This is a genomic window from Burkholderia sp. BCC0506 (assembly GCF_902833145.1).
GTDB lineage: Bacteria > Pseudomonadota > Gammaproteobacteria > Burkholderiales > Burkholderiaceae > Burkholderia.
Map to the genome: position 1 here is coordinate 115,343 of NZ_CADFEN010000014.1, position 55,720 is coordinate 171,062.

The 55,720-nt window shown below is 67.7% G+C and carries 54 protein-coding genes and 1 pseudogene (1 of these 55 only partly in view); 37 read left to right on the forward strand and 18 right to left on the reverse strand.

Features of this window, described 5'->3' with window-relative positions:
- The 9 genes from HWX62_RS27900 to iscX form a co-directional block, all read left to right on the forward strand.
- Positions 1-269, forward strand: partial view of a low molecular weight protein-tyrosine-phosphatase gene (locus HWX62_RS27900; RefSeq protein WP_175932272.1) — the 3' portion only. Its footprint begins 214 nt before the window's first position; only the last 269 of its 483 coding nucleotides appear in the window; its start codon lies off the left edge, out of view; the stop codon is at positions 267-269.
- Positions 270-383: 114 nt separating this feature from the next.
- Complete coding sequence (iscR, locus tag HWX62_RS27905) at positions 384-923, forward strand: Fe-S cluster assembly transcriptional regulator IscR (RefSeq protein ID WP_006401955.1); 540 nt, start codon at positions 384-386, stop codon at positions 921-923.
- A 66-nt stretch (positions 924-989) separates the two neighbouring features.
- Positions 990-2,213, forward strand: a complete 1,224-nt coding sequence (locus HWX62_RS27910) for an IscS subfamily cysteine desulfurase (RefSeq protein ID WP_175932271.1) — start codon at positions 990-992, stop codon at positions 2,211-2,213.
- 67 nt (positions 2,214-2,280) lie between these two features.
- Positions 2,281-2,688, forward strand: a complete 408-nt coding sequence (iscU, locus tag HWX62_RS27915; RefSeq protein WP_060259506.1) for a Fe-S cluster assembly scaffold IscU — start codon at positions 2,281-2,283, stop codon at positions 2,686-2,688.
- A gap of 64 nt (positions 2,689-2,752) precedes the next feature.
- On the forward strand, positions 2,753-3,076 hold the full coding sequence (gene iscA / locus HWX62_RS27920) for an iron-sulfur cluster assembly protein IscA (RefSeq protein ID WP_011885413.1): 324 nt from the start codon (positions 2,753-2,755) through the stop codon (positions 3,074-3,076).
- A gap of 96 nt (positions 3,077-3,172) precedes the next feature.
- Positions 3,173-3,700, forward strand: coding sequence for a Fe-S protein assembly co-chaperone HscB (gene hscB / locus HWX62_RS27925; RefSeq protein ID WP_011549462.1), 528 nt, complete (start codon positions 3,173-3,175; stop codon positions 3,698-3,700).
- Between the two features lie 54 nt (positions 3,701-3,754).
- Positions 3,755-5,623 (forward strand): Fe-S protein assembly chaperone HscA, encoded by a 1,869-nt coding sequence (gene hscA / locus HWX62_RS27930; RefSeq protein WP_175932270.1) that lies wholly within the window; start codon positions 3,755-3,757, stop codon positions 5,621-5,623.
- A gap of 88 nt (positions 5,624-5,711) precedes the next feature.
- The gene (gene fdx / locus HWX62_RS27935) at positions 5,712-6,053 is read left to right on the forward strand and encodes an ISC system 2Fe-2S type ferredoxin (RefSeq protein ID WP_175932269.1); all 342 of its coding nucleotides are present in this window, start codon (positions 5,712-5,714) and stop codon (positions 6,051-6,053) included.
- A 19-nt stretch (positions 6,054-6,072) separates the two neighbouring features.
- Positions 6,073-6,282, forward strand: coding sequence for a Fe-S cluster assembly protein IscX (iscX, locus tag HWX62_RS27940; RefSeq protein WP_089467804.1), 210 nt, complete (start codon positions 6,073-6,075; stop codon positions 6,280-6,282).
- A 145-nt stretch (positions 6,283-6,427) separates the two neighbouring features.
- On the opposite strand, the gene HWX62_RS27945 is transcribed toward iscX, so the two are convergent.
- The 5 genes from HWX62_RS27945 to HWX62_RS27965 all read right to left on the reverse strand — a co-directional run bounded on the left by HWX62_RS27945 (position 6,428) and on the right by HWX62_RS27965 (position 13,147).
- On the reverse strand, positions 6,428-7,156 hold the full coding sequence (locus HWX62_RS27945; RefSeq protein ID WP_175932268.1) for a glycine zipper 2TM domain-containing protein: 729 nt from the start codon (positions 7,154-7,156) through the stop codon (positions 6,428-6,430).
- Between the two features lie 347 nt (positions 7,157-7,503).
- Positions 7,504-9,030, reverse strand: coding sequence for a lysine--tRNA ligase (gene lysS, locus HWX62_RS27950; protein WP_175932267.1), 1,527 nt, complete (start codon positions 9,028-9,030; stop codon positions 7,504-7,506).
- Positions 9,031-9,103: 73 nt separating this feature from the next.
- A protein-coding gene (gene prfB, locus HWX62_RS27955; protein WP_108041952.1) for a peptide chain release factor 2 occupies positions 9,104-10,208 on the reverse strand; the annotation gives its coding sequence in 2 pieces (ribosomal slippage) (positions 9,104-10,126 and positions 10,128-10,208; 1,104 coding nt in all).
- A gap of 151 nt (positions 10,209-10,359) precedes the next feature.
- Positions 10,360-12,057, reverse strand: coding sequence for a single-stranded-DNA-specific exonuclease RecJ (recJ, locus tag HWX62_RS27960; protein WP_175932266.1), 1,698 nt, complete (start codon positions 12,055-12,057; stop codon positions 10,360-10,362).
- A gap of 13 nt (positions 12,058-12,070) precedes the next feature.
- Entirely contained in the window at positions 12,071-13,147 is a 1,077-nt protein-coding gene (locus tag HWX62_RS27965) for a regulator (RefSeq protein ID WP_175932265.1), read from the reverse strand.
- Between the two features lie 150 nt (positions 13,148-13,297).
- On the opposite strand from HWX62_RS27965, the gene HWX62_RS27970 reads away from it, so the two are divergent.
- From HWX62_RS27970 to ftsB, 9 genes are all read left to right on the forward strand, one after another.
- On the forward strand, positions 13,298-14,551 hold the full coding sequence (locus tag HWX62_RS27970; protein WP_085039260.1) for a lipoprotein-releasing ABC transporter permease subunit: 1,254 nt from the start codon (positions 13,298-13,300) through the stop codon (positions 14,549-14,551).
- A gap of 55 nt (positions 14,552-14,606) precedes the next feature.
- The gene (gene lolD, locus HWX62_RS27975; RefSeq protein WP_175932264.1) at positions 14,607-15,302 is read left to right on the forward strand and encodes a lipoprotein-releasing ABC transporter ATP-binding protein LolD; all 696 of its coding nucleotides are present in this window, start codon (positions 14,607-14,609) and stop codon (positions 15,300-15,302) included.
- A 67-nt stretch (positions 15,303-15,369) separates the two neighbouring features.
- On the forward strand, positions 15,370-16,158 hold the full coding sequence (locus HWX62_RS27980) for a TatD family hydrolase (RefSeq protein ID WP_175932263.1): 789 nt from the start codon (positions 15,370-15,372) through the stop codon (positions 16,156-16,158).
- A gap of 57 nt (positions 16,159-16,215) precedes the next feature.
- Positions 16,216-18,714 carry a DNA internalization-related competence protein ComEC/Rec2 gene (locus tag HWX62_RS27985; RefSeq protein ID WP_175932262.1) on the forward strand — a complete coding sequence of 833 codons (2,499 nt, stop codon included), beginning with the start codon at positions 16,216-16,218 and terminating at the stop codon, positions 18,712-18,714.
- A gap of 189 nt (positions 18,715-18,903) precedes the next feature.
- Positions 18,904-19,749 carry an alpha/beta hydrolase gene (locus tag HWX62_RS27990; RefSeq protein WP_175932261.1) on the forward strand — a complete coding sequence of 282 codons (846 nt, stop codon included), beginning with the start codon at positions 18,904-18,906 and terminating at the stop codon, positions 19,747-19,749.
- A gap of 153 nt (positions 19,750-19,902) precedes the next feature.
- Positions 19,903-21,561, forward strand: a complete 1,659-nt coding sequence (locus tag HWX62_RS27995; protein WP_175932260.1) for a CTP synthase — start codon at positions 19,903-19,905, stop codon at positions 21,559-21,561.
- A complete protein-coding gene (gene kdsA / locus HWX62_RS28000; protein WP_175932259.1) occupies positions 21,558-22,412 on the forward strand; it encodes a 3-deoxy-8-phosphooctulonate synthase in 855 nt (284 codons plus the stop codon). The genes HWX62_RS27995 and kdsA overlap by 4 nt, the downstream gene beginning before the upstream one ends.
- Positions 22,413-22,518: 106 nt before the next feature.
- Positions 22,519-23,802 (forward strand): phosphopyruvate hydratase, encoded by a 1,284-nt coding sequence (eno, locus tag HWX62_RS28005; RefSeq protein WP_006478406.1) that lies wholly within the window; start codon positions 22,519-22,521, stop codon positions 23,800-23,802.
- Between the two features lie 81 nt (positions 23,803-23,883).
- Positions 23,884-24,309, forward strand: a complete 426-nt coding sequence (ftsB, locus tag HWX62_RS28010) for a cell division protein FtsB (RefSeq protein ID WP_175932258.1) — start codon at positions 23,884-23,886, stop codon at positions 24,307-24,309.
- A gap of 89 nt (positions 24,310-24,398) precedes the next feature.
- Here the strand turns inward: ftsB and HWX62_RS28015 are convergent, their stop codons facing one another.
- From HWX62_RS28015 to HWX62_RS28025, 3 genes are all read right to left on the reverse strand, one after another.
- Positions 24,399-24,764: a hypothetical protein gene (locus HWX62_RS28015; protein ID WP_175932257.1), complete on the reverse strand. Its 366-nt coding sequence runs from the start codon at positions 24,762-24,764 to the stop codon at positions 24,399-24,401.
- A gap of 138 nt (positions 24,765-24,902) precedes the next feature.
- The gene (hslO, locus tag HWX62_RS28020) at positions 24,903-25,853 is read right to left on the reverse strand and encodes an Hsp33 family molecular chaperone HslO (RefSeq protein ID WP_175932256.1); all 951 of its coding nucleotides are present in this window, start codon (positions 25,851-25,853) and stop codon (positions 24,903-24,905) included.
- Between the two features lie 25 nt (positions 25,854-25,878).
- Positions 25,879-26,403 carry a gamma carbonic anhydrase family protein gene (locus HWX62_RS28025; protein WP_175932255.1) on the reverse strand — a complete coding sequence of 175 codons (525 nt, stop codon included), beginning with the start codon at positions 26,401-26,403 and terminating at the stop codon, positions 25,879-25,881.
- Positions 26,404-26,546: 143 nt separating this feature from the next.
- On the opposite strand from HWX62_RS28025, the gene HWX62_RS28030 reads away from it, so the two are divergent.
- From HWX62_RS28030 to HWX62_RS28080, 11 genes are all read left to right on the forward strand, one after another.
- The gene (locus HWX62_RS28030; protein ID WP_175932254.1) at positions 26,547-27,404 is read left to right on the forward strand and encodes a ferritin-like domain-containing protein; all 858 of its coding nucleotides are present in this window, start codon (positions 26,547-26,549) and stop codon (positions 27,402-27,404) included.
- Positions 27,405-27,581: 177 nt separating this feature from the next.
- Complete coding sequence (locus tag HWX62_RS28035; RefSeq protein ID WP_175932253.1) at positions 27,582-28,472, forward strand: alpha/beta hydrolase; 891 nt, start codon at positions 27,582-27,584, stop codon at positions 28,470-28,472.
- An 82-nt stretch (positions 28,473-28,554) separates the two neighbouring features.
- Positions 28,555-29,385, forward strand: coding sequence for a 3',5'-nucleoside bisphosphate phosphatase (locus HWX62_RS28040; RefSeq protein WP_175932252.1), 831 nt, complete (start codon positions 28,555-28,557; stop codon positions 29,383-29,385).
- A gap of 72 nt (positions 29,386-29,457) precedes the next feature.
- Positions 29,458-30,090: an L-threonylcarbamoyladenylate synthase gene (locus HWX62_RS28045; RefSeq protein ID WP_175932251.1), complete on the forward strand. Its 633-nt coding sequence runs from the start codon at positions 29,458-29,460 to the stop codon at positions 30,088-30,090.
- Between the two features lie 47 nt (positions 30,091-30,137).
- Positions 30,138-30,800: a site-2 protease family protein gene (locus HWX62_RS28050; protein ID WP_175932250.1), complete on the forward strand. Its 663-nt coding sequence runs from the start codon at positions 30,138-30,140 to the stop codon at positions 30,798-30,800.
- Between the two features lie 8 nt (positions 30,801-30,808).
- Entirely contained in the window at positions 30,809-32,011 is a 1,203-nt protein-coding gene (locus HWX62_RS28055) for a tryptophan--tRNA ligase (RefSeq protein WP_006487046.1), read from the forward strand.
- An 8-nt stretch (positions 32,012-32,019) separates the two neighbouring features.
- On the forward strand, positions 32,020-32,622 hold the full coding sequence (locus tag HWX62_RS28060) for a class I SAM-dependent methyltransferase (RefSeq protein WP_175932249.1): 603 nt from the start codon (positions 32,020-32,022) through the stop codon (positions 32,620-32,622).
- Positions 32,623-32,668: 46 nt separating this feature from the next.
- Positions 32,669-33,571 (forward strand): 4-hydroxy-tetrahydrodipicolinate synthase, encoded by a 903-nt coding sequence (gene dapA, locus HWX62_RS28065; RefSeq protein ID WP_175932248.1) that lies wholly within the window; start codon positions 32,669-32,671, stop codon positions 33,569-33,571.
- A 111-nt stretch (positions 33,572-33,682) separates the two neighbouring features.
- On the forward strand, positions 33,683-34,828 hold the full coding sequence (bamC, locus tag HWX62_RS28070) for an outer membrane protein assembly factor BamC (RefSeq protein WP_175932247.1): 1,146 nt from the start codon (positions 33,683-33,685) through the stop codon (positions 34,826-34,828).
- A gap of 4 nt (positions 34,829-34,832) precedes the next feature.
- On the forward strand, positions 34,833-35,609 hold the full coding sequence (locus HWX62_RS28075; RefSeq protein WP_175932246.1) for an MBL fold metallo-hydrolase: 777 nt from the start codon (positions 34,833-34,835) through the stop codon (positions 35,607-35,609).
- Between the two features lie 102 nt (positions 35,610-35,711).
- Complete coding sequence (locus tag HWX62_RS28080; protein ID WP_006487056.1) at positions 35,712-35,915, forward strand: hypothetical protein; 204 nt, start codon at positions 35,712-35,714, stop codon at positions 35,913-35,915.
- On the opposite strand, the pseudogene HWX62_RS33345 reads toward HWX62_RS28080, so the two are convergent.
- Positions 35,916-36,162: pseudogene (locus HWX62_RS33345) on the reverse strand (hypothetical protein).
- Between the two features lie 56 nt (positions 36,163-36,218).
- On the reverse strand, positions 36,219-37,439 hold the full coding sequence (locus HWX62_RS28085) for a cupin domain-containing protein (RefSeq protein ID WP_175932245.1): 1,221 nt from the start codon (positions 37,437-37,439) through the stop codon (positions 36,219-36,221).
- A gap of 32 nt (positions 37,440-37,471) precedes the next feature.
- Between HWX62_RS28085 and HWX62_RS28090 the strand changes: the two genes are divergently transcribed.
- Positions 37,472-38,014 carry a peptidylprolyl isomerase gene (locus HWX62_RS28090; RefSeq protein ID WP_080324343.1) on the forward strand — a complete coding sequence of 181 codons (543 nt, stop codon included), beginning with the start codon at positions 37,472-37,474 and terminating at the stop codon, positions 38,012-38,014.
- On the opposite strand, the gene HWX62_RS28095 is transcribed toward HWX62_RS28090, so the two are convergent.
- Together HWX62_RS28095 and mutS are read right to left on the reverse strand one after the other, a co-directional pair.
- Complete coding sequence (locus HWX62_RS28095) at positions 37,994-39,235, reverse strand: hypothetical protein (RefSeq protein ID WP_175932244.1); 1,242 nt, start codon at positions 39,233-39,235, stop codon at positions 37,994-37,996. The genes HWX62_RS28090 and HWX62_RS28095 overlap by 21 nt on opposite strands.
- A 4-nt stretch (positions 39,236-39,239) precedes the next feature.
- Positions 39,240-41,897: a DNA mismatch repair protein MutS gene (mutS, locus tag HWX62_RS28100; RefSeq protein ID WP_175932243.1), complete on the reverse strand. Its 2,658-nt coding sequence runs from the start codon at positions 41,895-41,897 to the stop codon at positions 39,240-39,242.
- 297 nt (positions 41,898-42,194) lie between these two features.
- Here mutS and HWX62_RS28105 point away from each other — a divergent pair, with 297 nt between their 5' ends.
- Positions 42,195-42,521 carry an EthD family reductase gene (locus tag HWX62_RS28105; RefSeq protein ID WP_175932242.1) on the forward strand — a complete coding sequence of 109 codons (327 nt, stop codon included), beginning with the start codon at positions 42,195-42,197 and terminating at the stop codon, positions 42,519-42,521.
- Positions 42,522-42,653: 132 nt separating this feature from the next.
- Here the strand turns inward: HWX62_RS28105 and HWX62_RS28110 are convergent, their stop codons facing one another.
- Together HWX62_RS28110 and HWX62_RS28115 are read right to left on the reverse strand one after the other, a co-directional pair.
- Positions 42,654-44,276, reverse strand: a complete 1,623-nt coding sequence (locus tag HWX62_RS28110) for an NAD(P)/FAD-dependent oxidoreductase (RefSeq protein WP_175932241.1) — start codon at positions 44,274-44,276, stop codon at positions 42,654-42,656.
- Between the two features lie 304 nt (positions 44,277-44,580).
- Entirely contained in the window at positions 44,581-45,384 is an 804-nt protein-coding gene (locus HWX62_RS28115) for an inositol monophosphatase family protein (protein WP_059608913.1), read from the reverse strand.
- Between the two features lie 281 nt (positions 45,385-45,665).
- Between HWX62_RS28115 and HWX62_RS28120 the strand changes: the two genes are divergently transcribed.
- Positions 45,666-46,490, forward strand: coding sequence for an RNA methyltransferase (locus tag HWX62_RS28120; protein ID WP_175932240.1), 825 nt, complete (start codon positions 45,666-45,668; stop codon positions 46,488-46,490).
- A gap of 302 nt (positions 46,491-46,792) precedes the next feature.
- Entirely contained in the window at positions 46,793-47,566 is a 774-nt protein-coding gene (gene cysE, locus HWX62_RS28125; RefSeq protein WP_244136109.1) for a serine O-acetyltransferase, read from the forward strand.
- A gap of 39 nt (positions 47,567-47,605) precedes the next feature.
- Here the strand turns inward: cysE and HWX62_RS28130 are convergent, their stop codons facing one another.
- From HWX62_RS28130 to HWX62_RS28145, 4 genes are all read right to left on the reverse strand, one after another.
- On the reverse strand, positions 47,606-48,406 hold the full coding sequence (locus HWX62_RS28130) for a UDP-2,3-diacylglucosamine diphosphatase (RefSeq protein WP_175932238.1): 801 nt from the start codon (positions 48,404-48,406) through the stop codon (positions 47,606-47,608).
- A gap of 27 nt (positions 48,407-48,433) precedes the next feature.
- Positions 48,434-48,925, reverse strand: coding sequence for a peptidylprolyl isomerase (locus tag HWX62_RS28135; RefSeq protein ID WP_006483987.1), 492 nt, complete (start codon positions 48,923-48,925; stop codon positions 48,434-48,436).
- An 88-nt stretch (positions 48,926-49,013) separates the two neighbouring features.
- The gene (locus tag HWX62_RS28140; protein WP_006484003.1) at positions 49,014-49,589 is read right to left on the reverse strand and encodes a peptidylprolyl isomerase; all 576 of its coding nucleotides are present in this window, start codon (positions 49,587-49,589) and stop codon (positions 49,014-49,016) included.
- A gap of 40 nt (positions 49,590-49,629) precedes the next feature.
- Positions 49,630-50,352 carry a tetratricopeptide repeat protein gene (locus tag HWX62_RS28145; protein WP_175932237.1) on the reverse strand — a complete coding sequence of 241 codons (723 nt, stop codon included), beginning with the start codon at positions 50,350-50,352 and terminating at the stop codon, positions 49,630-49,632.
- 234 nt (positions 50,353-50,586) lie between these two features.
- On the opposite strand from HWX62_RS28145, the gene cysS reads away from it, so the two are divergent.
- The 4 genes from cysS to tilS all read left to right on the forward strand — a co-directional run bounded on the left by cysS (position 50,587) and on the right by tilS (position 55,395).
- On the forward strand, positions 50,587-51,984 hold the full coding sequence (gene cysS / locus HWX62_RS28150; protein WP_175932236.1) for a cysteine--tRNA ligase: 1,398 nt from the start codon (positions 50,587-50,589) through the stop codon (positions 51,982-51,984).
- A 43-nt stretch (positions 51,985-52,027) separates the two neighbouring features.
- Positions 52,028-52,855 (forward strand): DNA-3-methyladenine glycosylase, encoded by an 828-nt coding sequence (locus HWX62_RS28155; RefSeq protein WP_175932235.1) that lies wholly within the window; start codon positions 52,028-52,030, stop codon positions 52,853-52,855.
- Positions 52,856-52,958: 103 nt separating this feature from the next.
- Positions 52,959-53,930: an acetyl-CoA carboxylase carboxyltransferase subunit alpha gene (locus HWX62_RS28160; protein ID WP_006478433.1), complete on the forward strand. Its 972-nt coding sequence runs from the start codon at positions 52,959-52,961 to the stop codon at positions 53,928-53,930.
- A 46-nt stretch (positions 53,931-53,976) separates the two neighbouring features.
- Positions 53,977-55,395, forward strand: coding sequence for a tRNA lysidine(34) synthetase TilS (gene tilS / locus HWX62_RS28165; RefSeq protein WP_175932234.1), 1,419 nt, complete (start codon positions 53,977-53,979; stop codon positions 55,393-55,395).
- Positions 55,396-55,720 lie beyond the last annotated feature (325 nt).

A 55,720-nucleotide genomic window follows, 5' to 3' on the forward strand; every position in this document is an offset into this window, starting at 1 on the left:
GCGCGCGGCAGGTCAGCGCGGCGGATTTCGAGCGATTCGACCTGCTGCTCGCGATGGACGAAGCGAATCTCGCCGAACTGCGCCGCCGTTGCCCGCCGCAGTATCGCGACAAGGTGCGCCTGCTGATGGAATTCGCGCCGGGTGCGACCGAAACCGAAGTGGCCGACCCGTATTTCGGCGGCGCGCAGGGCTTCGAACAGGTGCTCGACCAGGTCGAACGCGCATGCGCGGGCTTGCTGGACACGCTCCGCGCGCGAATGGCGCGCTGACCGCACGGTATTCAGCAGTCTGCGAATACCCTTTCAAAGACGTGGATACTTGACTAAAAACATCAAATATTTATACTTGACCAAAATCGTCAAGATTGCAGTCCCCTAGACACCATGAGACTCACCACCAAAGGCCGTTTCGCCGTCACGGCGATGATTGACTTGGCACTGCGCCAGGAGCAGGGCCCGGTGACGCTTGCAGGCATCAGCCAGCGCCAGCGGATTTCGCTCTCGTATCTCGAACAGCTGTTCGGCAAGCTGCGCAGGCATGAAATCGTCGAATCCGTGCGCGGCCCGGGCGGCGGCTACAACCTCGCGCGTCGCGCGCAGGACGTCACCGTTGCCGACATCATCATCGCGGTCGATGAACCGCTCGACGCCACGCAGTGCGGCGGCAAAGGCACGTGCGACGGCTCGAAGCAGCCCGACGGCCATTGCATGACGCACGAGCTGTGGTCGACGCTGAACCAGAAGATGGTCGAATACCTCGACTCGGTGTCGCTGCAGGATCTCGTCGATCAGCAGCGCGCACGCGAGGGCGCGCCGGCGGTGCTGCGCGATCGTCGCGCGCCGGAGCCCGTCGCCGCACCGGCCGAGCCCGTGCGCACGATGCCGCTCGGCCCCAATTCGGTGTTCAACATCGCGAGTTCGTGAGCGCGAAGGCGCCCGCCACCCCCCCATAACACACATAGTCCCTGCATAGAATACCCGGAGCGACAGATGACCCAAGAGACTCTCCACCTGCCCATCTATATGGATTACAGCGCGACGACGCCCGTCGACCCGCGCGTGGTCGACAAGATGGTGCCGTACCTGCGCGAGCAGTTCGGCAACCCGGCGTCGCGCAGCCACGCCTACGGCTGGGACGCGGAGCGTGCGGTCGAGGAAGCGCGCGAACAGGTGGCCGCACTCGTGAACGCCGATCCGCGCGAGATCATCTGGACGTCCGGCGCGACCGAGTCGGACAACCTCGCGATCAAGGGTGCCGCGAATTTCTACAAGGGCAAGGGCAAGCACATCGTCACGGTGAAGACCGAGCACAAGGCCGTGCTCGACACGTGCCGCGAGCTCGAGCGCGACGGTTTCGAAGTCACCTACCTCGACGTGAAGGAAGACGGCCTGATCGATCTCGACGTGTTCAAGGCCGCGCTGCGCCCGGACACGATCCTCGTGTCGGTGATGCACGTGAACAACGAGATCGGCGTGATCCAGGACATCGAGACGATCGGCGAGATCTGCCGCGAGAAGGGCATCGTGTTCCACGTCGATGCGGCGCAGTCGACCGGCAAGGTCCAGATCGACCTCGCGAAGCTGAAGGTCGACCTGATGTCGTTCTCGGCACACAAGACCTACGGCCCGAAGGGCATCGGTGCGCTCTACGTGCGCCGCAAGCCGCGCGTGCGCATCGAAGCGCAGATGCACGGCGGTGGTCACGAGCGCGGCATGCGCTCGGGCACGCTGCCGACGCACCAGATCGTCGGCATGGGCGAAGCGTTCCGCATCGCGCGCGAGGAAATGGCGACCGAAAACGAGCGCATCCGCATGCTGCGCGACAAGCTGCTGCGCGGCCTGTCGCAGATCGAGGAAACCTACGTGAACGGCGACATGGATCACCGTGTCCCGCACAACCTGAACATCAGCTTCAACTTCGTCGAAGGCGAGTCGCTGATCATGGCGATCAAGGACGTCGCGGTGTCGTCGGGCTCCGCGTGCACGTCGGCGTCGCTGGAGCCGTCGTACGTGCTGCGTGCGCTCGGCCGCAACGACGAGCTCGCGCACAGCTCGATCCGCTTCACGGTCGGCCGCTTCACGACGGAGCAGGAAGTCGACTTCGTGATCGATCTGCTGAACAGCAAGATCGCGAAGCTGCGCGAACTGTCGCCGCTCTGGGAGATGCACCAGGAAGGCATCGATCTGTCGACGATCGAATGGGCCGCACACTGATACCGCATTGAATGCAACCGCGGGCGGATTGACGCACGCAGACGTAACGAGTCAAGGAGTCTGAGTCATGTCTTACAGCAACAAGGTTCTGGATCACTACGAAAACCCGCGCAACGTCGGTTCGTTCGCGAAAGACGACGACGCGGTCGGTACGGGCATGGTCGGCGCGCCGGCGTGCGGCGACGTGATGAAGCTGCAGATTCGCGTCGGCGCGGACGGCGTGATCGAAGACGCGAAGTTCAAGACCTACGGTTGCGGTTCGGCGATCGCATCGAGCTCGCTCGTCACCGAATGGGTGAAGGGCAAGACGCTCGACGAAGCACTGTCGATCAAGAACACGCAGATCGCCGAAGAACTCGCGCTGCCGCCGGTGAAGATTCACTGCTCGATCCTCGCGGAAGACGCGATCAAGGCGGCCGTGGCCGACTACAAGAAGCGCCACGACGCGAAGGAAAGCGATCAGGCAGCGGCCTGAGCGGCATCGAGCGGCTAGGGAAAGAACGCGGCGAGCCCCGGTGGCACGCCGCGGCAAGGACATCATGGCAATTACACTGACCGAAAAAGCAGCACAGCACGTCCAGAAATACCTCGTCCGTCGCGGCAAGGGTGTGGGCCTGCGGCTTGGCGTTCGCACGACCGGGTGCTCGGGGCTCGCGTACAAGCTCGAGTATGTCGACGAGCTCGCTCCCGAGGATCAGGTGTTCGAGAGCCATGGCGTGAAGGTCGTCGTCGATCCGAAGAGCCTCGCCTATATCGACGGCACCGAGCTCGACTTCGCCCGCGAAGGCCTGAACGAAGGATTCAAGTTCAACAACCCGAACGTGAAGGACGAGTGCGGGTGCGGGGAATCGTTCCGCGTGTGACGCGGCGCGCTCCGCGCGAGGCGGGCAAGAGGCGGCACGGGCCGCCTTTTTAATGTGCGGCGTTTGCCGCGCGACGAACCGGAATTGAACGCGACGATGGTTTCGCTGAAAGACAGCCATTTCGACCTGTTTCACCTGCCGGCGCAATTCGCGCTCGACGAGGCTGCGCTCGACGCCGCCTACCGGACGGTGCAGACGCAGGTGCACCCGGACCGCTTCGCGGCGGCCGGCGATGCGCAAAAGCGCATCGCGATGCAATGGGCCACGCGCGCGAACGAGGCGTATCGCACGCTGCGCGATCCGCTCAAGCGTGCGTCCTATCTGCTGTCGCTGCGCGGCGTCGACATCGGCGCGGAAAACAACACGGCGATGGAGCCTGCGTTCCTGATGCAGCAGATGGAGTGGCGCGAGGGCATCGAGGATGCCGCGGCCGCCCGCAACGTCGACGCGCTCGATGCGTTGCTCGCCGAGTTGCGCGACGAGAAGCGCGTGCGCGTCGAGCGCCTCGGCACGCTGCTCGACAGCGGCGCCGACCAGGCCGCCGCGGAAGCCGTGCGTCAGCTGATGTTCATCGAACGGGTCGCGTCGGAAGTGGGCGCGCAGATCGAGCGCCTCGAAACTTAACCGCGTGCCTTGCGGCACGCGCAGCAAACGGGCCGAGCGCCCGAACGAACCAAGATGGCTTTACTGCAAATTTCCGAACCGGGCATGGCGCCGGCGCCGCACCAGCGGCGACTCGCCGTCGGGATCGATCTCGGCACGACGAACTCGCTCGTCGCCGCCGTGCGCAACAGCGTGCCTGAAGTGCTGCCGGACGAAGCGGGCCGCGTGCTGCTGCCGTCGGTGGTCCGTTACCTGGAGAAGGGCGGCCGCCGCATCGGCCACGAAGCGAAGGAGCAGGCCGCGACCGATCCGCGCAACACGATCGTGTCGGTCAAGCGCTTCATGGGGCGCGGCAAGGCCGAAGTCGAAGGCGCGGCGAACGCGCCGTACGAATTCGTCGATGCGCCGGGCATGGTGCAGATCCGCACGGTCGATGGCGTGAAGAGCCCGGTCGAAGTGTCGGCCGAAATTCTCGCGACGCTGCGCTACCGCGCGGAAGACACGCTCGGCGACGAGCTGGTCGGTGCGGTGATCACGGTGCCCGCATACTTCGACGACGCGCAGCGCCAGGCGACCAAGGACGCCGCGCGTCTCGCGGGCCTCAACGTGTTGCGCCTGCTGAACGAACCGACCGCCGCGGCGATCGCCTACGGTCTCGACAACGCGGCCGAAGGGCTTTACGCGGTGTACGACCTCGGCGGCGGCACGTTCGACCTGTCGATCCTGAAGCTGACGAAGGGGGTGTTCGAGGTGCTGGCCGCGGGCGGCGATTCGGCGCTGGGCGGCGACGATTTCGACCATGCGCTGTTCGATCATGTGCTCGCGCAGGCCGGTATCGACGCGAAGTCGCTCGCGCCCGAAGACGTGCGCCTGCTGCTCGACCGCGTGCGCGTGCTGAAGGAAGCGCTGTCGTCCGCGCCGCAGGCGGCGCTCGACGTGACGCTGTCGAGTGGCGCGCACCTCGTGCAGACGATTTCGCACGACACGTTCGCGTCGCTCGTCGAGCCGCTCGTGCAGCGCACCCTCACGCCGACCCGCAAGGCGCTGCGCGACGCGCAGGTCACGCCGGCCGACATCAAGGGTGTCGTGCTCGTCGGCGGTGCGACGCGCATGCCGGTGATCCGCGAGGCGGTCGCCAAGTATTTCGGCCAGCCGCCGCTCGTGAATCTCGATCCGGACCAGGTCGTCGCGCTCGGCGCGGCGATCCAGGCCGATCTGCTCGCGGGCAATCGCGGCACCGGCGACGACTGGCTGCTGCTCGACGTGATTCCGCTGTCGCTCGGTGTCGAGACGATGGGCGGCCTCGTCGAGAAGATCATTCCGCGCAACTCGACGATTCCGATCGCGCGGGCGCAGGAATTCACGACCTTCAAGGACGGCCAGACCGCGATGGCGATCCACGTCGTGCAGGGCGAGCGCGAGCTCGTCGCCGACTGCCGGTCGCTCGCGCGCTTCGAGCTGCGCGGCATTCCGCCGATGACGGCGGGCGCCGCACGCATTCGCGTGACCTATCAGGTCGACGCGGACGGCCTGCTGTCGGTGTTTGCACGCGAGCAGCAGTCGGGCGTCGAGGCGTCGGTCGTCGTGAAGCCGTCGTACGGCCTCGCCGACGACGACATCGCGAAGATGCTGGAGGACAGCTTCAAGACCGCCGAAATCGACATGCGCGCCCGCGCGCTGCGCGAAGCGCAGGTCGAGGCCGAACGGATGCTCGAGGCGACGCAGGCGGCGCTGGCGGCCGACGGCGAACTGCTCGACGCAGGCGAGCACGCGCAGATCGACGCGCTGGCCGCGGCGTTGCGCGCGCTCGCGCAGGGTGACGATACGAATGCGATCGAAGCGGCAACCAAGGCGCTGGCCGACGGTACCGACGAATTCGCGGCGCGCCGGATGGACAAGAGCATCAAGCGCGCGCTGTCGGGCCGCCGGCTCGACGAGATCTGAACCCACGAACCGCGCGTCGGCCGGCAACGGCCCGCGCGATAATGAACCATGCGGCGCCTGGCGCCGCGCCCTGACTGACGGAACGGACATGCCTCAACTGGTGGTGCTGCCTCACGTCGAACTGTGCCCGGACGGCGCAGTGATCGACGCGACGCCCGGCAAGAGTATCTGCGACAACCTGCTCGACAACGGGATCGAGATCGAGCATGCATGCGAGAAGTCGTGCGCATGCACGACGTGCCACGTGGTGATCCGCGAAGGCTTCAATGAACTGGCGCCGTCCGAGGAGGACGAGGACGATCTGCTGGACAAGGCGTGGGGCCTCGAGCCGACGTCGCGCCTGTCGTGCCAGGCGATCGTGAAGGAAGATTCGGACCTGGTGGTCGAGATCCCGAAGTACTCGATCAACCACGCGAAGGAAAACCACTGACCGAAACCGGAGGCAGGCGATGAAATGGACCGATTCGCGTGAAATAGCGATTGCGCTGGCGGACAAGTACCCGGACATCGACCCGCAGCGGATCAACTTCGTCGACCTGCGTCAGTGGGTGCTCGAGCTCGACGGCTTCGACGACGATCCGGCGCACTCCGGCGAGAAGATTCTCGAGGCGATCCAGGCACACTGGATCGACGAATCGGATTTCGACGACGAGGACTGACCGATCGGCCCCGGCGTGTGCTGCACCGGCGCACGCCGCGCCAATGAAAGACGGCTCGCGAGCGTTTGCTCGCGAGCCGTTTTCGTTGTGGGCCTGCCCGCGCGTGACGGGCGGGCAGCGGACGGCGGATTACGCCGTCACGTGATTACGCACCGACCAGCGTGCCATTCTCGATCCGCACGCGCTGACCCTGGCCGAACGGCGGCGGGTTGCGGTACGTGAACGTGCGCGTCGCGCCGTTTTCCATCTGCACTTGCACCTGATAGTCGGTTTCCGCGCGGACCTGCTTCTCGACCTGGTTGCCGGCGAGACCGCCGCCCAGCGCGCCGATGATCGTCATCGCGGTGCGGCCGTTGCCGTGGCCGAACTGGTTGCCGAGCAGGCCACCGGCTGCGGCGCCGCCCACGGCGCCGATCCCCGAGCTCTGGCCCGGCGTGCGCGTCTGCGTGATCGCGACGACCGTGCCGCAGCTTTGACAGTAGGTTTGCGCAGGCGCGGACGGCTGCTGTGCGTATTGCGGCGGCTGCGGGGCGGTCGTGCGATGGCGGTGCGGCGCAGCCGGGCGCGGCGCGGGCTTCGGTTCGGCCTGCGCGACGGCGGCCTTCTGCTGCGCGGCGGCCTGTTCCGCGGCCTGCCGCTGCGCTTGCGCGGCGAGCGCGGCGCTGGCGGCCGCGGCCGTATCGACGGCCGGCTGCGACGCGATCAGCGCGGCCTGGGTCTGGCCGTTCTGTTCGTTGCTGCTGGTGGCTTTCGGGAATACGCCCGTGATCGCGGCCGTCGCCGCGAGGCTGGCGACGATGACGGCGCCGGCTGCGGTGGCGATGAGCGGGTGGAGGCGTTGCTTTTGCGGCGTGGTCTGAGTCTGGTTGTCCATTTTTTTCTCCAATGTCGATCCGGATCGGCGCGCTGCGCCGGAACAGGATCCCACGCTCGGGAGCGAGCAGACCGGGCGTTCCGGCGCCTGGTTCTGGTCCCGTGGTCATGCGTGGTGACGCAACGGAAGTGTCGTCCAGCGCCAGACGGCGCGCCGTATCAAGGTGTAACGAATTGCTGCGGGGCATTGGCGGCCGTTTCCGGGAAAACCCGCAAAAGGGCGTCGCGACGAGGAGATAAAACGGGGGAGGATCGAAGGCCGGCAGACGCCGGCTGGCGGGATTTACGCGTCGTTACAAAGCCGCGGCGTGCGCACCACGGGGCGTGGCGCACACGCGGCGGCGGCCGTCAGTCTTCGCGGCGCAGATGCGGGAACAGCAGCACGTCGCGGATCGTCGGGCTGTCGGTCAGCAGCATCACGAGACGGTCGATGCCGATCCCGCAGCCGCCGGTCGGCGGCATCCCGTATTCGAGCGCGCGGATGTAGTCGGCGTCGAAGAACATCGCTTCCTCGTCGCCCGCATCCTTCTGCTCGACCTGCTTCTTGAAGCGCGCGGCCTGGTCTTCCGGATCGTTCAGCTCGGAGAAGCCGTTCGCGATCTCGCGGCCGGTCATGAACAGCTCGAAACGCTCGGTGATGCCCGGCACCGTATCCGATGCGCGTGCGAGCGGCGACACCTCGACCGGGTAGTCGATGATGAACGTCGGTTCCCACAACTGCGCTTCTGCCGTTTCTTCGAACAGCGCGAGCTGCAGCGCGCCGATGCCGGCGTTCAGGAACGCCGGCTGCGACACGTCGACGCCGAAGCGCTTCAGTTCGGTGCGCAGGAACGCGTCGTCCGACAGCTGGCCGTCGGTGTAGTCCGGTGCGTACTTCTGGATCGCCTGCGTGATCGTCAGGCGATGGAACGGCTTCGCGAGGTCGAGCTCGCGGCCCTGGTACTGGATCGTCGCGGTGCCGAGCGCGTCGATCGCCGCCTGGCGGATCAGTTGCTCGGTGAAGTCCATCAGCCAGCGGTAGTCGGTGTACGCGGCGTAGAACTCCATCATCGTGAATTCCGGGTTGTGACGCGGCGACACGCCTTCGTTCCGGAAATTGCGGTTGATCTCGAACACGCGCTCGAAGCCGCCGACGATCAGGCGCTTCAGGTACAGCTCCGGCGCGATGCGCAGGAACATCTGCATGTCGAGCGCATTGTGATGCGTGACGAACGGCTTCGCGGCCGCGCCGCCCGGAATCGGGTGCAGCATCGGCGTCTCGACTTCCATGAAGTCGGCGTTGTCCATGAACTTGCGGATCGACGCGATCGTCTTCGTGCGGGCGCGGAACGTGTCGCGCGTTTCCGGCGTGACGATCAGGTCGACGTAGCGCTGGCGATAGCGCATTTCCTGGTCCGACAGGCCGTGGAACTTGTCCGGCAGCGGACGCAGCGCCTTCGACAGCAGGCGCAGCTCCTTGCACTCGACCGACAGCTCGCCCTTGTTGGTGCGGAACAGCACGCCGCGCGCGGCGACGATGTCGCCGAGGTCCCACTTCTTGAACGCGTCGTAGGTGTCGGCGCCGACGTCGTTCGGCGTCACGAAGAACTGGATCTGGCCCGACCCGTCCTGCACCGTCGCGAAGCTCGCCTTGCCCATCACGCGCTTGAGCATCATGCGGCCGGCGACCGACACCTCGACCGGGTTCGCTTCGAGCGCGGCCTTGTCCGATTCGGCGAATTTGGCCTGCAGGTCGGCTGCGTGGTGCTCGGGCCGGAAGTCGTTCGGATAGGCGACGCCTTGCTCGCGCAACGCGCGCAGCTTCTCGCGGCGCTCGGCGATGATCTGGTTTTCGTCCGCCGTGACGGCGGGCTGCGTTTGGGTCGGTTCGGTCATGATGGTCGGAATTCGGAGTGGGGTGCGGCAACGCAAACGGAAAGGGCGGCGCGGGCCGGCCGCGCCGCGGCGCTTACACGCCCTGTTTGAGGCTCGCGCTGATGAAGTCGTCGAGATCGCCGTCGAGCACCGCCCGCGTGTTGCTCATTTCGACGTTCGTGCGCAGGTCCTTCACGCGGCTCTGGTCGAGCACGTACGAGCGGATCTGGTGGCCCCAGCCCACATCGGTCTTGCTCGATTCGAGCTTGTCCTGCTCGGCCTGGCGCTTGCGCATTTCGACTTCGTACAGGCGCGACTTCAGCATCGCCATCGCTTCGGCGCGGTTGCGGTGCTGCGAGCGGTCGTTCTGGCACTGCACGACGATCCCCGTCGGCATGTGCGTGATCCGCACCGCGGAGTCGGTCTTGTTGATGTGCTGGCCGCCCGCGCCCGATGCGCGGTACGTGTCGATGCGCAAGTCGGCCGGGTTGATCTCGACTTCGATCGAGTCGTCGATTTCCGGATAGACGAACACCGACGAGAACGACGTGTGGCGGCCGCCCGACGAGTCGAACGGCGACTTGCGCACGAGGCGGTGGATGCCCGTTTCGGTGCGCAGGAAACCGTAGGCGTATTCGCCCGTGACCTTGACCGTCGCGTTCTTGATGCCGGCGACGTCGCCGTCGGATTCCTCGAGCACTTCGGCCTTGAAGCCCTTGCGTTCGCAGTAGCGCAGGTACTGGCGCAGCAGCATCGACGCCCAGTCGCATGCCTCGGTGCCGCCGGCGCCGGCCTGGATGTCGATGAAGCAGTTGTTCGGATCGGCCGGGTTCGAGAACATCCGGCGGAACTCGATGTCGCCGACGCGCGCCTCGAGCTTCGCGGCGTCTTCTTCCGACGCGAGCAGCGTATCCTCGTCGCCTTCCTCGCGTGCCAGCTCGAACAGGTCGAGCGCGTCGCGCAGGTCGCTATCGAGCGCGGTGAGCGTCATGACGACGCCTTCGAGCAGCTTCTTCTCGCGGCCGAGCGCCTGGGCGTTCTTCGAATCGTTCCAGACGTTCGGGTCTTCGAGTTCCTTGTTGACTTCGGTCAGACGCGCAGCTTTGGCGTCGTAGTCAAAGATACCCCCGAAGCTCGCCCGCGCGATTGCGCAGGTCGAGCAGGGAGCTTTCGATCGCGTTGAGACGTTCCGCTTCCATGATCGTTCGCTGTTCCGGCTTCGTAAAAAAGCGGAATTATAGCCGATCGGCCGGGTTGCCCGGTGACGCAAACGGTGCCTGCGCGCGTGGTGACGGCCCGTCCGGCGCGGCGCGCACGCATGCGGCGGTGCGTCGCGGGCGGGCCGGCCGCTCAGCCGGCCGCGTGTTCGACGACCAGCTGGACGCGCGTGACCCCGTTCCACGTATCGGCGACGAGCCGGTACGCGACCAGCGCGCTCGCCGGCAGCGGCTCGGTGTGGTTGAACCAGATCGCGTTGAAACGCTGGCGGCCGCGCGCGAGCTGCAGCTTCAGGTGCTTTTCCTTCACGAGCGACTGCGACACGACGTCGAATTCGCCGGAGAAAAGCGGGGCCGGAAACCCTTGCCCCCAGACGGCTTCGTCGAGCAGGCCGACGAACTGCGGCGTGAAGTACGCGTCCTCGAGCTCGCCGTCGGTCTCGATCACGCGGGCGAGCGCGTCGTCGGACAGCCATTCGCGCGCGACGGCCTCGAACGCGGCCGCGAAGCGCGGCACGTTTTCGGTGTCGAGCGTGAGGCCGGCCGCCATCGCGTGGCCGCCGAACGCGACGATCAGGTCCGGTTCGCGTTTCGACACGAGGTCGAGCGCGTCGCGCAGGTGAAAGCCGGCGATCGACCGGCCCGAGCCCTTGACCCGCCGGCCTTCGTCGTCGGCGTGCGCGAACGTGAACGACGGACGGTGGAATTTTTCCTTGAGCCGGCCGGCGACGATGCCGATCACGCCCTGGTGCCACTCGGGATTGAACAGCGTGATCGTGCACGCGTCGGCCGGATCGACGTCGGCGAGCCCGGCGAGCGCCTGCTGCTGCATGCCGGCCTCGATTTCGCGGCGTTCGCGGTTCATCACGTCGAGCTGCTGCGCGAGATCCCACGCGCGGCCGATGTCGTCGGTGATCAGGCATTCGATGCCGAGCGACATGTCGGACAGCCGCCCGGCGGCGTTCAGGCGCGGGCCGAGGCCGAAGCCGAGGTCGAAGCCCGACGCGGTGCGCGCTTCGCGCCCGGCGGCGCGGAACAGCGCGGCGATGCCCGGCTGCATGCGGCCGTTGCGGATGCGTTGCAGCCCTTGTGCGACCAGCACGCGGTTGTTGCCGTCGAGCCGCACGACGTCGGCGACGGTGCCGAGCGCGACGAGGTCGAGCAGGCCGTCGAGGCGCGGCTCGGCCTCCTTGCTCGCGAACGCGCCGCGGCGGCGCAGCTCGGCGCGCAGCGCGAGCAGCACGTAGAACATCACGCCGACACCGGCGAGGTGCTTGCTCGGGAACGCGCAGCCGGGCTGGTTCGGGTTGACGATCGCGCGCGCGGCGGGCAGCGCGTCGCCGGGCAGGTGGTGGTCGGTCACGAGCACGTCGATGCCGCGTGCGTTCGCGGCTTCGACGCCGGCGACGCTCGCGATCCCGTTGTCGACGGTGATCAGCAGGTCGGGCTTGCGCGCGGCCGCGAGCGCGACGATCTCGGGCGTGAGGCCGTAGCCGTATTCGAAGCGGTTCGGCACCAGGTAGTCGATCTGCGCGCCGAACATGCGCAGGCCGCGCACCGCGACCGCGCAGGCGGTCGCGCCGTCGCAATCGTAGTCGGCGACGACGAGCAGCCGCCGCTTGTCGGCGATCGCATCGGCGAGCAGCACCGCCGCATCGGCGCAGCCTTTCAGCTCGGTGGGCGGAACGAGGCGCGCGAGCGCGGTCTCGATGTCGGCGGGCGACTGCACGCCGCGCGACGCGTACAGGCGCGCGAGGACGGGGTGCAGGCCGTGGCGCGCGAGCGCTTCGGCGTCGGCGGGCGCGACGGGGCGGGTAACGATCCGGGTCATACGGGTGGGCGGGTTATTCGAACAGGGAGGCGAGCGCGCGGCGGCGCCAGAACTTGCGCAGGTCGCCGCGCGTCGCGTGCAGCGTCACCGAGCTCGTGTCGCCGCACAGCGTGACGTCGACGCTCGCCAGTTCGCCGTTCTGCAGCGCGGCGAGCGCGGGTGCGAACCAGTCGCGCTCGAGCGCGGCGAGGCCGTCGTGCCAGCGCGCCCAGTCCTGCTCGATGAACGGGGTGGTCAGCGCCGGCAGCTCGACGAGCGTCGCGCCCTCGGCGGCCGGCAGCGCGCCGAACGTCGCGGGCGGGCGGCCGGCTTCGGTTTGCGCGGCGCGCGCGAGGCCGAGCGCGGCGGGCGACGCGGACAGCACGCGCGCGAACGGCTTGCCGAGCGGCTTCAGCGTGCCCTGCGCATGGAACCAGATCGAATTGACGGCCGGCAGCCCGCGCGCCTCGCGGGCTTCGTTCACCGGGTGCTGGAACCATGCCATCTGCACTTCGTTCTGCAGTTTCATCCACATCCGCGAGCGCTCGCCCGTATGCGCTTCGTGCGGCAGCCAGATCTCGATGTTGCGGCCGCTGGCGCGCAGCGGCGCGGCGCCGGCAAGGCGCGCGAGCTGGTCGCTCGACAGATACCAGCGCGCCGGGTTCGGCGCTTCGAGCCGCACACCCAGCTCCTCGATCAGCGGCCGCGCGACCGCGAGCAGCGCGGCCGCATCGCCGGCATCGAGCGCGAGGGCCGCCGGATCGACGAGCACCAGGTGATCGTGCGCGATTTCGACGTGCACGGGCTCGACGCACGCCCATGCGTGCGTGCCGGGATCGCCGCCGTCGGCCAGCAGCATGTAGGGCGCGAGCGGCGCTTCGTCCGCGGCGTTGCCCTGCGTGGCGCCGAACCGGCTGGCCAGCCAGCGCTCGTGCGGCAGCGTGCGCTGGAAGTCCTCGCCGGCCACGCGCTCGACGAGGCTCGCGCGGGCGAGCAACTTTTGAAGCGCGGGGCTGTCCAGCGTGTGCAGGGACGAGGCCGCATCGGCCGCCGACGGCAGCGCGAACGGAACGAGAAAATGGAGGCGTCGGTCGTGCATGATGGTGCGCATTGTATGGCAAACTGCGCGCGTGATCGGGCCGGCTGACGGCCCGTTCGCGTCCGGCGGCCGTTTTTCGACCGCGCCCGGGCTGCCGGCCGCCACCCGGCGGCGGTCCGGCCGCGGCGCGCCTGTCCGCCGCAACCAGCAGAAAGGATTCGCTTGAAACTTCCGTACGAATGGCAGATCGGCTGGCGCTACACGCGCGCCGGCAAACGCACGACCGGCAACGGCTTCATTTCCTTCATCGCGCTCGTCTCGATGCTCGGGATCGCGCTCGGCGTCGCGGCGCTGATCGTCGTGCTGTCGGTGATGAACGGCTTCCAGAAGGAAGTGCGCGACCGCATGCTGTCGGTGCTCGCGCACGTCGAGGTGTTCTCGCCGACGGGCTCGATGCCCGACTGGCAACTGACCGCGCAGGAAGCGCGCCGCAATCCGTCGGTGATCGGCGCGGCGCCGTACGTCGACGCGCAGGCGCTGCTCACGCGCCAGGACGCGGTGAGCGGCGTGATGCTGCGCGGCGTCGAGCCGACGCTTGAGCCGCAGGTGTCCGACATCGGCAAGGACATGAAGGCCGGCCAGCTCGGCGCGCTCGTGCCGGGCCAGTTCGGCATCGTGCTCGGCGACGCGCTCGCCGGCAACCTCGGCGTGACGGTCGGCGACAAGGTCACGCTCGTCGCGCCCGAAGGCTCGATCACGCCGGCCGGCATGATGCCGCGCCTGAAGCAGTTCACGGTCGTCGGCGTGTTCGAGTCGGGCCACTACGAATACGACAGCACGCTCGCGATGATCAACATCCGCGACGCCGAGGCGCTGTTCCGGATGAGCGCGCCGACCGGCGTGCGGCTGCGGCTCACCGACATGCAGAAGGCGCCGCAGGTCGCGGTCGAGCTGTCGCACACGCTGTCGGGCAGCCTGTACATCCGCGACTGGACCCAGCAGAACAAGACCTGGTTCTCGGCCGTGCAGATCGAGAAGCGGATGATGTTCATCATCCTCACGCTGATCATCGCGGTGGCCGCGTTCAATCTCGTGTCGTCGCTCGTGATGACGGTGACCAACAAGCAGGCCGACATCGCGATCCTGCGCACGCTCGGCGCGCAGCCGGGGTCGATCATGAAGATCTTCGTCGTGCAGGGCGTGACGATCGGCTTCGTCGGCACCGCGTCCGGCGTCGCGCTCGGCTGCCTGATCGCGTGGAGCATCCCGTGGCTGATTCCGATGATCGAGCATTTGTTCGGCGTGCAGTTCCTGCCGCCGTCGGTGTACTTCATCAGCGAACTGCCGTCCGAGCTCGTCGCGAGCGACGTGATCCGGATCGGGCTGATCGCGTTCGCGCTGTCGGCCGTCGCCACGCTCTATCCGAGCTGGCGCGGCGCGAAGGTGAAGCCGGCGGAGGCGCTCCGCTATGAATGACCGCGCGGCCGCGTTCGCGGATTCACGACAACACAACAGACAGGAATCGGCAGGTATGCAGGAATACGTGCTTCAGGCGCGCGGGATCACGAAGGCGTTCGTGCAGGGCGGCTTCAACGTGCAGGTGCTCAACAACACCGAGCTGACGGTGCGGCGCGGCGAGAAGCTCGCGGTCGTCGGCGCGTCGGGCTCCGGCAAGAGCACGCTGCTGCACGTGCTGGGCGGCCTCGACGAGCCGAGCGCCGGCGAAGTGTCGCTGCTCGGCAAGCCGTTTACGCAACTCGCCGAGCGCGAGCGCAACGAGCTGCGCAATCGCGCGCTCGGCTTCGTGTACCAGTTCCATCACCTGCTGCCCGAGTTCACGGCGCTGGACAACGTCGCGATGCCGCTGCGCATCCGCCGGATGACGACCGAGGACGCGCGCGAGCAGGCACAGGCGATGCTCGAACGCGTCGGTCTCGGCCCGCGTGCGAAGCACCGGCCGGGCGAGCTGTCGGGCGGCGAGCGGCAGCGCGTCGCGATCGCGCGCGCGCTGGTCACGAAGCCCGCGTGCGTGCTCGCCGACGAGCCGACCGGCAACCTCGACGGCTCGACGGCCGACACGGTGTTCAATCTGATGCTCGAGCTGTCCGAGACGCTCGAAACGAGTTTCGTGATCGTCACGCACGACCCCGATCTCGCCGCGCGCTGCGACCGCATCATGCGATTGCGCGACGGCGTGCTGCACGAGGAGCCGGCGCTGCCGGTGTAAAAAAGCCACGCCATGGGCCGGCCGCCGGGTTCGTCCCGGCACGGCGCAACGGCGCAGGAGCGCTGCCATGTGGATCGACACGCACTGCCATCTCGACGCCGCCGAGTTCGACGCCGACCGCGACGCGGTCGTGCACGCCGCGCGCGCGGCCGGCGTGTCGCGCATCGTGATCCCGAGCATCGGGCGCGACAACTTCACGACGGTGCGCGAACTCGCGCAGCGCACGCCGGGCGCGGTGTACGCGCTCGGCATCCATCCGATGTATACGCCACAGGCGCGCGACGCGGATCTCGACCGGCTGCGCATGGAGATCGAGGCGAGCCTCGACGATCCGCGTTTCGTCGCGATCGGCGAGATCGGGCTCGACTATTTCGTGCCGGGGCTCGACGAAGACCGGCAGCAGTTCTTCTACCAGTGCCAGCTCAGGCTCGCGCGGGAATTCGACCTGCCGGTGCTGTGTCACGTGCGCAAGTCGCAGGACCGCGTGCTGGCTGGGCTACGCCGTTTCGGCGTGCGGCGCGGCATCGCGCATGCGTTCAACGGCAGTTTCCAGCAGGCCGAAGCGTATCTGGCGCAGGGTCTGCATCTCGGCTTCGGCGGCAACGTGACCTTCACGCGCGCGCGGCAGATCCGCCGGCTCGCCACCGAGTTGCCGCTCGACGCGCTCGTCGTCGAGACCGACGCGCCCGACATCGCGCCCGAGTGGGCATACAAATCCCGCAATACGCCCGACCAGGTGCCGCGCATCGGCAGCGTGCTCGCCGAACTGCGCGGGCTCGATGCCGGCGAATTGTCCCTATGCACTTCGGCTAACGCGCTCGCCGCGCTGCCGCGACTCGCACTTTCGTCCGCATAATCGTTGCCGGAAGGCGCCGCATCGGCAGGCGTGGCGCCGGGTCGACGAGGAGGCGGAATGCGCGTGGGGTGGATCGCGTTCGCGCTCGGCGTCGTCGTGCTGCAGCGGCAGGCGGCGTTGCCGGGGGCGATCGCATGGATGGTCGGAGCGGCCGTGCTCGCGGGCTGCGCGGCGCTGGGCGCGTGGTGCGTGCGTCGACGGCGCACGCGTGCGGTCGTCGCGTGCGGCTGGACGCTGTGCGCGCTCGCGGCCGGCGTCGCGGGATTCGGCTATGCGGCCGCGCGCGCCGAGTGGCGACTGAGCGACAGCCTGCCTGTCGAGTGGGAAGGGCGCGACATCGTCGTCGCGGGCGTGATCCGCGGGCTGCCCGTCGTCGACGAAACGGGCGCGCGGCTCCTGTTCGCGGTCGAATCGAACGATGCGGGGCTGGCCCGTTTTCCGCCATTGATCCGGTTGTCGTGGCGCGCGTATGGCGCATCCGCGACACGCGATACGCTTCCCGATTTGCGCGCGGCCCAGCGCTGGCGTTTCGTCGTGCGTCTCAAGCGTCCGCATGCCGAGGCCAATCCCGGCGTGCGCGACAGCGAGGCGGCGTGGCTCGCCGCGGGCATTCGTGCGATCGGTTATGTCAGTGCGCCGGGGCGAGCGGTATTGCTCGATGCGCGCGCGGCGGGATGGCGCGCGTCGATCGATCGGGTGCGCGACACGTTGCGGGCACGCATCGGCGCGGTGCTCGGTACCGATGCGGCGCACCGCGGCATCGTCGCCGCGCTGGCGATCGGCGATCAATCGGGCATCGGCGACGACGACTGGCGCGTCCTGCGCAACACGGGCACGAGCCACCTGGTCGCGATTTCCGGTCTGCATGTCGGGCTGGTCGGCGCGATCGCCGGCTGGCTCGTGTCGATGGTCTGGCGCCGCGTGCGCTGGCGCGGGCGGGCCGCGACGCTCGTGGTGCCGGCGCCGTACGCGGCCGCGCTTGCCGCGCTGGCCGCGGCGGCCGGCTACGCCGCGCTCGCCGGCTTCAACGTGCCGGCGCAACGCGCGTGGTGGATGATCGCGGGCGGCGGCATCGCATATCTGGCCGGCCGCAGCGTGCCGACGTCCGCGGTGCTGTGCGCGGCGCTCGGCGGTGTGCTGCTCACCGATCCGTGGGCCGTGCTGTCGGCCGGGTTCTGGCTGTCGTTCGGCGCGGTCGCCGTGATCCTGCTGGCCGTCGCGGGCTGGCGCGCGGTGCGCGAGATCGACGAGAACGACCAGATCGACGAAAGAGGCGCGGAAAGCGGCGCGGCCCGCTTGCGGAGGCGGTTGCACGGATGGGCTGGGCGCTGTCGGCGCCGTATCGCCGAGGCGACGCGCGTGCAGTACGCGGTGACGATCGGTCTCGCACCGCTCACTGCCGCCTGGTTCGCGCAGGTTTCCCTGTCGGGCCCGTTCGGCAATGCGTTCGCGATCCCGTGGGTCAGCTCGGTCGTCACCCCGATCGTACTGGCCGGCATCGCGTTGCCGCCGCCGCTCGATGCGGCTGCCTTCCGGCTTGCGCATGCGGCGCTCGAACCGATGATGACGCTGCTCGGGTACCTGGCCGACTGGCCGGCCGGCGTGTTCTGGCTGCGCATGCCCGACTGGCCGGTGCTGGCGCTCGCGTGCGTGGGCGTCGCGTGGGCGCTGATGCCGCGCGGCTGGCCGTTGCGCTGGGCGGCGCCGCTCACGTGGCTGCCGCTCGTCGCGCCGGCGCCCGATGCGCCGCCGCCGGGCGGCTTCCGGCTGACCGTGTTCGACGTCGGGCAGGGTGCGGCGGTGCTGGTCGAAACCGCGCGGCGGACCTTGCTGTTCGATGCGGGGCCGGGCGCGGAATCGACACATGCCGGTACGCGGATCGTCGCGCCGGCGTTGCGGGCGCGCGGCATCGCGACGATCGATTCGCTCGTGCTCAGTCATGCGGATGCCGATCACGCGGGCGGCGCGCCGGCCGTCTACGCGGCCGCCGACGTGCGCCAGCTGCTGGCCGGCATTGCGCCGCGCCACCGGCTGTGGCGCGATGCGCAGGCGGCCGGCGTGGCCGATCGGCTGCCTTGTGCGGCCGGGCAGCGGTGGGCCTGGGACGGTGTCGTCTTCACGATGCTGTGGCCGCCGGGCGGGGTGGGCACGGGTTCGTCGAACGGACAATCGTGCGTGCTGCGCGTCGATGCGGGCGGCACGTCCGCGCTGCTGACGGGCGACATCGATGCGCGCGGCGAGCGCCGGCTCGTGAACGAGGCGCGCGACGCGCTGGCCGCGCAGATCCTGGTCGTTCCGCACCACGGCAGCCGCACGTCGTCGGTCGAGCCTTTCCTCGATTCGGTCGGGCCGCGCGTCGCGGTATTTCCTGTAGGCTATCGCAATCGTTTCGGGCATCCGCACCGCAGCGTGCTGGCCCGCTACGAGGCGCGCGGGATTCCGCTGCCGCGCACCGATCGGGATGGCGCCGTGCGGTTCGACGTCGCGCCGGCTGATGGCGGGTTCGCATTCGCGCGCTATCGCGACGAACGGCGCCGGTACTGGATGGACCGATGAGCGCGGCGAAGGCCGGGTGTCAGCACCGCGAGCTCGGGGCCGGCCTATCGTGCCGAAGCACGGTTTCGACAGAATACGAAGCATGGGACGGGAGTAACCGCTAAAGCGCCAACTCCCGTCGACCGCGAAGCATGGGACGGGAGTAACCGCTAAAGCGCTAACTCCCGTCGACAAAGGAGACATCGGCGTTTGAAGGACATCCTCCACTTCTCGCACGCGAACGGCTTCCCGGCGTCGACGTACCGGACGATCTTCGCCGAACTGGCCGACGACTACGAGCTGCGCTACATCGAACGGATCGGCCACGACCGCCGCTACCCGGTGACGCGCGACTGGCCGCACCTCGTCGAGCAACTGCTCGACGACATCGGGCGCCGCTACGAGCGCCCGGTCTGGCTCGTCGGCCATTCGCTCGGCGGCTACCTGTCGCTGATGGCCGCGCTGAAGAAGCCGCAGTGGGTGCGCGGCGTCGTGATGATCGATTCGCCGATCATCGCGGGCTGGCGTGCCGGCGCGCTGCGCGCGAGCCAGTGGGCGGGGCTCGACGAGCGGCTGTCGCCGGCCGCGGCGACGCGCAACCGGCGCACGCGCTGGACGAGCCGCGACGAGGTCTGGCGGCACTTCCGCGAGAAGCCGGCGTTCGCGCGCTGGGACGAACGGATGCTGGCCGACTATATCGACTACGGGATCCCGCAGGCCGGCGCGGACGGCGAGCGCGCGCTCGCGTTCGACCGGCAGGTCGAATACCTGATCTACCGGACGCTGCCGCACACGCTCGGCCCGCGGCTCGCGCACGGCGCGCCGGTGCCGCTCGGCTTTCTCGCCGGCACGCGCTCGCGCGAGGTGCGGCAGGTCGGGCTCGATGCGACGCGCCGCGCGACGCGCGGGCGCATCGAATGGCTCGAGGGGAGCCACCTGTTCCCGATGGAGCGGCCGATCGAGACCGCCCGCGCATTGCAGCGGATGCTGAATTCGCTGAAGGCGGACGAGGGCGGCGCTTCGCAGGCCGGCGCGCCGCTCGCGAAGCGCGCCTGATGTTTCGTCCGGCGACTGGCGCGCCTGCGGCGCCGACCGGCCGGCCGGTTCGCGCCGGCGCGGGTCGGCACGAAAGGGCGCGATCATCGCGTCAATTGCTGAGAGAAGGGCGGGCTTTACGGTATAATCCGTTTTTCCCGCGAGCATCCAGCGATGACCAAATATGTTTTCGTCACCGGCGGCGTAGTTTCTTCCCTCGGCAAGGGTATTGCCGCCGCCTCTCTCGCCGCGATCCTCGAATCGCGCGGTCTGAAAGTCACCCTCCTCAAACTCGATCCCTACATCAACGTCGACCCCGGCACGATGAGCCCGTTCCAGCACGGCGAAGTGTTCGTGACGGAAGACGGAGCGGAGACCGACCTCGACCTCGGCCACTATGAGCGCTTCATCAGCACGAAGATGCGCAAGGCCAACAACTTCACGACCGGCCAGATCTACGAATCGGTGATCCGCAAGGAACGCCGCGGCGACTATCTCGGCAAGACCGTGCAGGTCATTCCGCACATCACGAACGAGATCCAGGCGTTCATCGAGCGCGGGGCCGCATCGGCCACCTGCGGCGAGCCGGACGTCGCGATCGTCGAGATCGGCGGCACGGTCGGCGACATCGAGTCGTTGCCGTTCCTCGAGGCCGCGCGCCAGATGAGCCTGCGCCTCGGCCGCAACAGCGCGTGCTTCGTGCACCTGACGCTCGTGCCGTACGTCGCGACGGCCGGCGAGCTGAAGACGAAGCCGACCCAGCACAGCGTGCAGAAGCTGCGCGAGATCGGCATCCTGCCGCACGTGCTGCTGTGCCGTGCGGATCGCCGCATCCCCGACGACGAATCGAAGAAGATCTCGATGTTCTCGAACGTGCCCGAAGACGCCGTGATCTCGGTGTGGGACGCCGACAGCATCTACAAGATTCCGCAGATGCTGCACGACCAGGGCCTCGACCGGATCATCTGCGAGGAGCTGAAGCTGTCGCCGAAGGATGCCGACCTCGGCATGTGGTCGGAGCTCGTCGAGAAACTGGAAAATCCGAAGCAGGAAGTCACGATCGGCATGGTCGGCAAGTACGTCGATCTGACCGAGTCGTACAAGTCGCTGATCGAAGCGCTGCGCCATGCGTCGATCCACACGTCGACCAAGGTCAACATCGAGTACATCGACTCGGAAGAGCTCGAGGCGAACGGTGTCGACAGCCTGAAGCATCTCGACGCCGTGCTGGTGCCGGGCGGCTTCGGCCGTCGCGGCACGGAAGGCAAGATCGCGGCGATCCGCTATGCGCGCGAGTCGAAGGTGCCGTACCTCGGCATCTGCCTCGGCATGCAGCTCGCGGTGATCGAATTCGCGCGCGACGTCGTCGGCCTGAAGCAGGCGAACAGCACGGAGTTCGACCCGGACACGCCGGAACGCGTGGTCGCGCTGATCACCGAATGGTACGACCGCGAAGGCAAGGTCGAGACGCGCAGCGAGGAATCCGACCTCGGTGGCACGATGCGCCTCGGTTCGCAACGCTGCCCGATCAAGCCGGGTACGATGGCCGAGGAGATCTACGGCAAGGACGTGAACGAGCGCCATCGTCACCGTTATGAAGTCAATAACCGCTTCGTGCCCCAGCTCGAAGCCGGCGGCCTTATCATCAGCGCCCGTACCCCGAGCGAGGATCTGCCGGAAATGATGGAGCTGCCGCGCTCGATGCACCCGTGGTTCGTCGGCGTCCAGTTCCACCCGGAATTCACGTCCACGCCGCGTGACGGTCATCCGCTGTTCAAGTCGTTCGTCGAAGCCGCGCTCGCCAACAAGCAAGCGCGCGGAGTGCAAGCATGAAGCTGTGCGATTTCGAGGTCGGTCTCGACCAGCCTTTCTTCCTGATCGCGGGGACCTGCGTCGTCGAATCGGAGCAGATGACGATCGACACGGCGGGCCGCCTGAAGGAGATCTGCGAGAAGCTGAACGTTCCGTTCATCTACAAGTCGTCCTACGACAAGGCAAACCGCAGCTCGGGCAAGTCGTTTCGCGGCCTCGGAATGGACGAGGGCCTGCGGATCCTGTCCGAGGTGAAGCGCCAGCTCGGCCTGCCGGTGCTGACCGACGTGCATTCGATCGAGGAGATCGAGCAGGTCGCGTCGGTCGTCGACGTGCTGCAGACGCCGGCGTTCCTGTGCCGCCAGACCGACTTCATCCATGCGTGCGCACGCTCGGGCAAGCCGGTCAACATCAAGAAGGGCCAGTTCCTCGCGCCGCACGACATGAAGAACGTGATCGACAAGGCGCGCGACGCGGCACGCGACGCGGGCCTGTCGGAAGACCGCTTCATGGCGTGCGAGCGCGGTGTCTCGTTCGGCTACAACAATCTCGTGTCGGACATGCGTTCGCTCGCGATCATGCGCGAGACGAACGCGCCGGTCGTGTTCGATGCGACCCACTCGGTGCAGTTGCCGGGCGGGCAGGGCACGAGCTCGGGCGGCCAGCGCGAATTCGTGCCGGTGCTTGCCCGTGCGGCGGTCGCGACGGGCGTCGCGGGCCTCTTCATGGAAACGCATCCGAATCCGGCCGAGGCGAAGTCGGACGGCCCGAACGCGGTGCCGCTGAACCGGATGGGCGCGTTGCTGGAGACCCTCGTCACGCTCGACCAGGCGGTGAAGCGCAATCCGTTCCTGGAAAACGATTTCAATTAAAGATCGAATGAACCTTGCGACGGCTTCGCGCGTCTGTAGCGAAAGCGCTTGCGGCACGCGCGCCGTCGCAGTTTGAAGAATCCATCGTCATTCTCAGAGGAAACCCATGAGTGCAATCGTAGATATCATCGGCCGCGAGATTCTGGATTCGCGCGGCAACCCCACCGTCGAATGCGACGTGCTGCTCGAATCGGGCACGATGGGCCGCGCGGCGGTGCCGTCGGGCGCGTCCACCGGCTCGCGTGAAGCGATCGAACTGCGCGACGGCGAAGCCGGCCGCTACAACGGCAAGGGCGTGCTGAAGGCGGTCGAGCACATCAACACCGAAATCTCCGAAGCCATCATGGGCCTCGACGCGTCGGAACAGGCGTTCCTCGACAAGACGCTGCTCGAGCTGGACGGCACCGACAACAAGTCGCGCCTCGGCGCGAACGCGATGCTGGCCGTGTCGATGGCCGTCGCGAAGGCTGCCGCCGAAGAAGCCGGCCTGCCGCTGTACCGCTACTTCGGCGGCTCGGGCGCGATGCAGCTGCCGGTGCCGATGATGAACATCGTCAACGGCGGCGCGCACGCGAACAACAGCCTGGACATCCAGGAATTCATGATCGTCCCGGTCAGCCAGCCGACGTTCCGCGAAGCGCTGCGTTGCGGCGCGGAAGTGTTCCACGCGCTGAAGAAGATCCTGAGCGACCGCGGCATGAGCACGGCCGTCGGCGACGAAGGCGGTTTCGCACCGAACTTCGGCAGCAACGACGAGTGCCTGTCGACGATCCTGCAGGCGATCGAGAAGGCCGGCTACCGTGCGGGCGAAGACGTGCTGCTCGCGCTCGACTGCGCGGCATCCGAGTTCTACCACGACGGCAAGTACCAGCTCGCGGGCGAAGGCCTGCAACTGTCGTCGGCCGAATTCACCGACTACCTCGCGACGCTCGCCGACAAGTTCCCGATCGTGTCGATCGAGGACGGCATGCACGAAAGCGACTGGGACGGCTGGAAGCTGCTGACCGACCGCCTCGGCAAGAAGGTGCAACTGGTCGGCGACGACCTGTTCGTCACGAACACGCGCATCCTGAAGGAAGGCATCGAGAAGGGCATCGCGAACTCGATCCTGATCAAGATCAACCAGATCGGTACGCTGACCGAAACGTTCGCGGCGATCGAAATGGCGAAGCGTGCGGGTTACACGGCCGTGATCTCGCACCGCTCGGGCGAAACGGAAGATTCGACGATCGCGGACATCGCGGTCGGCCTGAACGCCGGTCAGATCAAGACGGGTTCGCTGTCGCGCAGCGATCGCATCTCGAAGTACAACCAGCTGCTGCGCATCGAGGAAGATCTCGGCGACATCGCGAGCTACCCGGGCAAATCGGCTTTCTATAACCTGCGCTAACGCGCTACTATCGGGTTCGTCATCTCGACGCCGCTCTGTGCCTGTGCGCGGAGCGGCGCTTCTTATATCTGCGTCTCTTACATGCGGCTTGTCACTGTCGTCCTGATTGCCTTGCTGGCGCTCATTCAGTACCCCCTATGGTGGGGACACGGCGGCTGGCTGCGGGTGCACGAATTGCGTCAGCAGCTCGACGACCAACTGCAGAAGAATGCGGACGAGAAGCTGCGCAACGAGCGCACCGCCGGCGAAGTGCAGGATCTGCAGAGCGGCACCGCGGCGATCGAGGAGCGTGCGCGCTACGAGATGGGCATGGTGAAGGACGGCGAAGTATTCGTGCAGTTCGTGTCGCCGAATGCGCCGGCCGGGCCGCAGAACAACACGCCGTCGAATACGTCGACGCGTGGCACCGTCTCCGCCGCGCCGGTGCGGGTGGTGCCGAATCCGCAGTCGATCGCGAAGCCGTCGCGGCATCACGGCGGCGACAAGGGCAAGCCGGCGCATCACTGAGCGCGGTACCTCGAATCCATTGAAAAAGCGCGGGAAATGCCGCGCTTTTTTATTTCCTGCCCGTCGTCAATCGAGCAGGCGATGTCTGCTCACCACCACCAGCCCGGGTAGCCGTAGCTGATACCCGTACCCCAGCGATTGCCCCATCCGCCGTAGTACCCGCCGTAGACCGTCACGGGCGGCGGCGAGTAATAGGCCCATGCGCGCGCAGCGGCTTCGGCTGCCATTGCGCTGTTCTGCTCGCGCAGGACTTGCTGATCGATCTCGTCGTAGCGCTTGCGTTCGGCGCTCGACAGCACGGGCGGCTGGCCGCTCGACGCGCTCGGCTCCGGCAGGCGGCTCAGGATCGTCGAAGTCGGCGGTGGCATCGCGCAGCCGGCAAGCGCGAGCGTGCCGGCGGCCGTGCTCGCCAGGACGATGCTGCGGATGGTGCAAAACGGGCGGGGGCGGTTCATGGCGTTTCTCCTGCGGCGCGCCGACCGTGGCAGGCGACTCGCACCGAAGGCCGCGCCTGCGGTGCGTGAGCCGCGCGTGCGGCGCTCGTGCGTCATTATGCGCCCGTGCCGCGCCGGTGGCGGACACGGGCGCGCGGCTCAGTGACGCTGGTCGGTGGCGGGCGCGATGCCGGTCTCGACACCGGGTGCCGCGAACAGCTGCGCGACGTCGACCGGGTCGAATTCGTAGCGCTGGTTGCAGAACTCGCAGTGGATCTCGACGTGGCCGCGCTCGACGATCACGCTGTCGACTTCTTCACGACCGAGCATGCGCAGCATCGCACCGACCTTCTCGCGCGAACACGAACACTGGAAGCGCGTGCCGGCCGGTTCGAAGTGCTGCACGTTTTCCTGCCAGAACAGCCGGCGGAACACGACTTCCGGTTCGACCTCGAGCAGTTCCTTCGCGGACAGCGTGCCGCTGAGCGTGCACACGCGTTCCCACGTGTCGATGTCGGTTTCGGCGTTGCGCGGCACGATGCCGCCGTCGCCCGGCAGCTTCTGCAGCAGCATGCCGACCGCGCGATCGCGATCGGCCGCGAGCCACAGCCGCGTGTCGAGCTGCTCCGAGTGATGCATGTAGTGTTCGAGCACCTGCGACACCGATTCGAGCGGGCCGTCGAGGCCGTTCAGCGGCACGATGCCCTGGTACGGCTGCTGGCCCGGCAGCTTGTCGGCCGGGTCGAGCGTGATCACGCAGCGGCCGTGGCCGCTCGCGTTGACGAGCGACGCGAAGCGCGTGTCGTCGCCGATCGTGTGCGCGGCGTCGCCCGAGAACTTCGCGGTGGCCCGCATCGACAGATCGGACCCGCACTGGACGACCAGCATCTGGACCGGCCCGTCGCCGAAGATCTGCATGATCAGGGTGCCGTGAAATTTCAGGTTCGCGGACAGCAGCGCGCACGCGGCCATCATCTCGCCGAGCACCGTGCGCACGGGGGCAGGGTAGTCGCGGCGGGCGAGCACTTCCTGCCACGTGTTGCGCAGCGAAACGATCTCGCCGCGCACGGGCGCCGCATTGAACATGAATTTCTGTAACTGGTCGCTCACTCTTCTTCCTTGAAATCCGTGCGAATCACCCGATTCGCACGAGTTGCTCCTTGAAATGCGCGCGTCGCTCGACATACGTCTTCGCGTTTGCGCGCAGCCGCGCGACGTCGTCGGCCGACAGCTCGCGCACGACTTTCGCCGGTGCGCCGAGAATCAGCGAATTGTCCGGGAACGTCTTGCCTTCCGTCACGACCGCGCCGGCACCGACCAGACAGTTGCGGCCGATCACCGCTCCATTCAAGACCACCGCCTGAATCCCGATCAACGAACCTTCGCCGACCGTGCAGCCGTGCAGCATGGCCTGGTGCCCGATCGTCACGTTGTCGGCAATCGTCAGCGGAAAGCCCGGGTCGGTATGCAGGACCGCGCCTTCCTGGACGTTGCTGCCGGCGCCGACCGTAATCGTCTCGTTGTCGCCGCGGATCGTCGCGCCGAACCACACGCTCGCGTTTTCCTCGAGCACGACCTTGCCGATGATGGCCGCCGTATCGGCGACGAACACGCTTTCGTGGATCGTCGGGGCCGTATCGCCCAGCTTGTAGATCGTCACGGAGTCTCCTTGTCTCTTCGATGATGGGCGCCGGTAAAATGGCGCGTCCGGTTTGCCCGGCGCCTGGCGCCGCGGAACAAACGCATATTGTAAACCGTCGCGTGCCTGTGCTCCCGCGCCGCGCGCGCAAGGTGTCCCCGTTTATGAGCATCGCGTCTTCTTCTTTCGGCCAGGGGCCGGCCTGTGTGCGCAGCGTGGCGCTCGATGCGCTGCGTGTTGCGGAGCCGGCGGCCAAGGCCGCGCAGGTGCGCGCGCTGCACGATGCGTGGCGGGCCGGGCAGGCCGCGATCGCGCCGTCGCTTCAATTGCGCGAACCGGCCGGTCTGCCCGGGCGCCCCGCGCGGCCGCCGCTCGTCGAGCCGCGCCAGCTCGAGCGGCGCAGCATGCGATCGCCCGAAGGGCGCGCCGTGCTGCTGCACGCGCTCGCCCATATCGAGTTCAACGCGATCAACCTGGCGCTCGACGCGGTCTGGCGCTTCGCGGGCCTGCCCGACGCGTTCTATGCGGACTGGTTGAAGGTCGCGGCCGAGGAGGCTTATCACTTCACGCTGCTGTCCGACCGGCTCGCGGCGTTCGGGCATGCATACGGCGACTTTCCCGCGCATAACGGGCTGTGGGAGATGTGCGAGCGGACCAGGGGCGACGTGCTCGCGCGCATGGCGCTCGTGCCGCGCACGCTCGAGGCGCGCGGGCTCGACGCATCGCCGCCGATCCGCGCGCGGCTCGTGCAGGCGGGCGACGATGCGTCGGCCGCGATCCTCGACGTGATCCTGCGCGACGAAGTCGGCCATGTGGCGATCGGCAACCGCTGGTTCCGCCATCTGTGCGACGCAGCCGGCCGCGATCCCGTGCCGACCTATCGGCAGCTCGCCGAGCAATACCACGCGCCGCGGCTGCGCGGCCCGTTCAATTTCGACGCGCGGCGCGATGCCGGCTTCGAGCAGGCCGAACTGGACGAACTGGCCGCGCAGGACGCGGCGGACGCACGCCCCGCGCATTAGCGGGATCGCGGTCGGCGGCGCCTGGGCGCCCGTCGGGCGGCCCGCACGTCCGGTCGACGGCGTTTCCTCGTGGGCCCTGAACGCCCCTGCCGCTAGAGCGGTACCTCGATTGCCGGCCGCCGGAAAGGAGGCGTCACCGCTATAATCGAACGACCATTCTTTTTTTTGGCGGTTGCCATGAGCGCCTCGAGTTCTGTTTCCGATTTCGTCACGGTACGCGGCGTCCAGCTGCATGTGCGGCGCTGGGGCCGGCCCGATGCGCCGACGCTGTTCATGCTGCACGGCTGGATGGACGTCGCGGCGTCGTTCCAGTTCGTCGTCGATGCGCTGGCGGGCGACTGGCAGGTGATCGCGCCCGACGCGCGCGGCTTCGGGCTGTCCGACTGGCCGGTCGCGCGGCAGGGCGGCGGCCACTACTGGTTCCACGACTATCTCGGCGATCTCGATGCGCTCGTCGACCGCTATGCGCCGACCGGCGAGGTCAACCTGATCGGCCACAGCATGGGCGCGAACGTCGTGTGCCTGTATGCCGGCGTACGGCCGGAGCGCGTGCGCCGCGTGGTCGATCTCGAAGGGTTCGGGCTCGCGCCCGCGCGCGCCGAACAGGCGTCGCGCCGACTGCGCGGCTGGCTCGACGAACTGCGCGAGCCGCCCGCGCTGCGGCCGTACGCGTCGCTCGACGACGTGGCGGCGCGCCTGATCAAGACCAATCCGCGGCTCGACCCGCGCCGCGCGGCCTTTCTGGCCGCGCACTGGTCGAAACGCGGCGACGACGGCCTCTACCATCTGCTGGCCGATCCGGCGCACAAGATGCCGGGCCCGCTGCTGTACCGGCTCGACGAAGTCATGGCCATCTGGAAGCAGGTGCGCGCGAAGGTATTGCACGTCGAGGCCGTGAATTCGCCGACCCTTGCGCACCTCGCGGGCGACATCCCGCTGCCCGAGTTCAAGGCGCGCTTCAACGCGTTCCCCGACTGGCGCGAGAAGCTCATCGAGGATGCCGGCCACATGGTGCATCACGACCAGCCCGAGCAGGTCGCGGCGCTGATCGAGGCGTTCTGCGCGTAGGCGCGCGGCGCCGGCGGCAGGGCCGGCGGGCGGCGCATTTGCCGCATTGCAGTAGAATGAAGCCTTACCTGCCATGCCGACAATGAACGCCGATCTCCACTGCCATTCCAATGTTTCCGACGGGTTGCTGTCGCCTGCGGACGTCGCACGCCGCGCGCATGCGGGCGGCGTGACCCTGTGGGCGCTGACCGACCACGACGAGATCGGCGGCCAGGCGGCGGCGCGCAGCGAGGCGGAAGCGCTCGGCATGCGTTACCTGAGCGGCGTCGAGATTTCTGTCACGTGGGCGTCGCGCACCGTGCACATCGTCGGCCTGCACATCGATCCCGCCCATCCGGCGCTGGTCGACGGCCTGTACCGCACGCGCCACGGCCGCGCGGCGCGCGCGCAGGCGATCGCGGAGCAGCTCGCGACGCTCGGCATCCCCGGCGCGTACGAAGGCGCGCTGAAATACGTCTCCAATCCCGACCTGATCTCGCGCACGCATTTCGCGCGCTTTCTCGTCGAAAACGGCCACGCCGAATCGACGTCGGACGTGTTCGACCGCCTGCTCGGCGACGGCAAGCCCGGCTTCGTCCCGCATCGCTGGGCGTCCCTGTCCGACGCGGTCGGCTGGATCCGCGCGGCCGGCGGCGAAGCGGTGGTCGCGCATCCGGGCCGCTATCGCTATACGCCGGTCGAATTCGACGCGTTCTTCGGCGAGTTCATCGATCTCGGCGGCCGCGCGATCGAGGTCGTCACGGGCAGCCACACGCCCGACCAGTACCGCGAATACGCGGACGTTGCGCGCCGCTTCGGCTTCGAAGTGTCGCGCGGCTCGGATTTCCATGCGCCGGGCGAGGGCCGCATCGAGCTCGGCAGCCTGCCGCCGTTGCCGCCCGACCTGACACCGGTCTGGGAGCGCTGGCTCTGACGCCGGGCGGCTTCGGGCCGCCCGCGTGGCCGCCGATGCGCGCATCCGATTTCCCTCTCTTTACGTGTCCCCATGTCCCAGTTCTTCAGGATTCATCCGGATAATCCGCAGCCGCGCCTGATCAAGCAGGCGGTGGAGATCGTCAGCAAGGGCGGCGTGATCGCGATGCCGACCGATTCGAGCTATGCGCTCGCGTGCCATCTCGACGACAAGGATGCGGTCGAGCGCGTGCGCCGGATTCGCGGCCTCGACGAGAAGCAGCACCTGTCGCTGCTCGTGCGCGACCTGTCGGAGCTCGCCAACTTCGCGATGGTCGACAATCGCCAGTACCGGCAGATCAAGTCGGTGACGCCGGGCCCGTACGTGTTCATCCTGCAGGCGACGAAGGAAGTGCCGCGCCGGCTGTCGCACCCGTCGCGCAAGACGATCGGGCTGCGCGTGCCCGATCATGCGATCACGCTCGCGCTGCTGGAGTCGCTCGGCCAGCCGCTGCTCGGCACGACGCTGATCCTGCCGCCGGACGACGAACCGTTGAACGATCCCGAAGAAATCCGCGCACGCCTCGAGAAACAGGTCGACCTCGTGATCGACGGCGGCGCGTGCCCGCGCGAACCGTCGACGGTGATCGACCTGACCGGCGACGCGCCCGAGCTCGTGCGCGCGGGGCGCGGCGCGCTCGAACCGTTCGGGCTCTCGGCCGCATGACGCGCCGTGCCGTTTTTGCGCGAGTGCGCTTGTTACAATAACGCGATATGAATGCCTCCCTGATACAGACCATCGCCGTCTACGCGCTGCCCGTGATCTTCGCGATCACGCTGCACGAGGCCGCGCATGGCTATGCCGCGCGGTTGCTCGGCGACAACACCGCCTACGCGATGGGGCGCGTGTCGTTCAACCCGATGCGCCACATCGACCCGCTCGGCACGATCGCGATCCCGCTCGCGATGTACTTCCTGACCGGCGGCGCGTTCCTGTTCGGCTATGCGAAGCCGGTGCCGGTGTCGTTCGGCAACCTGCGCGATCCGCGCTGGGGCAGCCTGTGGGTCGCGCTCGCGGGCCCGGCCTGCAATTTCGTGCAGGCGCTCGTCTGGGGCCTGCTGACCCTCGTGCTGCCGGCCGTGGGCATCGACGAGCCGTTCTTCACGCGCATGGCGTTCGCCGGCGTCAGCGCGAACCTCGTGCTCGGCGTGCTGAACCTGTTCCCGCTGCCGCCGCTCGACGGCGGCCGCATCCTGGCGGCGCTGCTGCCGACCAGGCAATCGATCGCGCTGTCGCGCATCGAGCCGTACGGTTTCATCATCGTCCTCGTGCTCGTCACGACGGGCGTGCTGACGAACTTCTGGCTGCGCCCGCTCGTGAACGTCGGCTATGCCGTCCTGAGCGCCGTCCTGTCCCCCTTCGCCTCGCTTTTCTAACGACAATCATGTTCCCAGAACGTATTTTCTCCGGCATGCGACCCACCGGGTCGCTGCACCTCGGTCATTACCACGGCGTGCTGAAAAACTGGGTGAAGCTGCAGTCCGAATACCCGTGCTTCTTCTGCGTGGTCGACTGGCATGCGCTGACGACGCACTACGAGACGCCCGAGGTCATCGAGAAGAACGTGTGGGACGTGCTGATCGACTGGCTCGCGTCCGGCATCGACCCGGCGCAGGCGACGCTGTTCATCCAGAGCAAGGTGCCCGAGCACGCGGAACTCGCGCTGCTGCTCGGCATGAGCACGCCGCTCGGCTGGCTCGAACGCGTGCCGACCTACAAGGAGCAGATGGAGAAGCTGAAGGACAAGGATCTGTCGACCTACGGCTTCCTCGGCTACCCGGTGCTGATGGCGGCCGACATCCTGCTGTATCGCGGCTCGCTCGTGCCGGTGGGCGAGGACCAGGTGCCGCACGTCGAGATGACGCGCGAGATCGCGCGCCGCTTCAACTATCTGTACGGCCGCGAGCCCGGTTTCGAGGAGAAGGCGCTCGAAGCCGCGAAGAAGCTCGGCGGCAAGCGCGCGAAGCTCTATCACGAGCTGCGCAACGCGTATCAGCAGGAAGGCGACGACGAGGCGCTCGAACAGGCGCGCGCGATGCTGCAGGAATCGCAAAGCCTGTCGATGAGCGACCGCGAGCGTCTGTTCGGCTATCTCGAGGGCGCGCGCAAGATCATCCTGGTCGAGCCGCAGGCGCTGCTGACCGAAGCGTCGCGGATGCCGGGCCTCGACGGGCAGAAGATGTCGAAGTCGTACGGCAACACGATCGGCCTGCGCGAAGACGCCGAGACGATCACGAAGAAGGTCCGCACGATGCCGACCGATCCGGCGCGCGTGCGCCGCACCGATCCGGGCGATCCCGACAAGTGCCCGGTGTGGCAGCTGCACCAGGTCTACACGGACGAAGCGACGCACGAGTGGGTGCAGAAGGGCTGCCGCTCGGCGGGCATCGGCTGCCTCGACTGCAAGCAGCCGGTCGTCGAAGGGATCCTGCGCGAACAGCAGCCGATGCTCGAGCGCGCGCAGAAGTACATGGACGATCCGTCGCTGCTGCGCGCGATCGTCGCGGACGGGTGCGACAAGGCGCGCAAGTACGCGACGGAGACGATGCGCGACGTGCGTGACGCAATGGGCCTGTCGTACAACTGATCCGGCGCATGAGCGAATCCGTCATCGCCGCCGCGGGCGGCCACGTCGGTCAGGCCGAACCGTCGCGCTGGGTTGCGCAATGGGCGCGGCTCGTGCCGGCCGGCGGGGCGGTGCTCGACGTCGCCGCGGGCGGAGGCCGCCATGCACGCTGGTTCGCGTCGCGCGGGCATCCGGTCGTCGCGCTCGACCGCGATCCGGTCGCGCTGGCCGCGTTGCGCGCGATGCCCGGGGTCGACGCCCGCGCGGCCGATCTCGAGGGTGCGCCCTGGCCGCTGCCGGCCGGCGAGCGGTTTGCCGCCGTGATCGTCACGAACTATCTGCATCGCCCGCTCTGGCCCCATCTGCTCGACGCCGTCGCGCCGGGCGGCGTGCTGATCTACGAAACCTTCGCGCAAGGAAACGAAACGGTCGGAAAACCGTCCAACCCCGCGTTCCTGCTCGCCCCGGGCGAGCTGCTGGACGCCGTGCGAGGCCATCTGCGGGTGGTCGGGTACGAGGACGGTTTCGTCGCCGCGCCGCGCGAGGCATTCGTCCAGCGTCTCTGCGCAGTGCGCGAGGGCGCGACCCCGAAGGCGGGGGCGGGAATTCCACGTTACGAACTGCCCGGCTAATCCGCTACAATCTCAATGTTTACCGGTACACAATCAATCGCGTTTCATGGCTAACGGCACCCAAGACGGCATTCAAATCCGCGGCAGCATCCCCGCGATCGTCACCCCGATGCTCGAAGACGGCAGTCTCGACCTGCCTGCGTTTCGCAAACTGATCGACTGGCACATCGCGGAAGGCACCGATGCGCTCGTCGTCGTCGGTACGAGCGGCGAGTCGGCCACGCTCACCGTCGAGGAGCACATCCTGATGATCCGCACGGCGGTCGAGCATGCGGCGAAACGCATCCCGATCATCGCGGGCGCCGGCGGCAATTCGACCGCCGAGGCGATCGAGCTGTCGAGACAGGCGAAGATCGTCGGCGCCGACGCGACGCTGCAGGTCGTGCCGTACTACAACAAGCCCACGCAGGAAGGGATGTACCGCCACTTCAAGGCGATCGCGGAAGCGGTCGACCTGCCGGTGATCCTGTACAACGTGCCGGGCCGTACGGTCGCGGACATGACGCACGAGACGACGCTGCGCCTCGCGCAAGTCCCGGGCATCATCGGCGTGAAGGAAGCGACCGGCAACATCGATCGCGCCGCGCACCTGATCAAGGCCGCACCGAAGCATTTCGCGATCTACAGCGGCGACGATCCGACCGCGATCGCGCTGATGCTGCTCGGCGGCCACGGCAACATCTCGGTGACCGCGAACGTCGCGCCGCGCGCGATGAGCGAGCTGTGCCGCGCGGCGCTGGCCGGCGACGTGCAGACGGCCCGTACGCTGCACATGAAGCTGCTGTCGCTGCACAAGAACCTGTTCATCGAAGCGAACCCGATCCCGGTGAAGTGGGCGTTGCAGGCGATGGGCAAGATGCAGGGCGGCATCCGGCTGCCGCTCACGGCGCTCGACGAGCGCTGCCACGATGCCGTGCGTTCGGCCCTCGTCGAGGCCGGCGTCCTCTGATGCCGAGGCGGCCGCGTCCTGCGGCCGCCGGCTCGACCCCTGATCAACCCGCACCGGCCGGCTCCGTCCGGCGCCGCTCCTGACGAGCGTTCTAGCAAGACGAAGGATTTCATGAAACGTTTCGCCATTTCCTCTCGCGCCATCCAGATGTCGGTGGTGGCGCTGGCGCTGGGCGCGCTCGCTGGCTGCGATACGCTGAACGACTACCTTGCGCCCGACCGGGTCAACTACAAGAACACCGGCTCGGCGCCGCCGCTCGCGGTGCCGAGCGACCTCAAGCCGGTGCAGACGACGCAGCAGTTCGTCGCGCCGCCGACCAACGCCGGGCTCGGCACGCTGCCGCCGCGGGTCACGACGCAGGCCGGCAATGCGACCGACGGCATCCCGAGTGCGCAGGATCCGCTCGGCATGCACATCGAGCGCGACGGCGATCGCCGCTGGCTCGTCGTCGATGGCCGCACGCCCGAGCAGCTGTGGCCGATCCTGAAGGAGTTCTGGCAGGAGAACGGCTTCTCGCTGAAGACCGATGCGCCGTCGACGGGCATCATGGCCACCGACTGGGCCGAGAACCGCGCGAACATTCCGGACGACTGGTTCCGCCGCACGATCGGCAAGGTCATCGATTTCGCGTATTCGTCGGGCACGCGCGACCGCTTCCGCACGCTCGTGAACCGCACGCCGGACGGCAACACCGACATCTCGATCACGCACAGTGCGATGGAAGAAATGATGGTCGGCCCGCAGGGCGGCACGTCGTCGCGCTGGGAAGAGCGTCCGCGCAACCCGGTGCTCGAGGCCGTGTTCCTGTCGAAGCTGATGCAGAAGTTCGGCCTGACCGACGCACAGGCGAAGCAGTTGCTGACCGATGCGCGCCCCGCGACGGCGCCGGCGCAGGTCAGCGACACGAACGGCGGCGCGGCGACGCTGCAACTGGCCGAGTCGTTCGACCGCGCGTGGCTGCGCGTGGGCCTGGCGCTCGACCGGACCAACTTCACGGTCGACAATCGCGACCGCGAGAAGGGCGTGTACACCGTGCGCTATGCGAATTCGATGGAAGAGCTCAAGCGTGACGGCCTGTTCGGCAAGCTGTTCTACGGCGGCCCGTCGGCGGCGAAGCCGGGCAAGGAATTCCTGGTCAACGTGCGCGCGCAAGGCGCCAGCGGCACGCAGGTCGCGGTGATCGGCGCGAACGGCCAGATCGACAATTCGTCGGACGCGCAGCGGATCATTTCGCTGCTGCACGCGCAGCTGAACTGAGCGCGTGCGATTCGCCAGCCTCGGAAGCGGCAGCGAAGGCAACGCGCTGGTCGTCGAGGCCTCGAGCGGCACGACGACTACCCGCGTGCTGCTCGACTGCGGCTTTTCCGCCAAGGAGGTCGAGCGCCGGCTCGGCCGACTGAATCTCTGCATCGCCGATCTCGATGCGATCCTCGTTACCCACGAACACAGCGACCACGTCGGCAGCGCGCTGACGCTCGCGCGCCGCGCGTCGCTGCCGCTCTACATGAGCTGGGGCACCGCGCGCGCGGTCGGCGCGGACGAGGCCGATGTCGATCTCCACGTGCTGTGGGGCGACGAGACGGTCGCGATACGCGATCTGGCCGTGATGCCCTATACGGTCCCCCACGACGCGCGGGAACCGCTCCAGTTCGTCTTCATGGACGGAAGCCGCCGGCTCGGCGTGCTGACGGACGTCGGGATGGCCACGCCGCACATCACGGCCGTCCTGAGCGGTTGCGACGCGCTGGTGCTCGAATCCAACCACGATACCGCGATGCTGGCTGCCAGCCGCTATCCGCAGTCGCTGAAGGCACGCATTGGCGGCAACCACGGCCACCTGAGCAACGACGCGGCGGCCGGGATCCTCGCGTCGCTCGAACGCAGCCGTCTCCAGCACCTGGTCGCGGCCCATCTGAGCCAGCAGAACAATCTGCCGGAGCTGGCCCGCCAGGCGTTTGGCGGCGTACTCGGGACGGACGGGGAAGACGTGATCGTCGCCTCGCAGGACGCGGGCTTCGACTGGCTGATGCTCGGATGAGCGGGGCCGGGCCGCTGACGGCCCGAGGCGGCTCTGCCGGACGATCGATCCGAAAGCGGCAGACGTAAAAAAACCGGCCCTCGGGCCGGTTTTTTTCAGCTGATGCTGAAGGCTTACTGGCTTGCGCCCGAAGCCGGAGCAGCCGTCGCTGCCGAAGCAGCCGACGCCACTGCAGCAGCAGCGTCGCTCGCAGCAGCCGTTGCCGACGAAGCAGCAGCCGAAGCGTCGCTCGCAGCACCAGCAACTGCCGAAGCAGCCGACGAAGCAGCAGCAGCCGCGTCGCTTGCAGCCGACGAAGCAGCTTGATCAGCGCTCTTGTTGCAAGCAGCCAGTGCAACAGCAGCCAACAGGGAAGCTACGAGGAGGGATTTCTTCATGATCACGTCCTTTTATGGTTAAAGGTAAGCAACAGCGCGAAACAATACCGGTAATGTGCTCCAACACCGACCTGGGCCGCTGGTGGAGATGCACTTCTTAGAGCGTGAATCTTCCCTACGGCTTGGGCGGAAATTATATGCACTTTCCTATCGACCGTCGACAAATGCGGGGTCAATACGTTGTCTTTCCCATACAGAATTTGATCTGTACGGGCATACGGGGCGACTCACACTAATTCCGGTTTCCGACCCGTATCCAGCCCGCACGATACCACTCGTGCAACAAGGCTGTCATCGACGGAACCCGGGATAGTGTTACAAACCGTTTCGCCTCCATCCGGCGTTGATTGGCCAGTTCGGGCAGCCATTCCTCGGCTTGCTCGAGCGACCCTTCCTCGCCATTAATGAAGTACGAGCGCGCGTTATACATCAATGCGGCCCTTCTGTCGAGATAAACGCCACGGCGCGACGCTTGCGTGACGAACGCGGCTTCGGACAGCGGGCGCGCCGGCGGGTCGAAAACGACGTTCGATTTGGGTTCGCTCAGGTAGCAGCCGAGGAATTCGGCGACGTCGCGCTTGCGCCAGCGGATCGCGTCGACGATCTCGGCGACACGGTCGACCATGGCCGGCGGCAGTTGCGCGGGCGCGTCGACCGCCGGTTGCTTCGGATCGCGGTAGAGGTCGTCGCCGCCCGCGTCGCGCAGGCCGCCGCGTTCCGCGAGGTAGTACAGGAACTGGGCGCCCAGCTCGCCGGCGGACGGGGCGCGAAAGCCGATCGAGCAGGTCATGCACTCGCCTTCGGCGACGCCGTCGTGCGCGATGTGCGGCGGCAGATACAGCATGTCGCCCGGCTCCAGCACCCATTCGTCGCTCGGCTCGAAGTTTTCGAGGATCTTCAGCGGCACGCCCGGCTGCAGCGACAGATCCTTCTGCGCGCCGACACGCCAGCGACGTCGGCCCTCGACCTGCAGCAGGAATACGTCATACGAATCGAAGTGCGGGCCGACGCCGCCGCCGTCCGTCGCATACGAGATCATCAGGTCGTCCAGCCGCGCGTCGGGGATGAAGCGGAAGCGGTCGAGCAACGCGCGGGCCGCATCGACGTGCAGGTCGAGCCCCTGCACGAGCAGGGTCCAGGATTTGCGCGTCACGGCAGGCAGCGATTCGGGCTCGAACGGGCCGTGCGCCAGTTGCCACTTGTTACGAAAATGGGTGATCAATCGCGATTCCGCGTCATAGTCGGCGGCGAGCTCGAACAAGGCATCGCGGGTGACCGGCGACGTGACGCCGGGGATCGCCTGGCGGATCAGCAGCGGTTTTTTTTGCCAGTAGCCGCGCATGAATTGCGCCGGCGTGAGGTCGCCGAGCAGCGGCGTGGGAAGATCGGAAGGCGGCGCGCCGAGCGGGGCGGCAGCGGCATCCCGCGGTTCGGCTTGAGACCGGTTGCGCATCGTATAATGAGACTTGTATTTGGGAGAATTGGATGAAAATCGCAAAAAACACCGTCGTGTCGGTCACTTACAAGCTGTCAGACGCACAGGGTAATCTGATCGAGGAAAGCGACGAGCCGATGGTCTATCTGCACGGCGGCTATGATGGCACGTTCCCCAAGATCGAGGAACAGCTCGACGGCCACGAGGCGGGCTACCAGGCGCAGGTTCAGCTCGAGCCGCAGGACGCGTTCGGCGACTACGATCCCGAACTCGTGAAGATCGAGCCGCGCGACCGTTTTCCCGAGCCGCTCGAAGTGGGCATGCAGTTCGAAGGCACGCCGGAAGACGGTGACGAGGAAGTCGACTCGCTGATCTACACGGTCACCGATATCGCCGAGGACAAGGTCGTGCTCGACGGCAACCACCCGCTGGCGGGCATGGCGCTGCGTTTCGCGCTGACCGTGAAGGACGTTCGCGAAGCCACCGAAGACGAAATCGAGCACGAGCACGCGCATGGCGCGGAAGGGCTCGAGATCGTCGACGAGGATGACGACGAAGACGGCGAAGCGCCGTCAGGGCGCACCCTGCACTGAGCTTGCCGGCAGGCCCGGCCCCGATGCGGGGGCCGGGGCGGCCCACGACGCGCCGCCCGGTGCGGCGCCGTCGCCTTGCAGCGGCGGCGCGACCGACGACGCGTCGGGCAGCGCCGGCAGCGCGGGAATTTCGGGCATCGGCGGCAGCGGCACGTCGTCGCGTGGCGCGAGCGGCAGCGCGGGCGGCACCGGCAGGTTCTTCGGCACCTCCTGCAGGCTCACGTTGAAGATCGTCTGCCGCGCCGGCGATACGCTCACCTTCACCCACTGATTCGCCGGATGGCGCGGTCCGATCGCGACGCGCGTCACGTTTCCTACCAGTTCACCGTCGTCGGCATGCAGCGGACGGTCGATCAGAAAGCCGTTCGCCAGCGGCTCGCCGCTCGCGTGCATCACCAGGATCGGGCCGCGGAACGTCGCCGCCGCCTTCACCAGCGTTCGTTTCAGCTCACGGAAGCCGTCGCGCACGCGCGGCCGGTTGAAACGCAGCCACGCGAAGCGCTCCGCGCGTTCGTAGCGTTCGAACTGCGGATCGCCTTCGAAGATCACGACCATCGCGCGCGCGTCGCGCCGCTTCGCATATTCGGCCGCGTGGTCGATCCAGAAGCCGTTCGCGATGATGCGGTCCTCGAATTCGCCGTTGCGGCCGCCCGCCGTCAAATAATGGTTGTTCGGCGCCGGCGCGTTGAGGGCGACGTAGACGATATCGTCGTGCATCCAGCGCGCGTTCTCGCGATACGGCCGGAACCGTGCGACCTCGCTCTCGCGCGTCATCTGCAGTGCATCGGGGTTGGACAGTGCCGGATCGGCGAGCAGCGTCTGCCGCAGGAAGTCGAGCCGCTCGACCGGATCGTAACCGCCGCCGGCCGCGGTGTTGCAGGCGATCCAGTCGTCGTGGCCGGGAATGAACACGAGCGGCACGCGCGCCGAATTCAGGATCGCGCCGCGCTGAGAATACAGCGCGTCACGGCATGCTTCCTTCGCGCCTTTGAGATCGCCCGCGTAGACGACGAACGCGAGGTTGCGCTCGCGTGCGATCGCATCGAGCAGCCGCTGTGCGGCCGGCTCGTCCGCCGCGCCGTTGATGACGCCCGACACGACCGCGAACGAGTAGGGCGTGGCGCTGCGCTTCGGGGGCGCGGCCAGCGCACTGGCCTGCGCGAAGGCAAGCGCCGCCGCGACGAGCGCGGCGGCGGTGCGGGCCGGAAGGCCCCGCGGCATGCGCTTACGCGTGCCCGTCGACATCGTGCGACCGGATCAGCGTGCGCAGTTCGTACAGCAGGTCGAGCGCCTCGCGCGGCTTGAGATCGTCGGGATCGATGTCGCGCAGTTTTTCGAGCGCCGGATGCGGCGTGTGGGGCTGCGCCGGCGCGTCCGCGCATTCGAGATCGTCGACGGCCGCGGGCGGCGCGCTGAACAGGTCGAGCTGCGGCGTGTGTTGCGATGCCGACTGCTGTTCGAGATACGCGAGGTGCTTGCGCGCGGCGCGGATCACCGGTGCCGGGACGCCCGCGAGCTGCGCGACCTGCAGGCCGTAGCTCTGGTTCGCCGGGCCTTCGTTGACCGCGTGCAGGAACACGATGCCGTGGCCATGCTCGACGGCCGACAGGTGGACGTTGGCTGCTTGCGGGAATTCGGCCGGCAGTTGCGTCAGCTCGAAGTAGTGCGTCGCGAACAGCGTGTAGCACGCGTTGTGCGCCAACAGGTGGCGCGCGATGGCCCAGGCGAGCGCAAGGCCGTCGAAGGTCGACGTGCCGCGGCCGATCTCGTCCATCAGCACGAGGCTTTGCGGTGTCGCGTCGTTGAGGATCGCCGCGGCTTCGGTCATCTCGACCATGAAGGTCGAGCGGCCGCCGGCGAGATCGTCGGCCGCGCCGATGCGCGTGAAGATCCGGTCGATCGGGCCGAAGCACGCCGACTTCGCCGGCACGTAGCTGCCGACGTACGCCATCAGCGCGATCAGCGCGGTCTGCCGCATGAACGTCGACTTACCGCCCATGTTCGGGCCGGTGATCAACAGCAGCTTGCGTTCGGGGCCGAACCGGCAGTCGTTCGCGATGAACTGCTCGACCTGCGCTTCGACGACCGGATGGCGACCCTGTTCGATTTCGATGCCGATCTCGTCGGTGAAGGTCGGTGCGACCCAGTCGAGCGCGCGTGCGCGTTCGGCGAAGGCGGCCAGCAGGTCGAGCTCGGCGAGCGCCGACGCGACGCGCTGGCATTCGGGGATGAACGGCAGCAGTGCCTGCAGCACCGAGTCGTACAGCGCGCGCTCGCGCGCCAATGCGCGTTCCTGCGCGGACAGCGCCTTGTCCTCGAAGGTCTTCAGTTCCGGCGTGATGTAGCGCTCGGCGTTCTTCAGCGTCTGGCGACGGCGGTAATCGTCGGGCACCTTGTCGGTCTGGCCGCGCGTGACCTCGATATAGAAGCCGTGCACCTTGTTGTATTCGACGCGCAGGTTCGCGATGCCGGTGCGCGCGCGCTCGCGCGCTTCGAGATCGATCAGGAATTGCCCGCAGTTCTCCGAAATGTCGCGCAGCTCGTCGAGCTCGGCATCGTAGCCGCGCGCGATCACGCCGCCGTCGCGCACCATCGCGGCCGGCTCGGTGGCAATTGCGCTCGTCAGCAGGTCGAGGCATTCGGCGGGCGGCGCGAGCGCCGCGTCGACGCGCGCGAGCGCATCCGCGTTCGCGACGATTGCACCGATGCGCTCGCGCAACGCCGGCAGCGCGGCGAACGTGTCGCGCAGGCTCGACAGGTCGCGCGGGCGCGCCGACAGCAGCGCGAGCCGCCCGGTGATCCGCTCGACGTCGGCGATCTGGCGCAGCGCGCTGCGCAGCGCATCGAGGCTCGCGCTGGCCGGTGCATCGAGCAGCGCGCCGATCGCCTGCTGGCGCGACTGCGCGGCGACCGACGCGCGCGGCGGGTGATGCAGCCAGTGACGCAGCAGGCGGCTGCCCATCGTCGTGCAGCAGGTGTCGAGCAGCGAATACAGCGTGGGCGACTCGGTGCCGCGCAGCGTCTCGGTCAGCTCGAGGTTGCGGCGCGTGGCCGGATCGAGCCCGATGTATTCGGTTTCGTTCTCGACCTTCAGGCTGCGCACGTGCCGCAATTGCTGGCCTTGCGTGGCCGCCGCATAGAGCAGCAGCGCGCCGGCCGCGCCGCATGCGCTCGTGAGCGAATGCGCGCCGAATCCGTCGAGGCTCGCGACATCGAGCTGGTCGCACAGGCGCTGCGTGCCCGACGCGATGTCGAAGTGCCAGGCCGGCACGCGCTTGGTGGCGCCCGCGCCGGCGGGAAGGGTGTCGGTTGCGCCGTCGGGCGTCAGGATTTCGGCCGGCCGGATGCGTTCGAGCGCGGCGGCGAGCTGCTCGGGTTCGATCTCGGCGAGCCGCAGCGCGCCGCTCGCGAGGTTCAGCCACGCGAGGCCGATATTGACCGCGACACCACGCTTGTTGTGGCCGGTGCACATCGCGAGCAGGTAGACGTCGTTCTTGTCGGACAGCAGCGCGGCATCGGTCAGCGTGCCGGGTGTGACGACGCGCACGACCTTGCGTTCGACGGGACCCTTCGACGTGGCCGGATCGCCGATCTGCTCGCAGATCGCGACCGATTCGCCCATCTTCACGAGCTTGGCCAGATACTGCTCGACCGCGTGATGCGGCACGCCGGCCATCTTGATCGGCGTGCCGGCCGACGCGCCGCGTTGCGTGAGGGTCAGGTCGAGCAGGCGCGCCGCTTTTTCCGCATCGTCGAAGAACAATTCGTAGAAGTCGCCCATCCGGTAGAAGACGAGCGTGTCCGGATGATCGGCCTTGATGCGCAGGTACTGCTGCATCATCGGGGTGTGGCCGGCAAAGGCCTCGGGCGACAGCGTGGTCATAGGTCAGGCATGAAGTTGTTGCTTGGGTTGCCCGAGTTTACCAGTGGCTTCGGCGTGAACGTGCGAAGTTGGCCAATCGGCCGATTGTCGGCGGTGGCGAGCAGTGGCGATTTGCCGCTCCCGCTTCGTTGCGCACCGGGCGCCACCAAACCGACGAGACGGGCCCGCCGGTGCTTACAATCGGAAAAATCAGAACGTCGATTCCGGAAGAAGCCTCGGCCGCGCCTCCATTGGCCACCTCGTTGCCGTCTCGCGAGCGGCCCCGCCTCGATGATCGTGCGATAACAGGAGAACCCGATGATCAAAGTCAGCGTCATGTACCCATACGCCGCAGGCGCGCGGTTCGACCATGTCTACTACCGCGAGAAGCATATGCCGATGGTGAAACAGCGGCTGGGCGCGGCATGTCTGTACTACACGGTCGACAAGGGCATTGCAGGCGGTGCGCCCGGCGCCGACCCTGTTTACGTCGCCAAGTGCGACTTCGTCTGTACTTCCGTCGAAGCTTTCCAGGCAGCCCGCGATCCGCACGCGCAGGAGATCATGGCCGACATCGCCAATTACACGGATATCCAGCCCGTGCTGCAGATCAGCGAGGTGGTCGTGGAGCGTTCGGACGGCTGATCGACTCTGGGCAGCAGCAAGACCTCCCCGCGCCGTTACTCGTCCGAACGCCTGTCTAGACGCGTTGCAACGAGCGGGCAGGGCGGTGGCGCCCAGATCACGCACCTTGGCGCCCCGGTCCCGCCCCCCGGATCAGGACGCGTGCCCCGACGTCAGACTCAGCGCCACCGCCTGCGCGACCTCGATGCCGTCGATCGCTGCCGAATAGATGCCGCCCGCATATCCGGCCCCTTCGCCGGCCGGATACAGGCCTTCGACGTTCACGCTCTGGTAGTCGTCCTTGCGTCGAATCCGGATCGGCGACGACGTACGCGTCTCCACGCCGGTGAGCACGGCATCGTGCATCGCGAAGCCGGCGATCTTCTTGTCGATCTCGGGCAGCGCCTCGCGGATCGCTTCGATCACGTAGTCCGGCAGCGCGGTGCTGAGATCGGTCGGATTCACGCCAGGCTTGTACGACGGCTCCACCGAGCCCAGCGACGTCGACGGCCGGCCCGCGATGAAGTCGCCGACCAGCTGCCCCGGCGCGCGGTAGTCGCCGCCGCCGAGTTCGAACGCGCGCTCTTCCCATTTGCGCTGGAACGCGATGCCGGCGAGCGGGCCGCCCGGATAGTCGTCCGGCGTGATGCCGACGACGATGCCCGCGTTCGCGTTGCGCTCGGCACGGGAATACTGGCTCATCCCGTTGGTGACCACGCGGCCAGGCTCCGACGTCGCGGCGACCACCGTGCCACCGGGGCACATGCAGAAGCTGTACACCGCACGGCCGTTGCTCGCGTGGTGGACCACCTTGTAGTCGGCCGCGCCGAGCTGCTTGTGGCCCGCGAACTTGCCGAAGCGGCTGCGATCGATCACGCCTTGCGGATGTTCGATCCGGAAACCCAGCGAGAACGGCTTGGCTTCGATATGGACGCCGCGGTCGTGCAACATCTGGAACGTGTCGCGCGCGCTATGGCCCACGGCCAGCACCACGCGGTCGCACCGCAGCGTTTCCCCGTTCGACAGCTTGAGCGCGCGCACCTTGCCCTGGTCGATTTCGATGTCGTCGACGCGCGTTTCGAAACGCACTTCGCCACCGAGTTCGTGGATCGACGCGCGCATCTTTTCCACCATGCTGACGAGGCGGAACGTGCCGATGTGCGGCCGGCTCAGATACAGGATGTCCTCGGGTGCGCCGGCCTTGACGAATTCGTCCAGCACCTTGCGGCCGTAGTGGTTCGGGTCCTTGATCTGGCTGTACAGCTTGCCGTCGGAAAACGTCCCCGCGCCGCCCTCGCCGAACTGCACGTTGGATTCGGGGTTGAGCACGCTCTTGCGCCACAGGCCGAAGGTGTCCTTGGTGCGCTCGCGCACGGCCTTGCCGCGCTCGAGGATGATGGGACGGAACCCCATCTGCGCGAGGATCAGCCCCGCGAACAGGCCGCACGGCCCCATGCCGATCACGACCGGGCGCAGGAAATCGGCGTGTTCGGGCGCCTTCGTGACGAAGTGGTACGTCATGTCGGGCGTCACGCCGCAATGCGGCTTGCCGGCGATGCGCTTGAGCGCGGCCGCTTCGTCCTTGACTTCGACATCGACGATATACGTGAGCTTGATGTCGGCGCGCTTGCGCGCGTCGTGTGCGCGGCGGAACACGGTGTAACGGAGCAGCCCGTCTGCCGCCACGCCGAGCTCCGCGAGGCGCGCGCGAATCGCGGCCTCGAGCGCGCTCTCGGGGTGATCGAGGGGGAGTTTAATTTCGCTTAGCCGTAACATGGGGACTCGGATGCGATTGCCACGGCGCCGTGGCGGTGTTGATACAGGCGGGGCCGGCACGCCGGCGGCGGCGTGGTTCGCCGCGCAGGCATGCCGGCCGCAAGCCGTTCGCTGTCGTCGCGGGAAGCGCGGTGCGTGCGGTGATACGCCGCCCGCACCGGCGATTCGGGCACCTTCAGGATAGGCGCACGAAGCGACCCGTGTGCACGGAGGATTTTCCCGTGTTTCGGGCGATCGGCGCGCCATCGCGACGATGCCGCGCGCGGTTTGCGCGAAAGCCGCGCCACGCGGGCGCGGCCCGGCCTTACTCCGCTGCCGGATGCACGCGGCTGTAGCGGTTCAGGATCGGGATCATCTGCGCGTAGATCTTCGGGTTCGCGGCGACGATCTCGTGGCGATGCAGGAAATCGGCGTCGCCCGTGTAGTTGCCGACGAGGCCGCCGGCCTCGGTGATCAGCAGGCTGCCCGCCGCCATGTCCCACACGTTGATGCCTTGCTCGAAGAATGCGTCGAGGCGACCGGCCGCGACGTTCGCGAGATCGAGCGCCGCCGCGCCCGGGCGGCGCAGGCCCGTGCAGGCCTGCGTCATTTCGGTGAAGAGGCGCGCGTACGCGTCGAGGCCGTCCTTCTCGCGGAACGGGAAGCCGGTGCCGACCAGCGCGTCCGACAGGCGGTCGCGGCGGCCGACGCGGATGCGGCGGTCGTTCAGGTACGCGCCGCGGCCGCGGGTGGCCGTGAACAGGTCGTTCTTGTTCGGATCGTAGACGACGGCCTGCGTGACGACGCCCTTGTGCTCGAGCGCGATCGACACGCAGTAGTACGGGAAGCCGTGGATGAAGTTGGTCGTGCCGTCGAGCGGATCGATGATCCACTTGAATTCGGATTCGTTCTCGGATTCGCCCGATTCCTCCGCGAGGATCGCGTGGTCGGGGTAGGCGGTCTTCAGCGTCTCGATGATCGCGTCTTCGGCGGCCTTGTCCACTTCGGTGACGAAGTCGTTCTGCTGCTTCTTGCGAATCTCGATCAGGTCGAGATCGAGGGACGCGCGATTGATGATCTGTCCGGCGCGGCGCGCAGCCTTGACAGCAATGTTGAGCATGGGATGCATGAGCCTGGATCCTGTAGCCGGCGGCACGGGCCGCCACGAAGTGGGACAACCGCCCGGAACGGCGCAAGCGTGCCGGGGCGAGTGAGACGCGAATTGACAAAGAGCGGGGTACGACCCGCGCTGCGCCGAGCGCAACGCGTAAAGGCATGATTTTACCCGATTTTTGGTGGTTTCAGGCGATCGAAATGCGGGGAAACCCCCACTGGCCGTCCGGACGAGTGGGTTTGCGGGAGCGATGGCGATACCATACGGCCATTCTTGATGAACCGAGCCGTATCGCAGTGGAAACCCCGCAGAACACCGCCGCGCCGTCCGAGACGGGCGCGGTTTCGTCCCCGCCGCCGTCCGGCGGCTTCACGTCCACCCGCTTCGTGCTCGTCGAGCCGAGCCATCCCGGCAACGTCGGGGCCGCCGCCCGCGCGCTGAAAACGATGGGCTTCTCGCGTCTCGTGCTGGTCGCGCCGCGCGTGCCGCACGTGCAGAGCGACCCGGAGGCGATCGCGATGGCGAGCGGCGCGGACGACGTCCTCGCGTGCGCGCATGTCGTGCCGACGCTCGGCGAAGCGCTGTCCGGCGTTCACTGGTCGATCGCGCTGACCGCGCGCACGCGCGAATACGGGCCGCCGCGCCTCGCGCCGCGCGCGGCCGCCACGCAGGCGAGCGCGCAGGTCGGCACGGGGGACATCGCGCTCGTGTTCGGCAACGAGCGCACCGGGCTCGCGAACGAGCATGTCGAGCAATGCAGCGCGCTCGCGCACATTCCGGCCAACCCGGCCTACAGTTCGCTGAATCTCGCGCAGGCCGTGCAGGTGCTCGCATACGAATTGCGCGTCGCGTTTCTCGATCAGGCGAGCGAGCCGTCGGCGCAGCCGCAGGCCGAGGCCGGCACGCTCGCGCAGAGCGACGAGATCGAGCGGATGTACGTGCACCTCGAGAACGCATTGATCGCGCTCGACTTCCTCGATCCGCGCAATCCGAAGAAGCTGATGCCGCGGCTGCGGCGCCTGTTCGCGCGCACCGGCCTCGAGCGTGAGGAGGTCAACATCCTGCGCGGCGTCGCGAAGCACATCCTGTTGAAGTCGGGCAAGCCGGGCGGCGACGCGTAAGCAGCCGGCGCTCTGGGCGCGGGAGTTCGGCGGATGCGGCGAATGCGGCGGGTGGCCGGGCGGGCCATGCGTCGACCAACCGGCAGCGTCGAGCCTCCGTTTCTCACGACCACCCGTTCCCGGAAACCTCGCCACGGCAAGCGTCCCGGCCGAATACCCGCGCCGGCGGCGGGGTGAACGCGCGGCCGCGTGCGGCCGCGCACGACTGGCCCTACAATCGCCGGACGTCATAAGCAAATGACCCGGCGCGATAACGGCCGGCATTGCCGGCGATGCGCGCCGGCCCTTTCCCAGACCACATCATGTTCACGAGACTGCGCGAAGACGTTGCCACGATTCGCGAGCGGGATCCCGCCGCTCGCAGTGCGTGGGAAGTGCTGACCTGTTATCCGGGGCTGCATGCGCTCGTGCTGCACCGTTTCGCGCACGCATGCTGGCGCGCGAAACGCTACTGGCTCGCACGGTTCGTATCGCAGGCCGGCCGGTTCCTGACCGGGATCGAGATTCACCCCGGTGCGACGATCGGCCGGCGCGTGTTCATCGATCACGGCATGGGCGTCGTGATCGGCGAGACGGCGATCATCGGCGACGACTGCACGATCTATCAGGGCGTGACGCTGGGCGGCACGTCGCTCACGCGCGGCGCGAAGCGCCATCCGACGCTCGAGGCCGGCGTGATCGTCGGCGCCGGCGCGAAGGTGCTCGGCGGCTTCACGGTCGGTGCGGGCGCGAAGATCGGCTCGAACGCGGTGGTCGTCAAGCCGGTGCCGGCCGGCGGCACGGCGGTCGGCAATCCGGCGCGCATCGTGATGCCGGCGCAGCCGAAGCCGCAACCCGAGCGCGCGGCATTCTGCGCGTACGGGATCACGCCGAATGCCGACGATCCGATGTCGCTCGCGATTCACGGGCTGATCGATCACGCGGCGAAGGAAAGCCGCCGCGTCGACGAGATCGTCGCGGCGCTCGAGCGGCTCGGCACGCATCTGGAAACGCTGCAGGGCGCCGACGCGGCGCGCCTCGACCTGCGCAGGCTGTCCGCGGTGCTGGAAGGCAAGACGGTCGAGCGCCAGCTGTAACGAACGCGATGGGGCCGACGGCGTCCGGTCGGCGCGGCGTCAGTCGAGCGGCATCGCGTGGATGCCTTCCGCGTCGACGCGCAGGTAGCCGCCGCGCGGCGTGCCGTGATCGAGATCCCAGTCGGGCAGCACCCAGCGGATCCCGCCCGGTTCCGCGTGGCGCGCGGGCCGGTGCGTGTGGCCGTGAATGATCACGCTCGCGCGGCTTTTCCGGAACAGCGCGGCCACGCCTTCGCGCGTGACGTCGTAGATGCCCGAGGCGGGGCGCATGCGGCCCGCTTCGCTGTTCGAGCGCATGCGCTGCGCGAGCGCGCGGCGCCAGCGGAACGGCCACGCGAGAAACAGCCATTGCGCGACGCGGTTGCGCGCGAAGCGACGGAACATCTGGTAGCCGCGGTCGGCCGTGCATAGCGCGTCGCCGTGCGCGAGCACGATGCGCTGGCCGAACGCCACGATCAGCGAAGGGTCGGGCAGCAGCATCGCGCCGGCAGCCTTCATGAAGCGGCGCCCCAGCAGGAAATCGCGGTTGCCGTGCATCACGTAGAGCGCGATGCCGCGCTCCGAGAACGTGTGCATCAGCGCAGCCATGCGTGCGGCGAACGGATCGTCGTCGAGGATATCGTCGCCGATCCAGTATTCGAACAGGTCGCCGAGAATGAACACCGAATCGGCGCTGTCGGCGGTGTATTTCACGAAATGCTCGAACGCAGCGACCGTCTTCGGAATCGCCTCGCTCAGGTGCAGATCGGAGAGAAACAGGAACGGGCGTGCGGCTTGCGCGTACTCGCGCTCGCCCGGCACGCCCGCGGAGACGCTTCGCGGCGGACTCTCCTGCAACATCGAAGTGCCTCCGTAACGGCTGGTGCGTCAGACCACCACGGCCTTTTCGATCACGACGTCGTCGGTCGGCACGTCCTGGTGGAAACCGGCGTTGCCCGTCTTGACGCCCTTGATCTTGTCGACCACGTCCTGGCCTTCGACGACCTTGCCGAACACCGCGTAGCCCCAGCCCTGCGGCGTCGGCGACGAGTGATTCAGGAAGTCGTTGTCGTTCACGTTGATGAAGAACTGGGCGGTCGCCGAGTGCGGATCGTTCGTGCGCGCCATCGCGATCGTGTAGTTGTCGTTCTTCAGGCCGTTGTTCGCTTCGTTGTCGATCGGCGCATCGGTCGGCTTCTGCTTCAGGCCCGGCTCGAAGCCGCCGCCCTGGATCATGAAGCCGTTGATCACGCGGTGGAACACGGTGCCGTCGTAATGGCCCTTCTTCACGTAGTTCAGGAAGTTCTCGACCGTCTTCGGTGCCTTCGCGGCGTCGAGTTCGAGCTTGATCACGCCGTGGTTCGTATGCAGTTCAACCATGATGAATTCCTTCGGTGAGGCGGTTTAAATGGCACGCGGCCGGTCGTGCGACGCGGCCGCGTGAGGCGCCGGACGTGCCGGCAGGTGCTTACTTCGAGACGATGCTCGCCGATTCGATCACGACCGGTTGCGCCGGTACGTCCTGCATCGGGCCGCGCGAGGTCGTCGCCACGCCTTCGATCTTCTTCACGACATCGAGGCCCGACACGACCTTGCCGAACACCGCATAGCCGTTGCCGTCCGGGTTCGGGTAGTCGAGGCCGCTGTTGTCGACCGTATTGATGAAGAACTGCGCGGTGGCCGAATTCGGGTCGCTCGTGCGCGCCATCGCGATCGTGCCCGTCAGGTTCTTCAGACCATTGCGGCTCTCCAGCGGGATCGGCGCGCGGGTCGGCTTTTCCTCGAAGTTGGTCTTGTAGCCGCCGCCCTGGATCATGAAGCCCTTGATCACGCGATGGAAGATCGTGCCGTTGTACTGGCCGGCCTTCACGTAATCGAGGAAGTTGGCGACGGATTTCGGCGCCTTCTCCGGATAGAGCTCGACGCGGATGTCGCCCTGCGAGGTCTTCAGCTGCACGACGGGGTGCGCGGTGGCCGTTTGCGCGAACGCGGGCGCGGTCGCGAGAAGGGCGGCGCCGCCAAGCGCCAGCAACAGACGTTTCATTGCGATCCTCAGGTTGGGAGGGAAAGGAAGGCCGCGCCGCTTATTGCGACGGCGCGACGTACGGCGCCGCCAGTGCGCCCGACGGACCGCTGAACTGGAACGTCGGCGACATCGGCAGCGTGGTGGTGCTCACGTTCGCGGCGGCGCGGTCGGTGTAGTCGCGCGTGGTGGGCGTCGTCGCGCGGGCGTTCGGCGCGGCTTTCGACGGCGACACGATCTTCTGGAGATCGGCGAGGCGCTGCGCGGTCGCACCGCTCGTGCGGCCGAGCGATTGCGCGCGCTTGTACGATTCGGCCGCGAGCCGCAGGTAGAGATCGCCGAGGTTCTCGTACGCGAGCGAGTAGCCCGGGTTCGATTGCGTCGCGGTGACGAGCGCGGTGCGGGCCTCGTCGTAGCGGCCGTGCTTCGCGTAGAGCGCCGCCAGGTTGTTGTACGGCTCGGGCAGTTCGGGGTACGCCTGCGTGATCGCGACGAACTGCTGGATCGCGTCGTCGTCGCGGTTCAGGCGGGCCAGCACGGTGCCGCGCTTGAACTGCGCCTGCACGTCGTGCGGGTTCGACGCGATGCGCGCGTCGAGCTGCGCGAGCGCCTGCTTCCACTGCTTGCCGGCGATCGACGCGTCGATTTCGGGCGTGCCGTCGGCGACCGCCGGGGCCTTCTGCGCATGCGCCGCGGGCGCCGCGAAAAGCGTCAGCGCGACGCCCATGACGGTGGTCGCAACGAGGGTCGCAGCGCTCGGCGCGCGGCCGCGATGAGGTTTCATAGGCGTAAATCGGAATGTTATACTCCGAGCCATTCTAACAAAACGTCTGCGCGTTCCGGCGAGCGGCAGACAGTCTTTCTTAGCCTCTCGTGGCCGTCACCGCTGTGCTTGCAGCCTGACCGCCCCATGTGATATCGAGGACGCGCGGCCTGGCGCCGCAGCAGATGGTCCGTCCGTTTCACATGCTGGGCGAGCTTCGCCAGGGCGGTTTCCTTCGGCTCACGGTTCATCTCTATGGAATCACTGCGCATCTACAACACGCTCGCGCGTGACAAGCAAGTTTTCGTGCCGCGCCAGCCCGGCGAAGTGCGGATGTACGTATGCGGGATCACCGTCTACGACTATTGTCACGTGGGCCACGCGCGCATGCTGGTCGTGTTCGACCTCGTCCAGCGCTGGCTGCGTGCGATCGGCTATCGGGTCACGTACGTGCGCAACATCACCGACATCGACGACAAGATCATCCGTCGCGCGGTCGAGAACGGCGAGACGATCAAGTCGCTGACCGACCGCTTCATCGGCGCGATGCACGAGGACGAAAGCGCGCTCGGCATCCAGCGGCCCGACATCGAGCCGCGCGCGACGCAGTTCATCCCGCAGATGCTCGGCATGATCGAGACGCTCGAGACGAACGGCTACGCGTACCAGGCGAGCGACGGCGACGTCAATTACTCGGTGCGCAAGTTCACGAACTACGGGAAGCTGTCGGGCAAGTCGCTCGACGATCTGCGCGCGGGCGAGCGCGTCGCCGCGAACGACGCGAAGGAAGATCCGCTCGATTTCGTGCTGTGGAAGCGTGCGAAACCGGAAGATCCGGAAGGCGCGTCGTGGGCGTCGAAGTACGGGATGGGCCGCCCGGGCTGGCACATCGAGTGCTCGGCGATGGGCTGCTCGCTGCTCGGCAATCATTTCGACATCCACGGCGGCGGGCAGGATCTGCAATTCCCGCACCACGAGAACGAGATCGCGCAGAGCGAAGGCGCGACCGGCGAGACGTTCGTCAACTACTGGATGCACAACGGCTTCGTGCAGGTCGACAACGAGAAGATGTCGAAATCGCTCGGCAACTTCTTCACGATCCGCGAAGTGCTCGAGCGTTACGACCCGGAAGTCGTGCGCTTCTTCATCGTGCGCACGCACTACCGTTCGCCGCTCAATTACAGCGACGTGCATCTGGACGATGCGCGCGCGTCCCTCACGCGTCTGTACACCGCGCTGAAGGATGTCGAGCCCGACACGCTCGCGCTCGACTGGAACGAGCCGCACGCGCAGCGTTTCGCGGCCGCGATGAACGACGATTTCAACACGCCGGTCGCGGTGGCGACGCTGTTCGAGCTGGCGGGTGAAGTCAACCGCACGCGCGACCCGTCGCTCGCACGGCAACTGAAACAGCTGGCGGGCCTGCTCGGCCTGCTGGGCCGCGAACCGCGCGCGTTCCTGCAGCAGGCGTCCGGCGCCGCGCAGGCGGGCGGGCTCGCGGCCGACGAGATCGAAGCGAAGATCGCCGCGCGCGTCGCGGCGAAACAAGCGAAGGACTATGCCGAAGCGGACCGGATCCGGGCGGAATTGCTCGAAGCCGGCATCGCACTTGAAGACAAACCGGGCGGATCGACCGAATGGCGTCGCGTATGAGCGCGGTGCGTTCCACTGACCGATCCGTCAGGTAGGAGGCAAGATGGCAACGGCCAGAAAAGCGCCGGTCAGGCGCGCGACCCCGGTCGCCGCGCGTCCGGCAGCCAAGCGCGTACCGGCGGCGAAGGCGGACGCGACACGCGCGGTGCCGAACGGCGCGCTCAACGGTCATGCGCAGCCGGCGGCCGCGCTGCCGGCCGCCGACGCGGTGCGCAAGACGCGTGCGTCCGAAGCGGACGGCGAGGAGGTCGTCGTGCGTCCTGCCTATTGGGACAAGGCGTGCGCGGACCTCGTCAAGCGCGACCGGATCCTGAAGAAACTGATTCCGAAATTCGGCCCCGCGCACCTCGTGAAGCGCGGCGACCCGTTCGTCACGCTCGCGCGCTCGGTCGTCGGCCAGCAGATTTCGGTGCCGTCCGCCCAGTCGCTGTGGGCGCGCATCGAGGACGCCTGCCCGAAACTCGCGCCGCAACCGGTGATCCGGCTCGGCGCGGACAAGCTGATCGCGTGCGGGTTGTCGAAGCGCAAGACGGAATACATCCTCGATCTCGCGCAACATTTCGTGTCGGGGGCGCTGCACGTCGACAAATGGATGTCGATGGACGACGAGGACGTGATCGCGGAGCTCACGCAGATCCGCGGCATCAGCCGCTGGACGGCCGAGATGTTCCTGATCTTCAACCTGTCGCGGCCGGATGTGCTGCCGCTCGACGACCCGGGCCTGATCCGGGCGATCAGCGTCAATTACTTCAGCGGGGAACCCGTCACGCGCAGCGAGGCGCGCGAGGTTGCGGCCAACTGGGAGCCGTGGCGCACAGTTGCGACCTGGTACATGTGGCGCAGCCTCGATGCGCCCGACGCCGACGCCTGAGTGCTGGCTATCGGGTTTTAAACATCAATAGTTGAGAGCCGGTTTTGAGCGTCGCCCGCGCGGGTAGAATACGCGCTGCCGCAAGACCCAAGGATTCGAACACATGAAGACCACGTTTCTGGATTTCGAACAGCCGATCGCCGAACTCGAGGCCAAGATCGAAGAGCTGCGATTCGTGCAGGACGACTCGGCTGTCGATATTTCGGAAGAAATCGAGCGGCTGTCGAAGAAAAGCCAGCAACTGACGAAGGACCTCTACGCGAACCTGTCGCCGTGGCAGGTTTCGCAGATCGCGCGGCACCCGCAGCGCCCGTACACGCTCGATTACGTCGCGGAACTGTTTACCGATTTCCACGAGCTGCATGGCGACCGCGCGTTCGCGGACGACCTGTCGATCGTCGGTGGCCTCGCGCGCTTCGGCGGCCATCCGTGCATGGTGATCGGCCACCAGAAGGGCCGCGACACGAAGGAGCGCGCCGCGCGCAACTTCGGGATGCCGCGTCCGGAAGGCTATCGCAAGGCCGAACGCCTGATGCGTCTGGCCGAGAAGTTCGGGCTGCCGATCTTCACGTTCGTCGACACGCCGGGCGCGTACCCGGGCATCGGCGCGGAAGAGCGCGGCCAGTCGGAGGCGATCGGCCGCAACCTGTACGTGATGGCCGAGCTGAAGACGCCGATCATCACGACGGTGATCGGCGAGGGCGGCTCGGGCGGCGCGCTCGCGATCGCGGTGGCCGACACCGTGATGATGTTGCAGTTCTCCACCTACTCGGTGATCTCGCCGGAAGGCTGCGCGTCGATCCTGTGGAAGAGCGCCGCGAAGGCACCGGAAGCCGCGGAAGCGCTGGGCCTGACCGCGCATCGCCTGAAGGCGCTCGGCCTGATCGACAAGATCATCAACGAGCCGCTCGGCGGCGCGCATCGCGATCCGAAGGGCATGGCCGCGCTGCTGCGCCGTGCGCTGGCCGATTCGCTGCGCCAGTTCCAGGGCATGAGCATCGACGCGCTGCGCGAGCGCCGCTTCGAGCGCCTGATGGCCTACGGTAAATTCAAGGAAACCACGCCGGGCGCATGACCGGCTGCGTATTCAATGCGCGTGCTGCTGCGCACGCGTCCCGCCCGTGATCCCGCCCACCGAATTCTCCGCCGACCGCGCCGTACTCGACGCGGTCGGCGTTGCGCTTTCCGGCCTGCCGCCGGCGGCACGTATCGCGATCGCCTATAGCGGCGGCCTCGATTCGACGGTGCTGCTCGACGCGGCCGTGCGTGTCGCGGGCGCATCGCGCTGCGTCGCGCTGCACGTGCATCACGGCCTCAGCGCGAACGCCGACGCGTGGGTCGCGCATGCCGAAGGGCAAGCGGCGCGGCTCGGTGTCGCATTCGAATCGATGCGCGTCGACGTGCCGCGCGACAGCGGGCTCGGTATCGAGGCAACGGCGCGCGAGCGTCGCTACGCGGCGCTCGACGAGATGGGGGAACGCCACGGCGTGGCGGCGTTGTGGCTCGCGCAACATGCGGACGACCAGGCCGAGACCGTGCTGCTGCAACTGTTGCGCGGTGCGGGAATCGCGGGGCTCGCCGCGATGGCGCCGCGCTATCGCCCCGACGGCACGCGCATCGAGCGTGTGCGTCCATTGCTGCGACTGTTGCGCGCGCAACTCGAGCGCTATGCGGAGCAGCACGCACTCGCGTGGATCGACGACGAATCGAACGGCGACACGCGCTATGCGCGCAATGCGCTGCGCCTGGACGTGCTGCCGGCGCTGGCGGTGCATTTCCCGGGCTTTCGCGACGCGCTCGGTCGCGCGGCGCAGCATGCGGCGGCCGCTCAGCGGCTGCTCGACGATCTGGCCGAGCTGGATTTCGCCGTCGCCGCGCGCGATGACGGGCAGGCGCTGTCGCGCGACGCGCTCGTCGGATTCGACGATACGCGCGGCGCGAACCTGCTGCGCTTCTGGATGCGCCGGCTCGGTTTGCCGGGCGCGTCGGCGGCCCGGCTCGCCAACATGATGCGGCAGTTGCGCGCCGCGCACGACGCGCACGCGCTGCGCGTCGATCACGCGGGGCAGTGCCTGCGGCTCTATCGCGATGTCGTGTACTGGGAAGCGGGCGACAGCAGCGAGCCGGCCGACGACGGCACGGGCACGCCGCAACCGGAGGCGGCACTCGCGTGGGACGGGCAGGAAGTGTGGCACCTGCCGGCGTGGCGCGGCACGTTCGTATTCGCGCCGGCCGACGCGTGCAGCGCCGATGCGGTGCCGGAGGGGCTGCTGCGCGGTGCGCGGCTGGCGGCGCGCGCCCGGGCCGGCGGCGAACGGATGCGCACATCGCCGGGCGGGCCCGGCCGGACGCTGAAGAACCTGTTCCAGGAGCGCGGCGTGCCGGCCTGGCAGCGCGACGTGCCGCTGCTGTTCGCGGGCGACCGGCTGATCTACGTGCCGCGGCTGGGCGTCAATCGCGATGGCGTGCCCGACGACGCGGCGCCCGGCGCCGCCGCATGGCGCCGGATCGAATGGCGTCCCGACTTGCTGATCGCATAGCGGCGGCAGGCTGCCGGCGGCGCGATGGCGCGCCCATTTTCACCATTTGGTAAACAGCGCCGGAACGGCCGGCGACACGGCGCGCGGCTTGTCAAGCGGGCTTCTATCGGGTACGCTCGGTCGTTTGCTCGGCTCGATTTTCGAGCGTTTTGTGCAGGTTTTCCGCGTGACGTACCCGGTTTGCGCGGCCTGATCGGCCTTCCGGGCAAAATCCGCCACGCTTGCGTGTTGCGTCCCAGCCGTCCCCCTCGTCGTCCGTCCACAGCCACAAGCCGCGTGACCGAACGGCTACGCGGCCTGCCCAGCGCGCCCGTGCGGTTTCTCT

What these genes read in the sequence shown, in the direction of transcription:
- HWX62_RS28145 (WP_175932237.1), bottom strand. Translation starts at nt 50,352, where the DNA reads ATGAAACCTCATCGCGGCCGCGCGCCGAGCGCTGCGACCCTCGTTGCG.
- HWX62_RS28030 (WP_175932254.1), top strand. Translation starts at nt 26,547, where the DNA reads ATGAGCATCGCGTCTTCTTCTTTCGGCCAGGGGCCGGCCTGTGTGCGC.
- HWX62_RS28110 (WP_175932241.1), bottom strand. Translation starts at nt 44,276, where the DNA reads ATGTTACGGCTAAGCGAAATTAAACTCCCCCTCGATCACCCCGAGAGC.
- HWX62_RS28135 (WP_006483987.1), bottom strand. Translation starts at nt 48,925, where the DNA reads ATGGTTGAACTGCATACGAACCACGGCGTGATCAAGCTCGAACTCGAC.
- HWX62_RS27910 (WP_175932271.1), top strand. Translation starts at nt 990, where the DNA reads ATGACCCAAGAGACTCTCCACCTGCCCATCTATATGGATTACAGCGCG.
- iscA (WP_011885413.1), top strand. Translation starts at nt 2,753, where the DNA reads ATGGCAATTACACTGACCGAAAAAGCAGCACAGCACGTCCAGAAATAC.
- HWX62_RS28060 (WP_175932249.1), top strand. Translation starts at nt 32,020, where the DNA reads ATGAGCGAATCCGTCATCGCCGCCGCGGGCGGCCACGTCGGTCAGGCC.
- HWX62_RS28155 (WP_175932235.1), top strand. Translation starts at nt 52,028, where the DNA reads ATGGCAACGGCCAGAAAAGCGCCGGTCAGGCGCGCGACCCCGGTCGCC.
- kdsA (WP_175932259.1), top strand. Translation starts at nt 21,558, where the DNA reads ATGAAGCTGTGCGATTTCGAGGTCGGTCTCGACCAGCCTTTCTTCCTG.
- mutS (WP_175932243.1), bottom strand. Translation starts at nt 41,897, where the DNA reads ATGACCACGCTGTCGCCCGAGGCCTTTGCCGGCCACACCCCGATGATG.
- ftsB (WP_175932258.1), top strand. Translation starts at nt 23,884, where the DNA reads ATGCGGCTTGTCACTGTCGTCCTGATTGCCTTGCTGGCGCTCATTCAG.
- lysS (WP_175932267.1), bottom strand. Translation starts at nt 9,030, where the DNA reads ATGACCGAACCGACCCAAACGCAGCCCGCCGTCACGGCGGACGAAAAC.
- HWX62_RS28050 (WP_175932250.1), top strand. Translation starts at nt 30,138, where the DNA reads ATGAATGCCTCCCTGATACAGACCATCGCCGTCTACGCGCTGCCCGTG.
- HWX62_RS28115 (WP_059608913.1), bottom strand. Translation starts at nt 45,384, where the DNA reads ATGCATCCCATGCTCAACATTGCTGTCAAGGCTGCGCGCCGCGCCGGA.
- cysS (WP_175932236.1), top strand. Translation starts at nt 50,587, where the DNA reads ATGGAATCACTGCGCATCTACAACACGCTCGCGCGTGACAAGCAAGTT.
- HWX62_RS28095 (WP_175932244.1), bottom strand. Translation starts at nt 39,235, where the DNA reads ATGCCGCGGGGCCTTCCGGCCCGCACCGCCGCCGCGCTCGTCGCGGCG.
- iscX (WP_089467804.1), top strand. Translation starts at nt 6,073, where the DNA reads ATGAAATGGACCGATTCGCGTGAAATAGCGATTGCGCTGGCGGACAAG.
- HWX62_RS28130 (WP_175932238.1), bottom strand. Translation starts at nt 48,406, where the DNA reads ATGTTGCAGGAGAGTCCGCCGCGAAGCGTCTCCGCGGGCGTGCCGGGC.
- HWX62_RS27995 (WP_175932260.1), top strand. Translation starts at nt 19,903, where the DNA reads ATGACCAAATATGTTTTCGTCACCGGCGGCGTAGTTTCTTCCCTCGGC.
- HWX62_RS27945 (WP_175932268.1), bottom strand. Translation starts at nt 7,156, where the DNA reads ATGGACAACCAGACTCAGACCACGCCGCAAAAGCAACGCCTCCACCCG.
- HWX62_RS28105 (WP_175932242.1), top strand. Translation starts at nt 42,195, where the DNA reads ATGATCAAAGTCAGCGTCATGTACCCATACGCCGCAGGCGCGCGGTTC.
- eno (WP_006478406.1), top strand. Translation starts at nt 22,519, where the DNA reads ATGAGTGCAATCGTAGATATCATCGGCCGCGAGATTCTGGATTCGCGC.
- iscR (WP_006401955.1), top strand. Translation starts at nt 384, where the DNA reads ATGAGACTCACCACCAAAGGCCGTTTCGCCGTCACGGCGATGATTGAC.
- recJ (WP_175932266.1), bottom strand. Translation starts at nt 12,057, where the DNA reads ATGACCCGGATCGTTACCCGCCCCGTCGCGCCCGCCGACGCCGAAGCG.
- HWX62_RS28160 (WP_006478433.1), top strand. Translation starts at nt 52,959, where the DNA reads ATGAAGACCACGTTTCTGGATTTCGAACAGCCGATCGCCGAACTCGAG.
- HWX62_RS27980 (WP_175932263.1), top strand. Translation starts at nt 15,370, where the DNA reads ATGTGGATCGACACGCACTGCCATCTCGACGCCGCCGAGTTCGACGCC.
- fdx (WP_175932269.1), top strand. Translation starts at nt 5,712, where the DNA reads ATGCCTCAACTGGTGGTGCTGCCTCACGTCGAACTGTGCCCGGACGGC.
- HWX62_RS28045 (WP_175932251.1), top strand. Translation starts at nt 29,458, where the DNA reads ATGTCCCAGTTCTTCAGGATTCATCCGGATAATCCGCAGCCGCGCCTG.
- HWX62_RS28090 (WP_080324343.1), top strand. Translation starts at nt 37,472, where the DNA reads ATGAAAATCGCAAAAAACACCGTCGTGTCGGTCACTTACAAGCTGTCA.
- HWX62_RS27965 (WP_175932265.1), bottom strand. Translation starts at nt 13,147, where the DNA reads ATGCGCACCATCATGCACGACCGACGCCTCCATTTTCTCGTTCCGTTC.
- HWX62_RS28035 (WP_175932253.1), top strand. Translation starts at nt 27,582, where the DNA reads ATGAGCGCCTCGAGTTCTGTTTCCGATTTCGTCACGGTACGCGGCGTC.
- HWX62_RS28055 (WP_006487046.1), top strand. Translation starts at nt 30,809, where the DNA reads ATGTTCCCAGAACGTATTTTCTCCGGCATGCGACCCACCGGGTCGCTG.
- lolD (WP_175932264.1), top strand. Translation starts at nt 14,607, where the DNA reads ATGCAGGAATACGTGCTTCAGGCGCGCGGGATCACGAAGGCGTTCGTG.
- HWX62_RS28080 (WP_006487056.1), top strand. Translation starts at nt 35,712, where the DNA reads ATGCTGAAGGCTTACTGGCTTGCGCCCGAAGCCGGAGCAGCCGTCGCT.
- hscA (WP_175932270.1), top strand. Translation starts at nt 3,755, where the DNA reads ATGGCTTTACTGCAAATTTCCGAACCGGGCATGGCGCCGGCGCCGCAC.
- HWX62_RS28015 (WP_175932257.1), bottom strand. Translation starts at nt 24,764, where the DNA reads ATGAACCGCCCCCGCCCGTTTTGCACCATCCGCAGCATCGTCCTGGCG.
- bamC (WP_175932247.1), top strand. Translation starts at nt 33,683, where the DNA reads ATGAAACGTTTCGCCATTTCCTCTCGCGCCATCCAGATGTCGGTGGTG.
- HWX62_RS27985 (WP_175932262.1), top strand. Translation starts at nt 16,216, where the DNA reads ATGCGCGTGGGGTGGATCGCGTTCGCGCTCGGCGTCGTCGTGCTGCAG.
- HWX62_RS28040 (WP_175932252.1), top strand. Translation starts at nt 28,555, where the DNA reads ATGAACGCCGATCTCCACTGCCATTCCAATGTTTCCGACGGGTTGCTG.
- iscU (WP_060259506.1), top strand. Translation starts at nt 2,281, where the DNA reads ATGTCTTACAGCAACAAGGTTCTGGATCACTACGAAAACCCGCGCAAC.
- HWX62_RS28140 (WP_006484003.1), bottom strand. Translation starts at nt 49,589, where the DNA reads ATGAAACGTCTGTTGCTGGCGCTTGGCGGCGCCGCCCTTCTCGCGACC.
- HWX62_RS28085 (WP_175932245.1), bottom strand. Translation starts at nt 37,439, where the DNA reads ATGCGCAACCGGTCTCAAGCCGAACCGCGGGATGCCGCTGCCGCCCCG.
- cysE (WP_244136109.1), top strand. Translation starts at nt 46,793, where the DNA reads ATGTTCACGAGACTGCGCGAAGACGTTGCCACGATTCGCGAGCGGGAT.
- dapA (WP_175932248.1), top strand. Translation starts at nt 32,669, where the DNA reads ATGGCTAACGGCACCCAAGACGGCATTCAAATCCGCGGCAGCATCCCC.
- hscB (WP_011549462.1), top strand. Translation starts at nt 3,173, where the DNA reads ATGGTTTCGCTGAAAGACAGCCATTTCGACCTGTTTCACCTGCCGGCG.